The 57,671-nt window shown below is 52.4% G+C and carries 52 protein-coding genes and 1 tRNA gene (1 of these 53 running past the window's edge); 25 read left to right on the forward strand and 28 right to left on the reverse strand.

Going from position 1 to position 57,671, the window contains the following annotated elements:
- Together IKB43_05150 and IKB43_05155 are read left to right on the forward strand one after the other, a co-directional pair.
- Positions 1-306, forward strand: a 306-nt coding sequence (locus IKB43_05150) for a hypothetical protein (GenBank protein MBR2469527.1), incomplete at its 5' end; no start/stop codon positions are given.
- A gap of 258 nt (positions 307-564) precedes the next feature.
- Positions 565-1,971, forward strand: coding sequence for a glycosyl hydrolase family 5 (locus IKB43_05155; GenBank protein MBR2469528.1), 1,407 nt, complete (start codon positions 565-567; stop codon positions 1,969-1,971).
- Between the two features lie 74 nt (positions 1,972-2,045).
- On the opposite strand, the gene IKB43_05160 is transcribed toward IKB43_05155, so the two are convergent.
- From IKB43_05160 to IKB43_05170, 3 genes are all read right to left on the reverse strand, one after another.
- On the reverse strand, positions 2,046-3,635 hold the full coding sequence (locus IKB43_05160; GenBank protein ID MBR2469529.1) for a hypothetical protein: 1,590 nt from the start codon (positions 3,633-3,635) through the stop codon (positions 2,046-2,048).
- A gap of 84 nt (positions 3,636-3,719) precedes the next feature.
- Positions 3,720-4,613, reverse strand: a complete 894-nt coding sequence (locus IKB43_05165; protein ID MBR2469530.1) for a lysophospholipid acyltransferase family protein — start codon at positions 4,611-4,613, stop codon at positions 3,720-3,722.
- Positions 4,614-4,633: 20 nt separating this feature from the next.
- On the reverse strand, positions 4,634-5,242 hold the full coding sequence (locus IKB43_05170) for a fibrobacter succinogenes major paralogous domain-containing protein (GenBank protein ID MBR2469531.1): 609 nt from the start codon (positions 5,240-5,242) through the stop codon (positions 4,634-4,636).
- Positions 5,243-5,304: 62 nt separating this feature from the next.
- Here IKB43_05170 and IKB43_05175 point away from each other — a divergent pair, with 62 nt between their 5' ends.
- Positions 5,305-5,982 (forward strand): DUF975 family protein, encoded by a 678-nt coding sequence (locus IKB43_05175; protein ID MBR2469532.1) that lies wholly within the window; start codon positions 5,305-5,307, stop codon positions 5,980-5,982.
- Positions 5,983-6,051: 69 nt separating this feature from the next.
- On the forward strand, positions 6,052-7,164 hold the full coding sequence (locus IKB43_05180) for a DUF4434 domain-containing protein (protein ID MBR2469533.1): 1,113 nt from the start codon (positions 6,052-6,054) through the stop codon (positions 7,162-7,164).
- A gap of 127 nt (positions 7,165-7,291) precedes the next feature.
- Here the strand turns inward: IKB43_05180 and IKB43_05185 are convergent, their stop codons facing one another.
- Positions 7,292-8,614 (reverse strand): aspartate kinase, encoded by a 1,323-nt coding sequence (locus tag IKB43_05185; GenBank protein ID MBR2469534.1) that lies wholly within the window; start codon positions 8,612-8,614, stop codon positions 7,292-7,294.
- A gap of 606 nt (positions 8,615-9,220) precedes the next feature.
- Between IKB43_05185 and IKB43_05190 the strand changes: the two genes are divergently transcribed.
- A complete protein-coding gene (locus IKB43_05190) occupies positions 9,221-10,174 on the forward strand; it encodes a sigma-54-dependent Fis family transcriptional regulator (protein MBR2469535.1) in 954 nt (317 codons plus the stop codon).
- Here the strand turns inward: IKB43_05190 and IKB43_05195 are convergent.
- Positions 10,171-11,097 (reverse strand): PorV/PorQ family protein, encoded by a 927-nt coding sequence (locus IKB43_05195; protein ID MBR2469536.1) that lies wholly within the window; start codon positions 11,095-11,097, stop codon positions 10,171-10,173. The genes IKB43_05190 and IKB43_05195 overlap by 4 nt on opposite strands.
- A gap of 282 nt (positions 11,098-11,379) precedes the next feature.
- Between IKB43_05195 and IKB43_05200 the strand changes: the two genes are divergently transcribed.
- A complete protein-coding gene (locus IKB43_05200; protein ID MBR2469537.1) occupies positions 11,380-12,483 on the forward strand; it encodes a glycosyltransferase in 1,104 nt (367 codons plus the stop codon).
- Between the two features lie 9 nt (positions 12,484-12,492).
- Positions 12,493-13,848 carry a hypothetical protein gene (locus IKB43_05205; GenBank protein ID MBR2469538.1) on the forward strand — a complete coding sequence of 452 codons (1,356 nt, stop codon included), beginning with the start codon at positions 12,493-12,495 and terminating at the stop codon, positions 13,846-13,848.
- Between the two features lie 14 nt (positions 13,849-13,862).
- Here IKB43_05205 and IKB43_05210 read toward each other — a convergent pair whose 3' ends face one another.
- The 4 genes from IKB43_05210 to IKB43_05225 are packed head-to-tail and all read right to left on the reverse strand — an operon-like array spanning position 13,863 to position 18,194.
- Complete coding sequence (locus tag IKB43_05210) at positions 13,863-15,152, reverse strand: CCA tRNA nucleotidyltransferase (protein ID MBR2469539.1); 1,290 nt, start codon at positions 15,150-15,152, stop codon at positions 13,863-13,865.
- A complete protein-coding gene (locus tag IKB43_05215; protein ID MBR2469540.1) occupies positions 15,152-15,616 on the reverse strand; it encodes a hypothetical protein in 465 nt (154 codons plus the stop codon). Before IKB43_05215 ends, IKB43_05210 begins: the two co-directional genes overlap by 1 nt.
- Before the next feature lie 12 nt (positions 15,617-15,628).
- Positions 15,629-17,629 (reverse strand): hypothetical protein, encoded by a 2,001-nt coding sequence (locus IKB43_05220; GenBank protein MBR2469541.1) that lies wholly within the window; start codon positions 17,627-17,629, stop codon positions 15,629-15,631.
- A gap of 31 nt (positions 17,630-17,660) precedes the next feature.
- A complete protein-coding gene (locus IKB43_05225; GenBank protein MBR2469542.1) occupies positions 17,661-18,194 on the reverse strand; it encodes a sigma-70 family RNA polymerase sigma factor in 534 nt (177 codons plus the stop codon).
- Between the two features lie 173 nt (positions 18,195-18,367).
- On the opposite strand from IKB43_05225, the gene IKB43_05230 reads away from it, so the two are divergent.
- Positions 18,368-20,164: a thioredoxin family protein gene (locus IKB43_05230; GenBank protein MBR2469543.1), complete on the forward strand. Its 1,797-nt coding sequence runs from the start codon at positions 18,368-18,370 to the stop codon at positions 20,162-20,164.
- Positions 20,165-20,290: 126 nt separating this feature from the next.
- On the opposite strand, the gene glgA is transcribed toward IKB43_05230, so the two are convergent.
- From glgA to IKB43_05255, 5 genes are all read right to left on the reverse strand, one after another.
- Complete coding sequence (gene glgA, locus IKB43_05235; GenBank protein ID MBR2469544.1) at positions 20,291-21,520, reverse strand: glycogen synthase; 1,230 nt, start codon at positions 21,518-21,520, stop codon at positions 20,291-20,293.
- A gap of 86 nt (positions 21,521-21,606) precedes the next feature.
- On the reverse strand, positions 21,607-22,173 hold the full coding sequence (folE, locus tag IKB43_05240) for a GTP cyclohydrolase I FolE (protein ID MBR2469545.1): 567 nt from the start codon (positions 22,171-22,173) through the stop codon (positions 21,607-21,609).
- A gap of 12 nt (positions 22,174-22,185) precedes the next feature.
- Complete coding sequence (locus tag IKB43_05245) at positions 22,186-22,776, reverse strand: nitroreductase (GenBank protein MBR2469546.1); 591 nt, start codon at positions 22,774-22,776, stop codon at positions 22,186-22,188.
- Between the two features lie 93 nt (positions 22,777-22,869).
- Positions 22,870-24,228: an amino-acid N-acetyltransferase gene (argA, locus tag IKB43_05250; protein ID MBR2469547.1), complete on the reverse strand. Its 1,359-nt coding sequence runs from the start codon at positions 24,226-24,228 to the stop codon at positions 22,870-22,872.
- Between the two features lie 80 nt (positions 24,229-24,308).
- The gene (locus IKB43_05255; GenBank protein MBR2469548.1) at positions 24,309-25,505 is read right to left on the reverse strand and encodes an FKBP-type peptidyl-prolyl cis-trans isomerase; all 1,197 of its coding nucleotides are present in this window, start codon (positions 25,503-25,505) and stop codon (positions 24,309-24,311) included.
- A 192-nt stretch (positions 25,506-25,697) separates the two neighbouring features.
- Here IKB43_05255 and IKB43_05260 point away from each other — a divergent pair, with 192 nt between their 5' ends.
- On the forward strand, positions 25,698-25,940 hold the full coding sequence (locus IKB43_05260; protein MBR2469549.1) for a hypothetical protein: 243 nt from the start codon (positions 25,698-25,700) through the stop codon (positions 25,938-25,940).
- A 129-nt stretch (positions 25,941-26,069) separates the two neighbouring features.
- Here the strand turns inward: IKB43_05260 and IKB43_05265 are convergent, their stop codons facing one another.
- The 3 genes from IKB43_05265 to hemW all read right to left on the reverse strand — a co-directional run bounded on the left by IKB43_05265 (position 26,070) and on the right by hemW (position 34,408).
- A complete protein-coding gene (locus IKB43_05265) occupies positions 26,070-30,329 on the reverse strand; it encodes a hypothetical protein (GenBank protein ID MBR2469550.1) in 4,260 nt (1,419 codons plus the stop codon).
- A gap of 21 nt (positions 30,330-30,350) precedes the next feature.
- On the reverse strand, positions 30,351-33,104 hold the full coding sequence (locus IKB43_05270) for a hypothetical protein (GenBank protein MBR2469551.1): 2,754 nt from the start codon (positions 33,102-33,104) through the stop codon (positions 30,351-30,353).
- 167 nt (positions 33,105-33,271) lie between these two features.
- A complete protein-coding gene (hemW, locus tag IKB43_05275; protein ID MBR2469552.1) occupies positions 33,272-34,408 on the reverse strand; it encodes a radical SAM family heme chaperone HemW in 1,137 nt (378 codons plus the stop codon).
- 144 nt (positions 34,409-34,552) lie between these two features.
- Between hemW and IKB43_05280 the strand changes: the two genes are divergently transcribed.
- The 6 genes from IKB43_05280 to IKB43_05305 all read left to right on the forward strand — a co-directional run bounded on the left by IKB43_05280 (position 34,553) and on the right by IKB43_05305 (position 39,606).
- On the forward strand, positions 34,553-34,732 hold the full coding sequence (locus tag IKB43_05280; protein ID MBR2469553.1) for a hypothetical protein: 180 nt from the start codon (positions 34,553-34,555) through the stop codon (positions 34,730-34,732).
- A gap of 4 nt (positions 34,733-34,736) precedes the next feature.
- Positions 34,737-35,819: an adenylate/guanylate cyclase domain-containing protein gene (locus IKB43_05285; protein ID MBR2469554.1), complete on the forward strand. Its 1,083-nt coding sequence runs from the start codon at positions 34,737-34,739 to the stop codon at positions 35,817-35,819.
- Positions 35,820-35,848: 29 nt separating this feature from the next.
- Positions 35,849-35,921: transfer RNA gene (locus IKB43_05290), tRNA-Gly, on the forward strand.
- A 959-nt stretch (positions 35,922-36,880) separates the two neighbouring features.
- Positions 36,881-37,291 carry a helix-turn-helix transcriptional regulator gene (locus IKB43_05295; GenBank protein MBR2469555.1) on the forward strand — a complete coding sequence of 137 codons (411 nt, stop codon included), beginning with the start codon at positions 36,881-36,883 and terminating at the stop codon, positions 37,289-37,291.
- 9 nt (positions 37,292-37,300) lie between these two features.
- A complete protein-coding gene (locus IKB43_05300) occupies positions 37,301-38,593 on the forward strand; it encodes a type II toxin-antitoxin system HipA family toxin (GenBank protein ID MBR2469556.1) in 1,293 nt (430 codons plus the stop codon).
- A gap of 26 nt (positions 38,594-38,619) precedes the next feature.
- Entirely contained in the window at positions 38,620-39,606 is a 987-nt protein-coding gene (locus IKB43_05305; GenBank protein MBR2469557.1) for a rhomboid family intramembrane serine protease, read from the forward strand.
- On the opposite strand, the gene nrdG is transcribed toward IKB43_05305, so the two are convergent.
- The 3 genes from nrdG to IKB43_05320 all read right to left on the reverse strand — a co-directional run bounded on the left by nrdG (position 39,603) and on the right by IKB43_05320 (position 42,745).
- Positions 39,603-40,145, reverse strand: a complete 543-nt coding sequence (gene nrdG / locus IKB43_05310) for an anaerobic ribonucleoside-triphosphate reductase activating protein (GenBank protein MBR2469558.1) — start codon at positions 40,143-40,145, stop codon at positions 39,603-39,605. The genes IKB43_05305 and nrdG overlap by 4 nt on opposite strands.
- A 28-nt stretch (positions 40,146-40,173) precedes the next feature.
- The gene (locus tag IKB43_05315; protein MBR2469559.1) at positions 40,174-40,320 is read right to left on the reverse strand and encodes a hypothetical protein; all 147 of its coding nucleotides are present in this window, start codon (positions 40,318-40,320) and stop codon (positions 40,174-40,176) included.
- A 94-nt stretch (positions 40,321-40,414) separates the two neighbouring features.
- The gene (locus tag IKB43_05320) at positions 40,415-42,745 is read right to left on the reverse strand and encodes an anaerobic ribonucleoside triphosphate reductase (protein MBR2469560.1); all 2,331 of its coding nucleotides are present in this window, start codon (positions 42,743-42,745) and stop codon (positions 40,415-40,417) included.
- Between the two features lie 410 nt (positions 42,746-43,155).
- On the opposite strand from IKB43_05320, the gene IKB43_05325 reads away from it, so the two are divergent.
- The 4 genes from IKB43_05325 (at position 43,156) to IKB43_05340 (ending at position 45,894) form a co-directional block, all read left to right on the forward strand.
- On the forward strand, positions 43,156-43,407 hold the full coding sequence (locus IKB43_05325; protein ID MBR2469561.1) for a hypothetical protein: 252 nt from the start codon (positions 43,156-43,158) through the stop codon (positions 43,405-43,407).
- A 322-nt stretch (positions 43,408-43,729) separates the two neighbouring features.
- On the forward strand, positions 43,730-44,131 hold the full coding sequence (locus IKB43_05330) for an antibiotic biosynthesis monooxygenase (GenBank protein ID MBR2469562.1): 402 nt from the start codon (positions 43,730-43,732) through the stop codon (positions 44,129-44,131).
- A 4-nt stretch (positions 44,132-44,135) separates the two neighbouring features.
- Positions 44,136-44,828 (forward strand): hypothetical protein, encoded by a 693-nt coding sequence (locus IKB43_05335; protein ID MBR2469563.1) that lies wholly within the window; start codon positions 44,136-44,138, stop codon positions 44,826-44,828.
- A 28-nt stretch (positions 44,829-44,856) separates the two neighbouring features.
- Entirely contained in the window at positions 44,857-45,894 is a 1,038-nt protein-coding gene (locus tag IKB43_05340; GenBank protein MBR2469564.1) for an amidohydrolase, read from the forward strand.
- Positions 45,895-45,897: 3 nt separating this feature from the next.
- Here the strand turns inward: IKB43_05340 and IKB43_05345 are convergent, their stop codons facing one another.
- Positions 45,898-46,701 carry a LysR family transcriptional regulator gene (locus IKB43_05345; protein MBR2469565.1) on the reverse strand — a complete coding sequence of 268 codons (804 nt, stop codon included), beginning with the start codon at positions 46,699-46,701 and terminating at the stop codon, positions 45,898-45,900.
- Between the two features lie 65 nt (positions 46,702-46,766).
- Entirely contained in the window at positions 46,767-47,603 is an 837-nt protein-coding gene (locus tag IKB43_05350) for an aldo/keto reductase (GenBank protein ID MBR2469566.1), read from the reverse strand.
- Between the two features lie 371 nt (positions 47,604-47,974).
- On the opposite strand from IKB43_05350, the gene IKB43_05355 reads away from it, so the two are divergent.
- A complete protein-coding gene (locus IKB43_05355) occupies positions 47,975-48,253 on the forward strand; it encodes a nucleotidyltransferase domain-containing protein (protein MBR2469567.1) in 279 nt (92 codons plus the stop codon).
- A complete protein-coding gene (locus IKB43_05360) occupies positions 48,243-48,683 on the forward strand; it encodes a DUF86 domain-containing protein (GenBank protein ID MBR2469568.1) in 441 nt (146 codons plus the stop codon). The genes IKB43_05355 and IKB43_05360 overlap by 11 nt, the downstream gene beginning before the upstream one ends.
- 46 nt (positions 48,684-48,729) lie before the next feature.
- Here IKB43_05360 and IKB43_05365 read toward each other — a convergent pair whose 3' ends face one another.
- A complete protein-coding gene (locus IKB43_05365) occupies positions 48,730-49,305 on the reverse strand; it encodes a TetR family transcriptional regulator (GenBank protein ID MBR2469569.1) in 576 nt (191 codons plus the stop codon).
- A 398-nt stretch (positions 49,306-49,703) separates the two neighbouring features.
- Between IKB43_05365 and IKB43_05370 the strand changes: the two genes are divergently transcribed.
- The 4 genes from IKB43_05370 (at position 49,704) to IKB43_05385 (ending at position 52,197) form a co-directional block, all read left to right on the forward strand.
- Positions 49,704-49,997 carry an acyltransferase gene (locus IKB43_05370; GenBank protein ID MBR2469570.1) on the forward strand — a complete coding sequence of 98 codons (294 nt, stop codon included), beginning with the start codon at positions 49,704-49,706 and terminating at the stop codon, positions 49,995-49,997.
- A 29-nt stretch (positions 49,998-50,026) separates the two neighbouring features.
- Positions 50,027-50,545: a nuclear transport factor 2 family protein gene (locus IKB43_05375; protein ID MBR2469571.1), complete on the forward strand. Its 519-nt coding sequence runs from the start codon at positions 50,027-50,029 to the stop codon at positions 50,543-50,545.
- Between the two features lie 14 nt (positions 50,546-50,559).
- Positions 50,560-51,492 carry an aldo/keto reductase gene (locus tag IKB43_05380; protein MBR2469572.1) on the forward strand — a complete coding sequence of 311 codons (933 nt, stop codon included), beginning with the start codon at positions 50,560-50,562 and terminating at the stop codon, positions 51,490-51,492.
- A 192-nt stretch (positions 51,493-51,684) separates the two neighbouring features.
- Positions 51,685-52,197, forward strand: a complete 513-nt coding sequence (locus tag IKB43_05385; protein ID MBR2469573.1) for a flavodoxin — start codon at positions 51,685-51,687, stop codon at positions 52,195-52,197.
- A gap of 38 nt (positions 52,198-52,235) precedes the next feature.
- Here IKB43_05385 and IKB43_05390 read toward each other — a convergent pair whose 3' ends face one another.
- The 5 genes from IKB43_05390 to IKB43_05410 form a co-directional block, all read right to left on the reverse strand.
- Complete coding sequence (locus IKB43_05390; GenBank protein ID MBR2469574.1) at positions 52,236-53,600, reverse strand: histidine kinase; 1,365 nt, start codon at positions 53,598-53,600, stop codon at positions 52,236-52,238.
- Positions 53,597-54,274 carry a response regulator transcription factor gene (locus tag IKB43_05395; GenBank protein ID MBR2469575.1) on the reverse strand — a complete coding sequence of 226 codons (678 nt, stop codon included), beginning with the start codon at positions 54,272-54,274 and terminating at the stop codon, positions 53,597-53,599. Before IKB43_05395 ends, IKB43_05390 begins: the two co-directional genes overlap by 4 nt.
- A 15-nt stretch (positions 54,275-54,289) precedes the next feature.
- Positions 54,290-56,524, reverse strand: coding sequence for an inorganic phosphate transporter (locus IKB43_05400; GenBank protein MBR2469576.1), 2,235 nt, complete (start codon positions 56,522-56,524; stop codon positions 54,290-54,292).
- A 181-nt stretch (positions 56,525-56,705) separates the two neighbouring features.
- Entirely contained in the window at positions 56,706-57,359 is a 654-nt protein-coding gene (locus IKB43_05405; protein ID MBR2469577.1) for a flavodoxin family protein, read from the reverse strand.
- A gap of 1 nt (position 57,360) precedes the next feature.
- Positions 57,361-57,671, reverse strand: partial view of a radical SAM protein gene (locus IKB43_05410; GenBank protein MBR2469578.1) — the 3' portion only. The gene runs 565 nt beyond the window's last position; 311 of the gene's 876 nt are visible here — the last part of the coding sequence; its start codon lies off the right edge, out of view; it ends in the stop codon at positions 57,361-57,363.

Consider the following 57,671-nt stretch of genomic DNA (forward strand, 5'->3'; position numbering starts at 1 on the left):
GCCGATGTTGCAGTGCGGCTTGCTTCTATCAAAATGTTCTTTTGCCATTTTATTCCTCTTCTTCAGCAGAAGGTTTATCGCTTCAAGTCAAGAAGCCTCAAAGACTTCCGTTACTTCGGAGAGCATAGGAAGCGGTACTCGCCGAAATTGAGCCACAAATTTAGTAAATCAAGAAATAATTGCAAGCATTTTTCTTTGATTTTTTGCAAAAACGGGGAATTTTGTGGTTCGAGCCCCTCGGTCCTTTCTGTAATGGGCGTCAATATTATTCACAAAGGGGTAGTAAGCGAAAAATGGCGAATTTAATAAGAAAAAGGCACATTTTGCATTGTCCCTGCCCGAATCCAACAACTTATCAACATATATTAAACTGATGGTTGTAAAAAAGGCAGCAAATGTGAATTGAATATGAAAAATTTGTAAAAAGATTTTTACAAAGTGAAAATTTTACAAAGTTTACATTTGAACTTGCATAAAAATCTTTTTTCATTCCCCGTTATTCAAAATGCATGGCTACATAACTATCTTGTTGCCAGGGATGGGGAAACCTAAAGGAAGTGTTTTATGCGTACTGCTTTTTTGAGCGGACTCATTTTAATTTCTGGTCTTGCACTCTTGGGAGGGTGCAGCAGCGACTCCCCCTCGCCCGTCACGACCTGCGTTGACTCTTGTGCCGAAAACCAAGAAATCGCCGAATTCGTGGTGACCAACAACTGTTACTGGCTGCCCAGCGACCAGAACATCCTTAATCAGAACTACCTCATTTACATTGACGGCAAGGTTACCGACACCAAGGGAAACGAGATCGGGACCTTTGACAGCGCCACAGGAACCATGACCCTGAACGACGGGACCACTGTCGAAAACATTGACCTGAGCACCTTGACCGAACTCACTCCCGAAAAGGTGGAACAGGCCAAGGAAGAAGTGCAGAGCGCAGCCTCTACCCAGAGCTCCCCCTCTTCTGAAGGAAGCTCCGCCGGAGGGAGCGGCAACGACAACAACTCAAGCAGCAGTGAAAGCCAAGGTACAAATAACAACGAAACTAACACAAGCTCCTCTACCGAGGAATCCAGCAGTTCTTTTGGAAAGGTTCAAGGTGGTGTCGCCGACCCGACAGGTTACCCTGTAGCCTCTTACAACAATTTGCTCGTTTCTCACGGCAGCGGGAACGGATGGAACTCCCGTTACTGGGACGCCTGCAAGCCCCACTGCGCCTGGTCGGAAAAAGTGGACGCAAACGCCAATCCGTACCAAATCGCCAGAAACTGCAGCATTCAAGACGAAGAAATTCCCGCTTTCACCAAGAGCGAAGACGGCACATGGCTCAAGGGAACCGTTAGCGCCTGTGACAACGGAGGCTTCGCCTTTGCCTGTACTGACATGATTCCCGTAGCCGTAAACGACACCCTGGCATACGCCTTTGTCGCCGGGCCACCTACCCAAGGTTGCGGGAAATGCTACCACTTTCAGTACGACGGCCATTTCCATAATGAAGGCGATTACAACAAACCCAAGGAAACACACAAAGCTTTGGCCGGGAAACACATTATCGCCATGGCCTCCAATATCGGACATGACGTGGATGGCGGTACCACCCAGTTCGACCTGATGGTACCTGGTGGTGGAGTAGGAGCTTTTGACGCCCTGTCACGACAAACCGGATTTGATATGCGCAATGGCATCGAGGGGTACGGCGGATTCCTAACCAACTGCCAGAGAGAAATCGGCACCGACGCCTCCCTTGAAGCTTACCAATCCTGCGTCAAAGGCTATTGTTCCCGCGCTTTCTCTAGCATACCCAACCTACTCCAGGGTTGCAACTGGTTTGCCGACTGGTTCATGGCGGCAGACAACCCCAACTTCTATTGGGAAGAAGTGGAATGCCCGCAATACCTGGTGGACAAGTACGTCTCTACAATCAACACCAGCCCAAGACTTGCAGACGCACCCAATTACCAGAACTTCTAATTACCTGAATTTAATAGACAAACTTAGCAGACAAGCCTGGGACCAAATCCCCGGGCTTTTTTGTATTGCCTGACTTAAGCAAGATGGAGCTTGCGGAGCACCTTGCCAAGGAGTTCGTTCAGAATATCCTTGGCATCCTTGCTGCCGAGATAGCGCTGGATAATGAGCGTGAGCACAAACAGCAAGATTCCGGCGGCACAGCTGTAGGCCACGAGAACCACAAGGTTTGCGCTGCGGACAAAACTGCCGGAGACATGGTCCAACCCAACCGCAACCCCAATCATGATAGCGAAGGTAAACAATGCCCGAAGCATATTCATGAGGGCCGCCCCCATGCCGTCGGTGCCGTTCTTTTTTGCCCACATCAAAATCATGGCGAGCACCTGGAGTATAGCGCCTGTCGCGCCGATAATGGGAACGCTCCTGATGCCAAGCCCTAGCTCGGGAGCGCCCAGCACGATGTAGGCGGGAATAGTGGCGGCAAAGATGCCCGTATTGAGAAGCGTGGGTATCCACATGCGTTCGCAGGCGTAAAAGCTGCGGACCAGCACCGCCTGGAGGCATAGCCCGAGACTCACGGGCAAGTACCAGCGAAGGATTTCGGCAATGGCTTCGGTCGTTTCGCGATGGAAAGCGCCACGTTCAAAGAGGATACGCACCGCAGGAAAACTGAGGGCCCACACGGCGACCACCGCCGGAATCAAGATGCAGAACATACGGGAGAGGCTTTTCCAGATTTTCTGGTTCAAGCTCACAAAGTCCCCCTCTTTGACTAGGCGGGCCATGTCGGGATAACTAGTGACAGAAACAGAGAAGCCGAACACCGCCACCAGCGTGTACATGACACGGTAGGCGTAGTTGAGGCTGGAAATACCTTCGGGGCCAAAATTCGCGCCGAAGCTACGGATGATAAATTCCAGGCCGAACATGGAACCTACGCCAAGGGACATGGGGAGCATCATCTTGAAATAGCGCACGATATCCGGGTGAGTAGGCTGGACGATAAATTCGTAACGCACACCGCCAATCCGGGCACCGAATATTTGCAGTGCAAAGAAGCCGATAAAGGCGCCCACCGGTACACCCCAGGCGAACCCCTCTAGGCCGAAATCCGTGCCAGTGTACTTACTGAGCGCAATTCCTACAGCACCTCCGCCCACAATGGCCACGTTATAAATTAATCCCGTGAGAGAGGGCACCAGGAACTGCTTGCGGGTATGCTGCACCGCCACCAGGATACTCCCCACAAAAATGAAAATCTGGCCAGGCAAGATGATACGGCCGTAGTAGGTGGCGCGCTCGATAAGTTCCGGCGTAGCGCCATCCACGGTCAACAACTGCAAAAGTTCCTTCATCCAGATGAAGGCGGGAACTACGAGGATGAGCAACGCTATTCCAAAAGTGTTCAGCACGTTGCTGAAAAATTTCCAGCCCCCCCTCTCGTCGCCGGCCACCTTGTAGCCCGTAAAAATCGGGATAAAGATAATGGACAGGAATCCGGTACTTACCACATGGTTCAAGATATCCGGAACCATGAAAGCCAGGTCCAGGGCGTTCTTCTCTAGGGACACACCCGCCGCATGGGCCAGGAGCATCTCGCGGAAAATCCCGAGGACACGGCTCAGGAGCATGGATACGGCAACGATGATGGCGGCTTTGTTCATTGGTTAGGGGCTAGGGGATAGGATCTAGGGGTTGGGATCTTGGGAGATGTGAAGTGTGGAATGTGGGGTGTGAGTTTAGTCTTCTCATAAATTAGAAAGATGGGAAGGCGGCGGGGCTGCGCAACTGTAAATTTCTGGCGTTGTGCTGTAGAATCGTCGGTGGGTAAAGCTGTACCACAGGGCAGGTTCTTTTGCAATGCGGGATTCTAGCCAGCGGTTGAAGGCCTCGATGACGGTTTCCCCCTCCCCTACCCGAAGCTTTTCGGCATGAAAGCGTTTTGTCCTTAAGTCAGGTTCTTCAATCCAGCAGATATAAAGCGGTGTTTCAGGGCGATGTTTCAGCAGAAAATCCGGCAGGGGATTCATGTGTGCCGGAGCTCCTAAAAATGTGCCGGACAGGGCGCTGGGAATGCGGCTGTCCTGGTCGGCCAGCAGGCAGAAAAGCCGCCCGTCTTGCAGCAGACGCAAAAATTCCCTGGGGGACCTGGCGTTCACGGAATAGGTCCTGCCGCCTACGGCACGAATACGGTTTTCTAGAATATTGTTAAGCCAGCCGGGTTTCACGGGAATATAACTTGCCGCAAGGGGGATGCCGAGGCTGCAAAGCCAAGGGCCCATGGCCTCGTAGTTCCCGTAATGGGCCGTCAAGAAAATACCGCCCTTGCGCATTTCTTGAAGTACGGTTTCGGAATCGGGAGCGATTTCGAAACGGAAACCGCCAAGGCTGTACGGGTAAGCGAGCAACTCACGAGGAAGCCTCTTGAATAGGGGGAAACAGAAAAGCAACTCCCCCGCGTGCCTGGCCAGATTGCACAAGAGCCGTTCATAAAAAAGCGGAAACTTGGTCCGTGCCACAGCAGGATTCCACTTGCAGGCCACGTCATAGTTTGCACGGACCGTAGGGCGTTTCCAGTTCAACAAGAGCAACGCCCCAAAAAGAACATAAGAAAAAAGCCGCGCGAGAAAGGTATAGACCATGGTACGGTAAATATAGCCCTTTACGTTTTTTTGATGCACCGGACAGAGCGGAAATCACCCTTGCCAAAAGCGTTCAGGCCTGCGGCCTTGCTGGAGAAATCCAGGAGCAGGTAGTAGGCAAGTCCGTCCGAGGTTTCCGTGGCGCTCCAGAAATAGGCGTATCCGCCGATACCGTCGTAAGCGCCTTCAGCAAGTGCACTGTCCTCGCCTTCATAAACGGCGCCACGATAGCCGGCAGGGAGCGCCTTGAAACCAAACGCGTCGGAGCCGTTCCCCTTCTTGAACCAACCGTCGATGGCTTTGAGAGCGTCGCCCGCTTGAGACGGACCGCCCGCCTGCACCACAAGCTTTGCAAAGTCCAGGCTGTCGGGAAGCAGCCAACCCTCGGGGCAAATGTTTTGCGCAGCTTCCCAAGTGTAGAGCCGCCCGTATTTTTCGCAGTTGCGGTTGTCTCCCTCGGGGCAGGCACTGCCGTCGGATTCATAGTCCAGATTTTCGGCCATCCAAGTCTGCGAACCGATTTGCACAATGTCGTATGATTTACCGTCACGCGGGTCGGTAAACGATTCGGAACAGGCCACTAGAAAGAACGTTGCCGCAAGTTCTATCAAAATGCTTTTCATTGTCATAGTGGTACGAAATTTAATTTATTATGTTTTTGCCGTAACGACTCAATAAGAAGGGAGTATATATGGAAAACGAAGAAAATCAGTTGGTAGCAGAACTGAACCGCAGTCGCTCTATGAACAATAGGGAAATTCAGGAATTTGCCTGGAACGCGATGAGCGGTCGCTGGCTTTACGGCGCCTTGACTTTGATATTGTTCCTGGCAGTCGTTATGGGAATCTCGACTCCGCAATTCTTTATGGAAGAAGGTTCCGTGCTTTATCAAGCCTGGGAAGTACTCTGTACGCCGTTTACATGGGTCTTGTGGATAGGCCTTGTCGCTTGCTATTTGAATTTGGCGCTGAAGGCTAAGCCATCTTATGCACGGCTGTTCTTGGGATACCGCAGCGTAGAATATTTTCTGAGGATCGTAATTACGGAAATCGCTCAATACATCATGCTCATCCTATGGTTCTTGCTCTTGATTGTTCCGGGCATCATGAAAGCTTATTCCTACACGATGACGGAATTGATTCTCGTCGAACATCCGGAATACTCTCCGCTTCAGACCATTACCGCGAGCAAGGAAATGATGTATGGCCACCGCTGGGAATTTTTCTGCCTACAGGCCCGTTTCTGGGCTTGGATGCTACTGGTTTCCTTTACTTTCGGCATCGCGGCCCTGTGGGTGTATCCGTACTATATGACCGCCAAGAGCAAGTTCTATTTGGAGCTGAAGGAACGCATGAAGACCGACGCCTAGGGCATCCCGGATTTTTTGGGGATTATGTTTACCATGCAACCCTTATTTCGACATACATTTTTCGCGCTAATGTGGTGCGTTTTTGTGTCTGTTGTTGGGCCTTCTGTAGGTACGGCTTATGCCGCAGGAATCGCGGGCGTATTCGATGCAGGTTGGACAACCGCCTACCAGTCACAGGATTCCATTACGCACATGCACCAACGCTTGCACGCGATTGGCATGGACCATGTCGTATTGCAGTATGCCGCCGTCGAAGCGACGCACCTGTATTACCCTTCGCAATTGGACTTTCTGCAGAATACGCAGTACAAGAACAATGAACTCTTCCCCAAAAGCATCGAGGCGGCAAAAACCGCAGGCACCAAGCTTTGGCTCGGGCTCTACTACAATGGCGAAAATTGGTACACCCCGCCAACTGCCGAGCAGCTTGACACGCTTACAGCAAGGAATCTGAAGGTTCTTGAAGAAATCCATTCACTATACGGGAACGAGACTGTTATCGAAGGCGTGTACATTCCGCAAGAGATTGCGCGTTACTACTGGGACAATCTGCGCAGTGACGCAACCCCGGAAATGCTCACGGAACATTTTCTGAAGCCGGTCACGGACGCCGCACAGGCGAAGGGCTGGAAGGTGATGGCGGCGCCCTTCTACAACCAGAACCTGGAAACTCCCGAAAAGCTGCAAACGTTTTTCGAGAAGCTCTTTGCCGCAGGATTCAAGCCCGACATCATCGCCGTGCAGGATGGCGTAGGAGCAAGTGACGCAGGCAAGCATCACGCCGAAACCGCGACCGTGGGCGGCTACGAACGCGCCATTGCGCAGGCCTGCAAAAAGTATGAAATCGAATTCTGGGTCGACATGGAACTGTTCCGCACCGATGACTCGCATGCGCTCGCCGACAGCGCAAGAATCTCGGCGCAGTTCGACACCGCATACGCCGCAGGCGCCGTAAAAGTCATCGGCTACGATCTTGCCGTTCTCGGGAACGCAGGTCTCGATTCCCTCGAAAAATGGCAGCTGAAGTCTAGCGTGGAACCGCAAACGGAATCCATCGGCTTACGTACCATCGAAAAAATCCATAACCCTAAAGCACGTCATGAAAGCAGTCCGCACAAACGCGTACTGTTCACAAAAGAAAATTCGCTGTACTACAAGGCAAACGGCGCAAGGGTCAAATAATTCCTAATGCAAATTGTTAGTGTCGCTCAAGAGCGAAACGGAAATAGAAAAACGGCCCGGATTTTATTCCGGGCCGTTTTTCGATATTGATTAAGATTCCCGCCTACGCGGGAATGACAATTGCGAGTTACTTCACAAACGCGCCGTAGATGGCCTTGATGGCCTTCTCGGTATCGGCTTCGTCAACACCGGTGATGATGTTGATCTGCGAAGAACCCTGGTCAATGATGCGGACGTTCACCTTGTTGTCGGCGAGAGCGGTGAAAAGCTTTGCAGCCACACCGATCTTGTTCGTCATGCCGTGACCGACAGTCGCGATGAGGGCGATGCCCGGGAACACCTTGATACGGTCGGGGCGCATCTGCTGCGTGATGTCTTCGAGGACCACGTCCTGCACGGCGTCGAGAGCCTTGCTATCCACCACGATGCTCATGGAGTCGATGGCGCTCGGGCACAGTTCGTAGGAGAGGCCTTCGCTTTCGAGCACGGCGAGCACGCGGCGGCCGAAACCGACTTCCTTGTTCATCATGGACTTTTCGATGTAGATCATCGAGAAGCCCTTGCGGCCGGCGACACCCGTAATCGGGAGCTTTGCTTCTTCCGGAGTGGGGCCGATGATGGTGCCCGCGTCTTCGGGGCGGTTCGTGTTGCGGATGTTGATAGGAATCTTCTTCGCGCGGCACGGAGCGATGGATTCATCGTGGAGCACGCTGGCGCCGGAGTAGGCGAGTTCGCGGATTTCGCGGTAGCTCACGTATTCGATGGGCAGCGGATTTTCCACAATGCGCGGGTCTGCCATGAGCATGCCCGAGACGTCGGTCCAGTTTTCGTACTTGGCGGCATCGATGCCGTTGGCAAGGATGGCGCCCGTGATATCGGAACCGCCACGGCTGAAGGTCTTGACTTCGCCACGGAGGTTGCTGCCATAGAAGCCCGGTAGCACGTAAAGCTGGTTTTCGTCGGAGAGGGTCTTCGCGATGTCTTCGTAGGTCTTCGGCGTAATGCGGTACTTGTCGTCGAAGGTGATCAGCGGGAAGGTATCGACGAAGTTTGCGCCCAGGTACTTGGCCATGAGGCGTGCGCACAGGAATTCGCCACGGCTTACCAAGAAGTCGGTGCTGACGGATTCGGGGTGGTTCTTTAGCTTGTCTTCGAGGCTGTCCAAGTCTTCGGTCAGCTTGTCTTCGAGACCCAGGTCCTTGCAGATTTCGTCATAGCGCTGACGGATCAGGTTCCACGGGGTCGAAAAGTCGAGGCCCTTGGAGGCGAGGTCGTAGGTGCTGTAGAGGAGGTCGGTAAGCTTGGTTTCCTTGGGATTCCTCTTACCGGGGGCGGAAACGACGATGACCTTGCGGTTCTTGTCGGATTCAACGATGGCCTTGATTTTCTTGAACTGGCCAGCATCGGCGACAGAGCTGCCGCCGAACTTACATACGATTCTTTGACTCATTTTTTCCTTTCGGGCCACCAAACCTCTCGGCTTCGAGCGCAGTCACTTTCCTCGCGACCGTCGTGCCCAAGCCTACCCATCTGGCCAGCCACTTTTAGGCGCCCTCTAAAAATTCATTCTCAAAAATTTGGCTGCGACTCTTCGTGCAGTTTCGTCATTCAAAGTGGTAAAGACTTCCAGTATTCACCACTTTTCATTCCTGCCTGCACTCGGTCTCGCTCAAATTTTCAAATCAAAGCAATTTTTATCGGTCGCCTTGGTTTAATGTTTGTCTATGTCTGCGACGGCATTTTACCGCCGCGCGGCACATATATAGAAAAAAAGCGCAAGACGAACAAGGGGTTTTAGGGGGCGGAGCCCCCTAGGAGAGGGGGTGGTGGAAGACGCGGCGAGGAACGGTGGCCCCGGCACCCTTCGACTACGCTCAGGGCAGGCCAGGCCGGGGTGACATCGGGATGAGGCGCGGCTGCAACCAGGGGGAGGCTTCCCCCGACACAAAAAGCAACTATCGTTTGCAAATTGTAAAAAAGGGGGCGGTTTTGTAAAAATTCGTAGAGCGGGTTCAAAAAACGTTTCGCATCTCCGTTTATTACATCGGAGGGCATAATGAAAGACCAACACAAAATGCTTGAAATTGCGTCGTTGTCCAACATCCCGGTGCTCTTGCAGGGGGAATCGGGAGCCGGGAAAGAGGTGGCCGCGCGTTTTATCCACAATCACGGCCTGCGGAAGGAGGGACCTTTCGTGGCGCTGAACTGCAGTTCAATCCCGAAGAGTCTTGCCGAAAGTATCCTGGAGGGTTCGGTAAGGGGCGCGTTTACAGGAGCGGTGGACGAGAAACTGGGGCTTGTCCGCTCTGCAGAAGGGGGCACCCTTTTTCTGGACGAAATCGGGGAACTGCCCATGGATACCCAGAGCAAGCTTTTACGCATTCTGCAGGAGAAAACGGTGACGCCCGTGGGAGGCGCCCAGAGTGTTCCCGTGAACTTCCGCCTGATATGCGCCACCAACCGGAACCTGAAACAGGAAATCTCCGACGGGAATTTCCGGGCGGATTTGTTTTATCGTATCAACGTTTTTCCCGTGGAGATTCCGCCCCTGCGCTCACGGCCGGATTTTGCCGACGTGGCCCACGACTTGTGGCGGGAGGCTCGAAGCCAAGTGAACGGGCTAGATTCCAGAAGTCGCGATTCCGGCAACAAACAGCGCGACCTTACGGCCGATGAGATGGAGCTGCTGAAGGCCTGTCCCTGGCCAGGAAACGTGCGCCAGCTGAAAAATGTGCTGCAGCGCTATACGGTGCTGAAACCCTATGATGTGACCCTTACCGAAATCTTGACCCAGGAATTTTCGCTACCGAAACTTTGCGAAAAAAATATCTGTTCGATTTACGTGACGGATTTCTTGAAAAAGCGGAAGAAGAAACCGACCTTCACCGACATCGAGGAGACGCTTTTGCTATGCAAGGGGAACAAGTGCAAGGCGGCGAAAAAGCTGGGGATTAGCCGCGGGAGCCTGTGCTACCAGCTGCAGAAGGGACGGGTGAAAGTGGCGAGTTAAAACCGCAGGCCCACGGCAATGTGGTGGTTGCCGCCATCGAGGGCAAGGCGCGGGGAGTAGCCGTAATCGAAGACAATCATGCCGAATACCACACCAAGGCCGCAGGCGACCCCTGTAGAGTAGTCGTCGCTTTCGTCTTTGCGGACTGATGTTCCCAGACGAAGCATCAGGGTTTCGGCGTAGGCGATTTCGGCCCCGAACAGCCCCTGGATTTCGGTATCGGCGCGACGGTAGGCGTCGGCGGAAACGTGGATGCGCCATCTTTCGGTCACGGGAATCATGCCCGTGATGCCCGCCTGGAGCGCCATAGGAGCGTATTCGTCTTCGCTGTCGTAGGCGGTCACATAGCCAGCGTTGGTGAGGGTCGCACCGAAGGCCATGTAGCGGTTCACCTTGAAGGAGCCGCCGATGTCGCCCAAGATGGCGTAGGCCGTTTCGTCTTCGATGGTCTGGCTTGCAAAGCGGGCGGTAACACCCCAGTTGAAGGCGGAATTACGGCTACCGAGGCCAAGCTGTGCGGCCCAGGCGTAGGCGCCATACTCCCCTGTCTCGAGACCGTTTTCGTCGCGACCTTCGATGTCGTCGTAACCCAGGTAATCCAGGCCTGCCGAGAAAGTGAATTTGTCCGCAAAAGGAAGGCCGTAGTAAACATTGATGAAACGGTCCGAACCCATGCCGTCAAAGACAATCTGGTTCAGGCCGAACTCCGGGGATTCTACGGTGCTCATGGCCAGCGGGTTCCGGGTCACTTCGGAGGCCCTGGCGGGGTCTGCAACGCCAGCTCCCGCCATGGCGGCAGTTCGCGGCGAAACCTGCAGCGCAAGAAACTTCATGGTCACGCCACCCGGGTCCACGTTCCAATGCTCCCCTGCAAAAGCGAGGGAGCCTGCGGCCATGGCTGCGGTAAGGAGTTTCTTGAACATACGGCTACAAGATACAAAAATAGACGTAACGTAGGACATAGTCCAACTGGTATTAGGGGCTAGGATCTAGGGGTTAGGGAGATGTGTAATGTGGAATGTGAAGTGTGAGATTAGTAATGAGTTGCCAGTTATGAGTTGTGAGTTCTTATAGTAGCGCCTTTGACGCCAAATTATGGACTGAAGACTGATAACAGACGACTGATAACTCAGGGGCTCCCTTCGAGTATTAGGTCGGGGTTTGAGGTTCGAGGCGCGAGGCTTTTTTCTAAATTTTGGTCCATGCTGAGCGTCGTTGTCCTGACCGTGCTCACCGCAATTTATGCGGTTGCCATTCTCACGTTTACCGTGGGGATTATCCGCACGCACAGGCACAAGGGGAGCGCCACCCCCTACGTCTCCGTGGTCATTCCCATGCGAAACGAAGAAAAATTCTTGCAGCGGACCCTGGACGCCCTAGCCGCCCAGGAATACGCAGGACAATACGAGATTATCTGCGTCGACGACCGCTCTACCGATTCCACGGGGAAAATCCTGGACGATTTCGTCGCGACCCACGGGGACAAGTTCCGCGCCATCCATCTGGACCCGAACCTCCCCAAGGTAGAGAGCCCCAAGAAGCGGGCCCTGGAGGCTGGTTTCAAGGAAGCCCGCGGCGAAGTCCTGCTGATTATGGACGCCGACTGCGTGCCTACCAAACGCTGGCTTGCCTCCATGGCGGGTAGGTTCGAAGGGAACATCGCCATCGTGCAGGGGCCAAAGCGGAACACCGGCGGATGGAGCCCCGTGCATCAGTACCAGAGGCTCGAGACCCTGGCCTACACCTCCATCGAGGCCGCCGGATTCAGCCTGGGCCACCCTATGCTGGCCAGTGCCGCATGCCTCGCCTACAAGAAGGACCTGTTCTTCAAGGTGGGCGGTTTCGGGGACCTGGTAAACCTTTCCAGTGGCGACGACGACATGCTCATCCACAAGATGATCAAGGAACCGGGCGTGGAGTTCTGCTACAACCTGAGCGCCGACGCCCTCATAGACACGGCCCCCGTGGATTCCCTGAAGGCCCTGTTCTTCCAGCGGGCACGCTGGAGCAGCAACGGCACCAAGTACGACAGCCACCTTTACACGCTGGCGCTTTCCCTTATCTACACCTTCCTGGTCTGGCTTCTGGTGAGTCCTTTTTTGGTGGCCTTCGCGGACTTCCCTATCGCCTGGTTTGCCATCCCTATGGGTGTGAAGGTCCTGTGCGATTTGATTTTTCTCACCTGCGCCGCTGTGAAGCTCCACTCCAAGCGGCTGTTGCTGGCTCTGCCCGTCACTGAAATCATGCAGGTGCCCATGAACGTGTTTGCCGTTCCCTTCGGGCTGCTAGGGCTGTTCAAGTGGAAATAGGGCCTGCGAATGTGCCTAGCCAAGTGTAAAAAGTTCATCCCGCTCGGCGCCATTTTTCTAGCGGCCTTTGCCGTTTTCTGTAAAATCAATTATTCCGACGGTGATGACGCCTTCTTTGACAGCTGCGTCAAGAGTATGTCGTTTCTTGAATACCTCAAGGAACGTTACCTGACCTGGACAGGCCGCATCGGCGGAGAGACCGCCATCTACGTCACCTTTACTCTGGGAATCTGGTTCTGGCGTGTGGCGAATGCCTTCATGGTCACCATGCTCCCGACCCTCGTGTTCCTGATTTTCAAGAAGATTAATCCCGGCGATGTCGGCGCAAAACCTACATGGAGCGATCTACGCCTGTTTCTCTTGACCTGCGCAGGATTCCTGCTAATGGACGTAGTCACCTTCGGGCACGCTGCCGTCTGGGTCAACGGTTCCGTCTTTTACACCTGGGCATTGGTCAGCGCGCTCCTGTGCATTTACCTCACCTTGGACTGCTTTATTTCCGGCACCGATTCCACAAAAAAAATCCTTGCATCGATTCCCTTCGGCTTGTTTGCCGTCTCGTCAATAGAACAAATAGGATTTTTCTTGTTGGCCTACTTTGCAGGCGGCATCATCTTCAACAAACTTCAAAAGAAATCTGTTTCTTCTCTGCTTTATGTTGAATCCTCCGTCTTACTTGCCGTTTTTGCCATTGTCCTTACTGCCCCCGGAAATTCCCTGAGAATCGCAGCCGAAACAGAGACCTGGTTCCCCGCGTTCAAGGAGCTTTCCGTCGGGGAGCACGCCTTTATTTCGGCCCAATGGCTATTGTCGTCTTTCGCCAACGAAGGCAAAATCTTCTTCGCACTCATCTGGATTGCTGCCCTACTTTCCGGAGCAGCCAAAAACAAGCCGATTGTCATAGCGGCTGCGCTATTTTCTGCAATAGCACTCCTTCCGCTGGCAGGAATCACCCCGCTTGCCGACATGGGTATCAACTACATCGACCCTGCCGTAAAACCCGAAGTTCTCCCTAGCCTTGCACAAGCGACCCCAATGAACATCCTTGCTATGACTTGGTGGTTTGCTGCAACGGCCTTCACCCTGTTTTTAATCCAAAAGCATCTCGGAGCAAAGAGCGCAATCCTCTTTATCGTGGCTATCCTTTGCGAAGCCATGATGTTTTTCTCCCCAACAATCTATGCATCGGGCGAAAGGGTTTTCTATGTCACCGACTGGATTCTCGTATTTATCATCTTGAATCAGGTTTCAAAAATCCCGTCTGAAAAGCGCAAACTAATTTTCTTTTCCTTGGCCCTTATCTTAACAATACTGAACGAGGTCACTCAGGCCTCCGAGCTGCTTGCAAAACTGAACGGGAATTAAAAGGGACGGGTTTGCTAAAGGCCTAGTTTGGCCTTGGCCCAGGTCTCTGCCTGTTCTGCATCTTGCAGCTTGCCGTCTAGCTGGAGTTCAAAGCTTTCGCGAATCAGGTCGCCAAACTGCTTGCCGGGTTTTAATCCAAGTGACATCAGGTAGCGGCCTGTAAGGTAAGGCTCCGGAGCGTTTTCAAAAACGCCCAGCTCAAGGGCCCGCGCCTTCAATCGTTCCACAAAAGCCGTGCGAGCCTGTTCACCGAACATCGGGTTAGAAACAACAAGAATGCAGTATTCCCGCAGGCCTTCCAGCGCAACGGACAGCCGGCGAATCTCAGAATCGTCAAGGAACGCGCCTTCGGGAGAAGCCGTAGACGAATACCTCAACAGCTTCGGAACGTTCCGCAGGAGCTTCACTTCGTTGGTCATGCCCGTTAGGAATTTCTCCCAGTCTTTGGCACAGGAATTCCCCGAAAGGAGCGCTGCAAAGGCCATCGCCATCCGAGACTCCTCGGGCTCGGCGGCCGCATTTCTGGACATGTTGTCCAGGAACTGTCCCAGATTTTCGTAGCTGCCAGCCAGGGGTTTCACCTCCGGGAAAAACCGCAACAGGTCCATTTCCAGAAATGCCCGCAGGCCCAAAGAAGGTTTGCCCGGCTTAAGGAGCCACTTCTTGAACTCCTCGTAAATCCTTTCTTTGGAAAGGTCCTCCAGGGAAAGGCTCTTGCAAAGTTCCGCCGTTTCTGGCGCAAGCGTCAGTTCGAAACGGCTAGCGAACTGCACACCCCGCAAAATTCGCAGGGAATCTTCGGCGAAGGCATCGCTCACATGCTTTAGCCTGTGGGCCTTCAGGTCTTCCACTCCTCCGTAGGGATCACAAAGGGTAAGCTCCGGAAGTTCCATGCCCATGGCGTTGATGGTAAAGTCCCTGCGGAGGGCCGCCTCCTTGAAGCTGAGCTTTTCGTCGGTATGCACCACGAACCCGCGGTGGCCATAGCCCACCTTGTTTTCTGTGCGGGGGAAGGAAAAGTCCAACGAAAGGCCTTTCATGGCCAGATGAATCACGCCAAAGGCCTTGCCTACCAGGTTCGTGCGGCCGTACTTCGAAAGGAGCGGCACCAGGGCGTCTTGCGCCATGTCGTAAACTTCGATATCGTAGTCCCGGCAGCTCTTGCCCAGCATGGCATCCCGAACCCAGCCGCCCACCAGGAAGGCGCGGCCGCCTGCAGCACGGATATCGCCTGCAATCTTCAGCAGGCGTCCCGGAAGGTCGGGCGAGAATTCGTCACCCGAAAGTGTGCGGACCGTAACCATTATTCTTGCGGAACCTCGCTAGCCGTACTATCTACGGTTGCGGAACTGTCTGCAGGTGCAGAAGCACTTTCTGTTGCCGTGCTATCCGGCAAGGTCGCAGGCTTCGGCGTAGCGGAACTGTCCGAGGGAACGGCGGCCGTAGTATCCCGAGGCACCACCGTCACTGCAGAATCAGATGCCGTATGAATTTTTGATGTCGTATCCTGAGAAGCAAACCGTTCATAAATGCTGCGGCGTGCCTCGGCCGAGCCCTGCTTTTTCTTGGCCTCTTCTTCGCGACAGGCCCGCAACTCCTCTTCCATAAATGCGCGCTGGTCTGGGGAATAGGACATGCTGTTATAGCGGTACTCTATTTCGTCGCAGACAACGCCCTGACGTTGCCCAGCACAAGAAGCCAAAAGCAATCCACAAGAAAACAGTGCCATTAATGCGGCTGCCAATACCAAATACTGTTTCTTTCCCATTGTCACCAACCTCTAATGAATCAATATAATTTTTCCCGTTTTTTTCTTGGACCCTTTGCGGACCACGTAATGGTAAACTCCAGGAGCCACAAGTTTCCCGGTCTTGTCGGTGCCGTCCCATTCCGCACGGCCACCCAAAACGTCACTATCGTAAAACGACCTTACCAACGCCCCGCCGCGATTATAAACACTTACGAAAGAGTCTTCTGAAATATTATCAATAACCAGACGCTGGCCATGCTTAGGTCTAAATGGATTCGGATAAGCCTTTACTTCTGCGGGAGCTTCCGATGTCATCATCTTTTCGGCATTTCTCAGGTCTTTTCGGGAATAGCGAGTCACGCCACCATCGTGGGCAAACCAAATCATACCCTTAATAGGGTCAATTGCCAAATCATGAACCTTGTTACTCAATAATCCCTGCTCCGTAGTCCATCGTTCTGCAGCTAGGGTATCCCTGGATTTTTTTTGCTTTGACAAACGAAACACGCCTTGGTCGGCAGTTCCAAGCCAGATATTTCCTTGAACGTCTCTATCCATGGAGGTATACTCGGCGCCAATCAACCCTTTTGTCGAGCTAGGCTGAACAAGGGTATCCCTGTCTTCGTCCATGTAGGCGAGGCTCCCAACGGTAACCATCCATAAAGCATTGTCATCTTTATCAAAAACAAAATCCAAGGGTGCCTTTCCACCGGGTGTGGCGTAATTTTTCTTTTCGGAAACCGACAATCTACCCCCATTTTTTGAGGGTGGCGGCAACCGGAAGACATCTAATGAACCTCCCAATGAAACATAAAACGCCTCCCTAGAGGAAACATATACCAGCCATTCTCCCGTTTCTGCATCAATCTTTGCCGCAAGAGTTCCGACAATAGGGGAGGAACCTATTTCAGAGAGGCAACTGATATCGCCGTCTTTTGTGATATATGCTAGGCCATAATTTTTTTGGCCAGATGTCGCCACCAAAAATCCGGAACTATCTGGAGCGACAGTTGTTCCCATGGCAACAGTAAAATCATTTAAGTATTCGTCTAGGCAACTATTCTCGTCTTGTGGAGTCCAGGCCTTAAAGAGAGTATATCCGTTATCCCTAAAAAGGAAAAAGCCCATTCCCCACACATGAGCGAGCAATAAACCATTATCCAGGGCAGACAGAATTTTCATCCGGTTGTCATAAGACCCGGTATAACTCCCCACACCATTCCAAATCGGGACGCTATTTTGCCAATTGTACCCATCACTATACGCCATCCAGCCATTTGATGTAGCGGCAACAATTCCCCCACCTGAAACAGCTGCTATTTCGTAAACACTGTCCAGTGCATAATTGTTAAAAAGAGTTTCCCGTTCGATTTTTGAAATGTCCTGTTTTTGACTGTCAAAATAACGGTCAGCATCCCTGATATTTTTTATTTTGGCCCACGAAGTCGGGTCTACCAGCCGCACGTCGGCTCCCATATTATCCCAATTCATTTTGCGGCCATACATTTCGGTTCCCAGAAGAACAAATAGCGAATCGTCCTTAATGGAAATTTTTTGAGGCGACCTTGTAACCAAGGAGGTATTTCCAATTTTATCTATCGTCAGAATAAACGAACTTTGATCGGTGTCAAAAAAGGCCAAGCGATCTTCAAAGGCGATAACCAAATTGTTTTTTTCCGATATAACCTGGCCTGGAACTACTTGAACTTTTTTATTCAGATAAGAGCGATTTGCAATGCTCCAGCTAGCGGTTTTCTTATCGAATGCCGCAACTAATCCATACTCCGAAACGGCATATATTTTAGCATCCGTCTGCGCAACGCCCATAAAGGCAGTGGCGCCTAAACCATCTGCAGAAGTCCAAAGCCTTTTTATCCTAGGTGTTGAAAACTGGACGCCACCACCTGTAGCCAAGACATATCCCGAATCGTATGGAATAGCGGAGTATACCGGCGATGGTTGGGAAAAGACTTTCCACTCGTCGGCCAGAACAGTGCTTGTTAAAAGCAACAAGGCAAAAATTAACCGCATTAAAGGCACTTTACAAAATTACAAAAATGCACTAGCCCAGCAAAACATTCCGGGCTCTTTTAATGGCCGATTTTCTCCTTTTGGTTATAGCACTAAAAGACACCCCGTATAGGACGCTCAATTCTTCTGTGGATAAGCCCTTGTGGAATGTCATATCGATTAGTTCTCGGTCGCTCCTAGAAAGGGAATTGACCACTCGCTGCAATTCGTCATTTTTTTGATTTCCCTCCCGATAAAACACCGAACTTTCGGCAGGCAGGGCCATGTAGTCCCCCACTACATCTGAGGCTATAGAAAACGGCATCATCTTTTGACGGAATCGGACATAGTCGTAGAAACAATTCCTAAAAACCCGAAATAGCCAGGGAAAAACGGAATCCCCATATTTTATGCTCTTTGCGCATTTGAAAAAACGCAGGGCGACATTTTGATAAACATCCTTGGCATCCTCGCTACTTTCGCAACTCATCCTGCACAAGTTGTAAATTTGAGGTGAATATGTCTTCCATGCTTCTTCCACCCAGTTGCCGTTTTTTGTATCTTTGTTTTTGCTCGTTTGCTCCATTGTTCCCTTCCGTTTTTTGACGGCGAAAATTTATGAAATTGAATCTGAAAAAACGAATTTTTGAAAAAATGGCAAACAACTGTTGTCAAGATTCAAACAATTGTTGCCTCTTTGCAAAATATTGTTACCTGCTGCTGGTGTTTGCAACGACTGTTTTCGCCCAGGAATTCAACATGAATTCCATGCCGCCTCCCGAAATGCAGATGGAGTATTCGGCAGGGGCGTTGAAAGATGGCGGAACCCTTACCGTAACCGTGACCGTTCCCGACAAATGGCATGTAAACGCCAACAAGGTCACCGACGAATTCTTGAAACCCTCCTCTGTCGAAGCCCAGGCCGAAGGGCTTGAATTCGGCGAAGCGGTTTGGCCAGAACCTATAAAGGAATACAACGAAGCCCTGGAACTGGAAATCTGGACTTTCCGCGGGACGTTTTCCGTAAAGATTCCGGTAAAAACTGTTGACGGAACAAACTACGACAGCCTTGGCACCAGCGTCACCTTTAATTACCAGGCCTGTGACAACTCCATCTGCCTCGCTCCCGCAAGCAAGACCATCTCATTAGACGGATCGTTAAACGGTGGTGCGGTAGGCGCTGGCGTAAAAAAAAACGATTCTGAAATAGGTGCGGTTGAAGGTCGCACAGGCGAAAGTCGTGCAGACGCCAGGGAGAACGGCGCAGGCAGTGAGGCCGGGCTTGCCGACGGTGCCTCCGCCAGTATTGCGCTCTTGCTGTTTTTTGCCTTCGTGGGCGGGATTATCCTGAACCTGATGCCTTGCGTTCTGCCGGTGCTTTCCTTGAAGCTTTTCAGCCTGATCAAACAGGCAGGAGAAAGCCGCGGACGGCTCCTCGCCTTGGGAGGAGCCACAACGGCGGGCATCCTGGTGAGTTTCTGGGTGCTGGCCGCCGTTGTCGCCGCCGTCAAGGCCGGCGGCGGGTCCGCGGGCTGGGGGATGCAGTTCCAGAGCGCAGGCTTTATCGCCTTCATGGTGGTCATCTTGACCGCTTTTGCCATGAGCTTTTTCGGAGTCTTTGAAATCTGGCTCCCCTGGAGCACCACCACCAAGATGGACAGCGCAGGCCAAAAATCCGGACTTGCGGGAGCGTTCTTTACGGGTGCGCTCCTGGTGCTCCTGAGCACTCCCTGTTCCGCTCCCTTCCTGGGTACCGCCATGGGGTTCGCCTTCGCGCAGACCACGCCAATCCTGTTCTTGTTCTTTAGCGCAGCAGGCCTTGGTCTTGCCCTCCCCTATATGCTGGTGAGTGCCTTCCCCGGCGTACTTAAAGTTTTCCCGAAACCTGGCGTGTGGATGGTCCATCTGCAACGGGTAATGGGCGTCTTGCTGCTTGCAAGCGTTGGCTGGCTTTTCTGGATTGTAAATGAACAGGCGGGAATTACAGGCGTAGAACTTTTTGCCGCCGTCGCTATTGCAAGCATCGCCTGCTCCGTATTGCTCGGGAAATTCGCAAAACCGGGAACCGCCTTTATCCGCGAAGTTGCGGTAGTCATTCTCAGTAGCGTCGCACTGTTCTCCCTCTGGTTTGCAGGAATTGCTCCCGAATACGAGCGGGCGGCCATCGCCACCTTCAACGCCCGCATGCAACAGCAAATGACCGAAGACGGGTGGTTCCGCTACAGCCCTGCACTCATCGAAGAATTTGCCAAGGCGAAACGGACAGTCTTTATCGACGTTACCGCCGACTGGTGCCTCACCTGCAAGGCCAACGAAGCCGCCGTCCTTGAAGACGAAGACTTTGTCCGCGCCATGGACAGCCTGAACGTGGCCCTTGTAAAGGCGGACTGGACCCGGGAAACCCCCGAAGTCAACGCACTTCTGCAAAGTATGGAAAAATCAGGGGTGCCTACCTACGCCATCTTCCCCGCCGGAGACGCCTCCAAGCAGATTGTGCTGCCGGAGTTGCTCACGGTAGAGGGGATTGTAGAACGGATTACAGAAAGCAGGGAATGAAATGTGAAATTAGTAATGAGTTATCAGTCATCAGTTATGAGATGTAACGTAGACAAGATGCGCTGTAAATCAGAGACCGGACGCTACTCACAACTCATAACCCATAACTCACTACACATTTAAAGATTACCGCTTGCCTTCTTTCTTGTACCGCTCGATGCATTCGGCGTAGAAGTCAAAGGTCTGCTTGGCAATGGACTTCCAGCTGAATACGTCGATGGCCCGCTTGCGGCTCACCTCGCCCATCTTCTTTGCCAGTTCTGGATTTTCAAGAATCTTGTTCAACTTGCTTGCAAAGTCCGTCTGGAAAGCCTTGGGATCTGCCGGGTCAAAATCCGTTTCGGAGACGTGCTTCAAGGGCACCAAAAATCCGGTCTCGCCGTCCACGATAATTTCGGGAATGCCTCCCACCGCAGATCCTACCACCGGAGTGCCGCAGCTCATGGCTTCCAGGTTGATAATGCCGAAGGGTTCATATAGCGAAGGGGTCGCGAAAACGGTAGCGTGGCTGTAAAGCACGCGAAGTTCCTCGTGAGGAACCGCCTCCTGGATCCACACCACGCCGTCGCGGGTCTTCTGCACCTCTTCGATGAGGTTCTTGCACTCGTCGGCAAGCTCGATGGTATCGGGAGCGCCGGCGCAGAGCACCACCTGGGCGCTCTTGTCGATTTGCGGAATGGCCTGGATCAGCTGGCTGATGCCCTTCTGGCGGGTAATGCGACCCACGAACAATACATAAGGACGCTTGGGATCTACTCCCCAATTGGTCAAAATATCTTCATTGAAAGTCGGTGCATAAAAGTCCGGATCGATGCCGTTGTAAATCACCTTCACCCGGTCTTCGGGCACGCCGTAAAGCTTCATCACGTCCCGTTTCATGCCCTGGCTTACGGCAATCACGCCGTCGGCAGCCTCATAGGCCGTGCGTTCAATCCAGCAGCTCATGGCATAGCCGCCATCTCCCAGCTGTTCCGCCTTCCAGGGGCGGTGGGGTTCCAGCGAGTGGGTGGTGAGAATCAGCGGGCACTGCAAAAGACGACTGGCAAGCACTCCACCAAAGTGGCTATACCAAGTGTGGCAGTGAATGACATCGATATTGTCGAGGGCTGCCGCCCACTGGAGGTTGATGTCCAACGGCTTGAAAATTTTCTGGAAGCGGTCGTCCTTCGGGTTCAGGCCCAACTTCCGCGAGAAACCAATCGCACGGATATTGTCCTCGTCAATATTCTGGTCGCCAAAACAGCGGGCTTCTATATGACAAAGTTTTGCCAGTTCCTGGGTCAGGAACTTGACGTGAATACCTGCACCGCCGTAAATCTCCGGCGGAAACTCGTTAGTAAGAATAGCAGCGTTCATAATTAGTAGGCCGTGGTTAGTGGTTAGGCCGTAAGGCCGTGGTTGGGGCAGAAGGACCCTCTTACAGGATAATTATACTAAAATCCTTACCGAGGGGCATATATGCGGGACATAAATTCCGCACGGGTCTTCTCGTCGGTCTTGAACCTGCCCAAAAGCTGGGTCGTGACCATGGTGGCGCCGGGCTTTTTCACCCCGCGCATGGTCATGCACATGTGAGATGCTTCTAGCACAACAGCCACGCCCTTCGGGTTCAGTTCCTTCTGGATGAGTTCCGCAATCTGGCGGGTCATACGCTCTTGAATTTGCGGGAAGCGAGCATAGAACTCCACCACCCGGGGAATCTTGGAAAGGCCCACTACGCAGTCGCCCGGAATGTAGGCCACATGGGCCTTGCCCGTAAACGGCAGAAAATGGTGTTCGCACATGCTGGCAAACTCGATGTCCGGCACGATAATCATCTCGTCGTACTTTTCGTGAAAGCGCGTCTTGAGGATATCCTCGGCTTTCATTTCACCCGAAAGTCCCGTCATAAGTTCGGCGTACATCTTCGCCACACGACGGGGCGTTTCCAGCAATCCTTCACGATTCGGATCTTCGCCCATGCCGGTAAGAATCATCCGAAATCCGTCTTCCATCATCTTTAAATTCATCTGGCTATCCTTTTACACAAACACCACTTCGTTGCCGACGCGAGGAGACTCGTTTCGATTCGGGAGGCCGCTTTCGGTGTCGGCGTAACCAACGGCGACAGAAGCATACACCCGCTCATCTTCACGCAAGCCGAGGCCACGCAGGTATTCCAAAATCGTCGGGTCTTCGTTCAGCCACTTGAGCTGGTTGATGTAGCAACTGCCCAGGTTCAGCTCGTTGGCCGCAAGCATCATGTTTTCTACGGCACAGGCCACGTCGGCCATGTTGTTGCCGTAATCCTTCTTGTTCGCCACCACGATAAGTACCGGCGCGGTGTAGCAGAAAGAATAGTTTCCCTTGCGGGCAAGGGTGATAGAATTCTTGAGGCTCTTGTACAGGTCTTCACGAAGTTCCATCTTCGCAAATGCGGCCTGAACCAACTCCTTGAGCTTAGCGATTACAGCCCCATCCGAAATCACGAAGAAGTGATTCGTCTGGGCATTACCGCCGGTAGGTCCAAAACGCCCCGCCTCGACAATGGCCTGCAACTTTTCTATTTCCACAGGTTGCGCCTTGAACTTGCGGGTGCTACGTCGTGTGCGTATGGCTTCCAATGTATTCATAATATTCACCTTTTACTGGATCCTTCGACTCAATGCCTCGCGGCATCTCGCTCAGGATGACGCGGAGCCTGCCCTGAGCTTGTCGAATGGGCGTCACTTGTCCAGCGGCATAACCAAGATACGAGATTTCCGCTTGGTGTTGTAATGTTCCCGCTTGCTCTTCGGCAAATCCTCTACGGAGCCGTCTTCGAATCCGAAGGGGTAGAACCAGTCCAAAGCCTGGGTGGTGAGCAGGAACAGCTTCTTGTAGCCCTTCATCCGGCCAACCGAAATCAAGTGCCGCACGATAGCATCTCCGATACCGGACTTGCGGTAGTTGGCGGCCACGGCAATGGCGGCCACTTCGGCCATGCCGTCTTCGAACTCGTGGAGGGCGCCGCAGCCGTGGATGCTGTTGTCGATGCTGTACACCACATAGTCCTTGAGCTTTTCGGAAATGCTCTCCTGGGTCCTGGGCACCAGGTAACCCTTCGCGATATAGTCCTGCATGATCCGCAAGATATCGGGAATGTCTTCCATATTGGCAGGCCGGATGCTGGAATACTGGTTTGCGTACACCATGGTTCCGTCGCCCCTGGCGCTAAATACTTCTTGCAGCACACTGCCCTGGAACTCGCCGCTCAGCAGGTGAACACGGTTCGCGCCAGCCTCGCAGGCGTTGATGGCATTCTGCAGGTAATCCTTCTGGGCAAAGTTCAGCTTGTCGGCATTCAGTTCCAGAAGTTCCTTGGCCTGGTCCACGTCCAAGGCTGAAATCACGCCACTGTCCGTTGGTTCCAGATACTTGGTGTTCTTGCCAGTAGCAAGGCCTTCAAGCCTGATACCGTTCTCGCTGCCGATAAAAAACAGCTTGCCCACCTGCATGTACTTGCAGAGTTCCGTAGCCAGTTCCGTAGAACTGATGTTGTAGGCCTGGCCCAACTTGTTCCAGCCGATGGGCGGAATAATGGGCACGAACTTCTCGTTCAGAAGCTGCTCCAGGATGTCCCGCTGGATCCGTTCAATCCGACCGGTCCGCATGTAATCGACACCTTCAATGACCCCAAGACTCCGGGCCAGCACCCAGTTTCCCTGGATACCGCTCAGGCCGCTAGCCGTCAGGTGGCTCATAATCCTCTGGGCAACACCCAGAGACGCCTGCTCTATCAGGGGCAAGGCCTCTTCGCTGGTAAGCCGCACGCCACCTTCGAACTTGGACTCGATTTCCCAAGCCTTCAGCTGGGCATCAATGCTGTTCCTGGTTCCCGGCACGATAATGATTCGGATTCCCGCCTTGTGTAACAAGGCGATATCCCGCATGAGCACAGGGAACAGCGGGTGGTCCATAAGGCCGTCTTCAATCTTCAATACAAAGAGCTGGCCCTTGAACCGGTCCATATAGCCGAAGACTTCCCGGATAAACCCGGAAACTTCGAAATGCTGGGAATAAAAATCGGACACAGTATTGCTCATGGTTCAAAAAATAATAAATCTTACTTATAACAAAAGACGCAGGGTGACCCGCGCCTTTATTAAAACTTGTCTATCGCGACCTATTGCTTGGCAGCCGGTTTGGCGGCAGGCTTTGCAGGAGCTGCTGCGGGTTTTGCCTCGGCGGCCGGTTTTGCAGCAGGCGCGGCCTTAGCGGCTGGCTTGGCTTCGAGCTTCTTAGCCTCAGCAGCGGGCTTGGCGGCCGGAGCTGCGGCAGGCTTGGCCGGAGCAGCCTTTGCTGTATCGGCAGGTGCGGCAGCTGGTTTTGCGGCAGGAGCTGTCTTTGCCGTATCTGCAGGAGCGGCGGCTGTCGGCTTAGCTTCGGCCTTAGCAGCAGGAACTGCGGCGGGGGCTGCCTTGGCGCTGTCCGCAGGAGCGGCAGCAGCGGGAGCGGCGGCAGGTTTAGACGTATCTGCGGGAGCGGCAGCAGGAGCAGCAGTTGCAGCGGCAGAATCAGCAGGAGCCGCTGCGGCGCTGTCAGCCGGAACAGCCGTAGAATCCACAGGCGGAACTTCGGCATAAACCTTCAACAGTTCCACTTCAAAAATCAGGAGTGCATTGCCAGGAATGGTAGGCGGAACACCGGCTTCGCCATAGGCCAGGGCGCTAGGAATCCAGGCCTTCACCTTGTCCCCTTCTTTCATGACCTGGAGCAAGTCCTGCCAGCCTTCGATGACCGCGCCTACGGGGAACTCCAGAGGTTCACCACGCTTGACGCTGTTGTCAAACTGTGTACCGTCTAACAAAGCCCCAATGTAATGCACCTGGACCTTGTCCGTCACCTTGGGTGAAATACCCGTGCCGGCCTTGAGCACGCGGTACTGCACTCCCTTGGGAGTCACCTTCACGGTAGAATCCAAAACGTTCTTGGCGAGGAAAGCAGCCTGGTCTTCCAGAGCCTTGGCGGCGGCGGCCTTCTCGTCGTCCTCTTTCTGCTTCTGCATACGGAGCAGCAAGTCTTGCAGGGCCGATTCCGAAGCGGAATCCGACAGCAGAACCTTGCGGGCAGGGTCCACTTCGTCCTGGAGGGCAATCATCAGCACATCCATCTTGACAGGAACATTGATATTGGCGATAGCCTTTCCCAAGTCCATGCCCAGGGCGTAGCTGTAACGGTCCACGGCGCTGTCCAGGGAAACCTGGGGTGCGGGGGCGGCAGCCGGTTCGGCCGGCTCAACTGCAGGCTGAGGGGCGTTGCCACCGCAGGCGACCAAAACAGCACCTACAGCAAGTCCGAAAGAATAACGAATCAGGTTCATAAAACTCCTTTTGGATTACGTATGTAACCCATATCACGGTTAAATTAGCTTTTTTTTACAGGAAATTTGCGGAATTGTGCGTTTTTTCACATAAAACCACATTTGTAAACAAAAAACAACAAAAACCCTTTAAAAACCACAAGAATTTGTTATATTTGGGACAACGAATAAACGGGATTACGAGCTAACTCTATGAGTATCAAGTTCTTACAGATGGTGGACTCTGCGCAGGAGAGCAAACGCGAGTTTGACCTGTCTGTTGTCTACCTCAAGGATTCCCTCCACCAGTCCGTCAAGACCGCTCTGAGCAATACACAGCGGGTTTCCTTCGACACGAACAAGGTCCAAACTACCGGCTGGCTTAAAGGAGCCCTCTCTTATCCTTGGGTTGTAGTCTGCACCATTATTCCCGCAGTCATGGAAATGATTGTGTAATACGATTAGGGAAGGCTTACGCCCTCCCTAAAACAACCTTCCCTGCACAAGAAAAGCCGCGAAATCGCGGCTTTTGCTTTTTTCCTGTATTCTCCAGTATCTATCAACTAGTACCTAAAGAATTCTTACCTATTTCTTCTTTTTACGACGGACACCCCACTTGTCCTTGATTTCTTCTTCGATCTTCCTCTTAGCGTAGCGAACTACCATCTTGAACTGAACCGTATAGACGCCAGTTCCCACAAAGCGTCCGTTGTGATCCTTGAAGTTCCAGTTCACGAACACCTTCTGGTCCGAATTCAAGCAGTTTCCGCCAAACTTCGGACTGTTACAAGGCACCGTGATGACAGTATCATTCACATATTGTCCCAAGTGATCGAAATAGTTAACCACGAAGGAGATGAACACCTTCTCCGGATCCAGAGAATCAAGTACAGAGGGGTCCACAGAGCCGTCGGCAGCTATCTGTGCACGGTCCAGCAACTGCGGCACGAACCTTTCGCCTAGCTGCACCAGGTGACCCAAGGCACCTTCCTTTTCCAAGTCTTCCTTGGTCGTAGAACTGGGCACATAGCGCAGGTTCACAGAACTCATGGTATGCAATACTTCATCCTTGTCATCGAAGGTTCCCATCTTAGTGGATTCCACCAAATGATTCAGCAAGCCTCCAATAATCACCGGCGACGGATCATCTCCGGCAATATTACCGAAGTTATCCTGAATAGCATCCTTACTTCCGCGGACCACCATCAGGGAATCACCGGGCATCACAGTCACCTGACCAGCATCCAAGATCAAAGTGGCAATCATGCCATCTTCGGACCAAGAAATAGACGAGGGAATCAAATCCAAAGTATCCTTGCCGTGGATATAACGGAAGTAATCCCGACCCTCTACCTTCTTAATGGGTTCAGAGAAAGCGACTGCCAATGTATCTGCCTTTTTGCCGTAATTAAGGGTAGCCCCTGCAATAACCGGAGACATCTTATCGGTAACCCTTACAGGATCTTCGTTGACAAAGACCTCTCCAAAGACCGGATAATAGGTGTACACTGTTGCCGGCGGCAAAGATTCACTAATGCTGGTAACTCCCTTGGCTAATGGCGACGGAGAGTAAACGTCCCAAATAACCTTGGTCGGATCCTTGGGATCCAGCTTCAGATACGAAGGTTGAGCCTGCAACTGCACCAACAATCCACGGTCACTATACCAGGGGAAGGTCATATGAAGTTTTTCCAAATCCTCTTTCTTCAATGGCGCCGCATACTTAACTACAACCTGATCCATAACACCATCATAATCCGTATCCCAGTATTCAACAGCATTCACAGCCGGCAAACGATCTACCACTGACACAGGGACATGACGGTCATATTCGTCGGACGTGATGAACGGAGCGTTGCTGAAGGTCACATTGGGATACAAGGAAACACTATCCTTCATGTTCCCTTGAAGTTTCAAGTCTTCTCCCACAAAGATGACAATGTTCTTAGAAGGTAGGTAGACCTTGGAAACTTGGCCAAGTCCAAAGAAGACTTCCTTGCCCTTTTGCTTCATGGCAATCAACATTTCTGGATAGCTCAGATCAATGGGAATAATATCTACGTTGAACTCTACAAACAGGGAGTCCAAACCGCCCTTGGTGGTATCCCTAATGGCATGGGCGGCCTTGATGATATTGGTTCCCAACTCTACTAGCGGAACCTGACGTACATATACGGCTCCGTTGGATTTGTCCCTATAAGTTACCTGAGCATAAGAATTCTCCTCGATATCTTCAGGGAACACCAAGTCAGAAACGTCCTTCAAGATAATCCTGCTCCGATCTCCGTTGAGAGTCGGTACGGTAGCCGAGTTCAACATCACTCCATTAACCACCAGTGAAACGGACATGACATCCACAAACTCTGACAACGTGTCCTGCAATAGGATTTCCACGTAATCCAGCTGGCTGTCCAAATCAGAATCCTTGATCATGGCCACCTTGCCTTCGGGGACCACCGCAAAGAAGTTGATGTTATCAATCACCACAAGCTGTCCAACTTCGTTGGTGACGTAAATTTCACCATTTCTGACAGGATCGTTAGCCGTCACATAGATGGTAACACTTCCATCGGCATTGACCTTAATTGAATCACCAGGAGCCGGATTATTAGGATCTATCAGAACCAATCCGGACGGTGTCGTAAAGGTCAGAGAATCTACGTTATCACCAAAGTATTCCTTCACCTTGTCCGCACTCAGTGTTATAGCCACCACATCTCCGACCTTGGCCGAATCGATATTGGCGTTCTGACGGAAGTCCAAAGAGATATCCGTGGGGTTGTTGTCCACATAGTACACATTCTCACCGATAGTCACCGTACCGGGGTCACCGGGCTTCTTGTCGTCGGCAGGCACCAGAACACCCGCATTCTGGACTACAGAATCGCCCTTGTCATAATCGTCCCAAGACGGGTTGACATATCCACCGCCAGCTGAGCTATACCCGAAATCCTCACCGCCACCATTGGGGCTGTAGTTTCCAGTACTGCTGCTAAACAGAATTCCTCCGCCACTGCCTTCGTCGCTGCTAGAAGAGCTACTAAACAACTCTCCTCCTCCCCCCTGGCTACTGCTGGAGCCATTGCTTTCAGAGGAGCCTTCGCTATTGGAAGAGGAACCATTACTATCCGAAGAACCCGTGCTACTAGAAGAGTCCCCACTACCAGAAGACCCCTCGCTGCCGGAAGAAGAATCATTGCTATCCGAAGAATCCGTGCTACTAGAGGATTCTCCACTATCGGAGGAGCCATCGCTGTCGGAAGAAGAATCGCTGCTATCCGAAGAATCCGTGCTACTAGAAGATTCCTCACTACCGGACGACCCCTCGCTATTAGAAGATGTCCCCTGGCTGCTAGACGACTGGTTACTGCTAGAAGATTCATTCCATTCTTCTTGTGAACTGAGTCTTTCCCAACTACTTGAAGAAACATCGCCAATGGTACTTGCGCTAGAACGGGCGATTTTAATTTTGTCCAAAGGAGCCAAATCGTCTAGGAAGTTATCTATCCACTGCATGTGGGCAAGCACATTGTTATCGATAAGACGTTGCGGATTTGCCGCATAGTCTATGAAAATCACATGTCCAGTGTTACTAGCCACAAACAAGTGGCCATGGCCATCGACCGTTCCCTGGTCCAGGCGCCAACCCACCGTGGGAGTGGCCCCATTTCTGTTTGTACCACCATCGCAATAGCCGGATTGACCGGAATTGCCCCATTCACCTGTCGTAGGGTCGGCTTTCTGCCTGCAGGAGGGAGTACGGGGACCGGAAAGGTGAGTCGTGTCTTCCGGGAAAAAGAAGGTGCGCAGGTTAATTTCGGCAAGCACCCTAGCCTTCATCTGGCCTCCTTCCCTGTAAGGTTCAATCTGCACAATTTTAGAACCGCCAAAGATAAAGATGGTGTTTGAATAGGGGTCGTATGTTCCGCCATGGGCTCCTTCCAGGGAATCAATAAGGGTTATTTTCCCAAGGCCAATGACCACGGAATCCCCTACGTGCCCCAAGTATTTCGCCGAATCTGCGGCATTGTTGATTTTTTTCCATGTAGTATCCGTAAAATAACCGAAGTGGGAGCCCGCCCTCCACTGTTTTCTCAGGTCTTCGCTACAAGCAACACCATTCAGGTCCGTTTCACATCCGCCGCCTGCATAGTTTGAATAGGTATAAAAGGCATTACCTTCGCCGTCCCATATCACGGTAGTAACCTGCTTAATATTCTTGTTGCGGTCCGGCAGGCTCTTGTAGGGTTCCTTGGCGGGCGTCCTCAATTCCACCTGATAACCCACATTGGACAATCCCCCGTCATTCGTGTTGTCCAGGGCGTAACGGACCAGGGGCCCCGGCATACCGTCGGCCCAAACAAACTTGTGGTTCGGGTCCACCATCACGTGCCAGTAGCCCTGGGTACTTCCCGTTCCCGAATTTTCCGTCTTGTAGTTCGCAGGGGAGGTCTTTGCCACACAGGTGTTGGCATTGGTGCTTCCGCTATTCTTTTTTATCTTGTGAAGTCTTGCGCCCTGACCAGCCACAATCAGGTCACCGTCCGGGTGGTGCATAATGCCGTCGGCACCGTTTGAATGGCACAGGTCCTTCTTGTTTAAAAGCCTCAAGTACCCCAGGCCGTCATAGAAGTAGTCAATACTCTTGACACGGTCGGTGCCGATGTACTTGGTATAATAGAGGGTGGCGTTCGTGGAAGGCTGTTCCACGATTTCGCCAATCTGCTGAATCCAGATGCCTGTCGCCGGGTTTTCCGGAGCTCCCGACGGAGTTGCGACTCCGGCAAGTGCAAGCGTCACTGCCGAAAGAATCGCCGTTGTCAAGTTTCTTGCCATCTTTTTCATAGCACTACCCTCTGAAAGGTTTTAGTCCCCAAGGCTCATTCCGCCCTTGCCGGCACGGATACCCCAGTTGTAAATCCTTTCAACTTTAAAATTGTCCTTTGCGCCGTAAACATTGATCTTGAACTGCGCAACATAAACACCTACACCGACCTTACGGCCTTCGCTAGAGCGCATGTTCCAGCGCACATACATCTTCTTGGCATGCTCAAAGCAGTTGCCTTCAAAAGCCTTGTCACTGCACTTTATCTTGTTCGAGGCGCCACCGACATAGGCACCCAAATTGGTAAACACCTTCAGTTCCCAAGAGAGGCCCACATCGTCCAGGTTCATCTTAGAAACACCCGTAGAGTCCTCTCCCATGACGGTCGCAAAACTGATGTCCATCAGAACTCCGAGAGACTTTTTCATCTCTTCGTCCATAGGTTCGTCGGCATTGACAAAGCGTTCCGTAAAGGCCGCCTTGTCCGCCAACAAGACGGCGCGGTCCAGACTGGCAAGGGAGGTGGATTGCATCAGCACGCGGGGGTCGCCCTTGACCATCGTCGGCTGAGAATTGGGAGACACCCCATTGCCATCCAGGTCTGTAATCTTTGCCTTGTCAAAGTCAAACTTTATGGAATCCGCCGGGTTCAGGCGCTCCGCGAGGGGCACGCCGTTTTCCAGGTGGAGCTTTACGGACTTGCCGTCCTTGCTCCATTCCAGAGAACTGAAGGGAATAGACACCCATTCTCCGTCCACCTTGAACTTGAAGCAATCGGACAGGGCCGTCAAGTCCTCCAAAGCCTTCTTGTCCACAGGTTCAGAGAAGGAGATGGTCAGCACGTCGGCTTCCATCTTCTGGAAGGACTCCGGCTCCAGGAAGGTTCCCGAAATCACGGGAGACATGCGGTCGTGCATGGTGCAATCGTAGGTTTCCATCTTGGTGGTGCCGTCCGCCTGGACCACGGGCTTTGTGACCTTGGCAAAGCCGTACTTGAGGCTATCCACATCGATGCCGGCAGTATCCACATAGGTGAGCATCCGCTGCACGTCGAACTTGGTGGTATCCACCGTAATGGAGAGTACTAGGCCGTCCTTGGAAAGCTTCACGAAGTTGGTGTCCGTCAGGTCGGGCTTGATTTCCAGCACGTTGCCCTGATTATCCATCCAGTACAGCACCACTTCCATATCTTCCAGGTCCTTCTTGGAAATGGGTTCCTTGAAGGCCACCGTGGCACTGTCCATACGGCCGTCACCGTTTTTGTCGTAGAAGCCGTTCCGTTCGTCATCCACGTAGTTCTTGCCCGAATTGGTAATCTTCACGGGGTTGTTCTTGCCCGTCTTGTTGCCGTCGGCAGCCTTGATAAGCCCGTCGGGGCACTTGTCCTTGGCGCAAGAGGTGGCCAGTTCCAACTCGCCTCCCACCTGGACGGAATTCTTGGGCACCTTGAACTTCCAAATGCGGTCGTTTCCACCGACGCCCTTTTCTACCGCCGTCATGGACAGGGGGACGCCATCCAGGAGGAAACCGCTACCCGAGGTCCAAGACGTATCCAGAGGTTTATTGAAGCTGAGAATCACATAATCATAGTCACCGTCACCCGGTTCAAGGGTTGCCGTCTGGATAACCGGGCCAATGCGGTCCTGAATAGCGGTAGAAAGGTTTCCGCTGGCACCAGACACCGTAGACGAGGCATCCACCTTCAGGTTCCCCTGGCCCTCGCCATCGGGAATCGTAGTCTTTACGCCGGTGAGCTCAGCCAGGTGACCGTCCAGGGTAAAGTCCCCGCTGAAATCCGTGTAGTCACCGCCCGTGGGCCAGTTATACTGGAAATTCTCCAGAGAAACCCCGTTCATCTGGCCGTTAAAGTAGGCCGCAATGCTATCGCCTACACCGTCACCGTCGGTATCGTAGATGAAGGCGCTATCCAGGGAGGGCAGTCCGTAGTTCACAAACTGCAGGTTACCGGGGAACTCTTCCTTGGTGCGGAAAACCGTACTGTCAGGCTTCGGGTTGTAGATAGAAGATTCCAGGGTAAAATTCACGTCGGAAATAGCCTTGTCCGACGTCACCAGGAAAGACGACCTGGACTCGGAAAGCTGACCTATGTAGTATTTCGTGCCATTGATCGTCCCATGGCCCATAGGCGTTTTTGCCGGCGTCAAGAACTTTAGGTCTTCGTGCTTTGAGGAAAGGAAGTATTGCAAATCCTTGGCAAGAGTATCCAGCTTGCCTTTCGAGGGGCCAAGGGGTATTACCGACTGAACATAGACCGGCAGCGTATCACCCACGTTCAGCTGGATGTTCGAAATATCGGAGATGACCTCCTTGCAGTCGGCATCTTCGCAGAACTGAAACTCCGGCACGTAGAAGTTGTAGACATAGATGACGTTGACATCCTGCATGGATGAGTTGACGGAAACCCCTAGAGGGGCGTTGGAAACGGTCCAATGCCCCGTTACACCGGTGACCACGTAGCCATTATTGTCAGAAGTGAACATCTGGCCGTTGGCGACGACATCACTTCCCACCGTAAACACAATGGTATCGGATCCCGCATTGGGGGCATAAACGTACAAGGGCGCGTTTTTAAGGCGATTCCCGCTTTTTGGAGGATCTTCTACATAGAGCCCTATCATCTGTCCCACATCCAGGGGCAGGTAAACGCAGCGGGAATCCGGCTTAGCATCGTTAATGCAGTCTCCACTATAGTTCACGCCGGCAAAACCCCATGCCGCCATCAGCAGCAGGGTGCTTACAAATAGGAACAACCCATTTTGTCGTTTTGCCAACATACCATCCTCGCTCTTTTTGCGCAACAACAAACACGCCCAATTACAAGCCTGGGCACTTACATCTCTAAAAATATGTTTTTTTATGGGCAAGGGTATTTTTTTTGCCGAGGACACGGCCCGATTTGAGGCCTAAATCACACTTTTCTAGAATCCGAATTCAAGGCGAATTATTCCAAGTTGGAATATAAATCGGCCACTACGGAGTCCATAAAGAGCCAGCCGTCGCCTTCGAGCACAAGGTGCGACCCCTGCCGTTTCAAGAAGCCCCGTTCCATCCAGCGGGAAACTGTTTTTTCCGAGAGGCGAACGCCCAGATGTTGCAAGGCGTCTATGTCCAGGCCGTACTTTGTTCGTAATGAAAGCTGGATAAGTTCCGCCACCTGCTCGTCGTGGCCGATAGGGTCTTTCGACAGCTGGCTTTCCGGGCAGCCCGCCTGTACATAGCGGCGCCACTCCGGATAACGATCGGGAGCGTGGAACCGGACGCCCTCAAAGAAGGCGTTGGCCGAAGGGCCAAAGGCAAGGTATTCACCCCGGCGCCAGTAATTCAGGTTGTGAAGGCTTTCCTCTCCCGAGCGTGCAAAGTTGGATACCTCGTAACGTTCGAAGCCCTTAGATTCGAGTAGCTTGACCCCTTCACGGTACATGTCGCCGTACAGGTCCTCGTCCACCTGTAACTCGCCTTTTTCTAGGCGGTGGCCGAGCCTTGTGCGAGGGTCTACCTTAAGGCCGTAAAAACTGATATGGCCCAGCGGGTAGGCCGACAATCTGTCCAGGTCTTCCAAAAATTGCGACACCGTCTGCACCGGTAGATTGAACATCAGGTCTGCCGTGACCCTCAGGTTTTCTTGAGACAAGAGGCGCTCCAGGGCGGCAAGGCCTGCCTCCGGAGTGTGCCTACGGCCCACCGCCTGCAAAAGCTCCGGCCTAAAGGTCTGTAGTCCGAGGCTTGCCCGGGTAACGCCATTTTCTAGCGCTACGGCTAGCCGCTCCTGGTCGCAAGATTCCGGATTGAACTCCATGGTGGATTCCTTCAACCGCCGAAGAGGCACTCCGGCACCGTCCAATATGGAAAAAAGCCGAGCCAGTTTCTCCGGAGACAGGATAGACGGAGTTCCGCCCCCAAGATAGAGGGTTTCCACCTGTTCTAAGGCTCCTGGATGCCGCTCCGAAAAGGCAGAAATTTCCTGCGAAAGCAGGCCCAGGTACTCCACGTGGAGCCGATCCGGCCCCTGGATAGTGAAAAAATCGCAATAATCGCAGATTTTTTCACAAAAGGGGATATGGATATAGAGACCCAGCATTTCTTAAAAATACATTATAGTTGTTGCCCACGGGGGAAAATAATGTAAATTAGTTATGAGTTATGAGTGGTGAGGTTCGAGGTGCTTCTTCTATAACTGAAAACTCATAACTGATGACTGACTACTATTTCCGAGATTTGATTGATGGACAAAGCAACGAAAGACAAAATCAAGAGTTTTTTGAAAAAAAGGGCGCCCCTGTGGGTGTTCTTGACCCTTGCGACCATCATCTTTTTCTTATCATCCACCCTCCTGATGGGTGAATCCTACAAGGATATCATCCTCATCGCCATGATCTGGGCGCTTCCACTCTTTATCCACTAGACCTATGGCTGCTATTACCCGACAGACACAGCGAAAGTTCAGGGCCGTATGCTTCTACGTGCTCTGCTGGATGGGCGTAGCCATCGGTATCTCTATGCTGGAGATGTATCGGGACCAGGGTGACTTGTCTATAGAGCCGCTCCTGCTCATGCTGCAGTTCTCCCTGTTCATGGGACTTTCCCATGGGATATACGATGTTATTATCCTAAAAGACGAGCGGGATTGTAGGCCCGTGTGGAAGGCCCTGCTGGTACGGACCTTCTACTTTATCGCCGCCATACACGCAAGCATTATCTTGTGCATACTGCTGTTCCAGTCCAATGCCGACGAAGGTCTTGTCAACGAGGTCTCGCTAGCCTCCATCAAAGACAACCTAATGTCCCACGAGGTGCGGGTCCAGGTTATTTTGTACTTCTTTGCGGCCTACCTCATTACGGCCTTACGTTCCGTGCACAAAAAATTCGGCCCGAGGGTGTTCTGGAACACCTTCCTTGGCAAATCGCAAGAACCCAAGGAAGAAGATCGGGTTTTCATGTTCATCGACCTGAGGCATTCCACCTCCCTGGCCGAAGAACTGGGCCACGTGAAGTACAGCAGCTTTTTGAAGGACTACTACAGCCTGCTTTCTAACTGTTGCGAAGAAAACAGGGGCGAAATCTACCAGATTGCAGGGGACGGGGCCTTTTTGACCTGGAAAATGTCCGCCTGCCGCAAAAAGGCCCGGCCGGTGGACTGTTTTTACGATTTTTCGGAATGTATCGCCGGGAAAAGCGCCAAATTCATAAAAAAATTCGGGGTAACGCCCCAGTTCAAGGCCGGAATCCACTGCGGGAAGGTCATTTCTACGGAGGTGGGCAATTTCGGGAGCGAAATGGCCTACCACGGGGACGTGCTGAACACTACCGCCAGGATCCAGGGGCTCTGCACCAAGCTGGGGCAGGAATTCCTGATTTCGGAGGAATATTTCCAGGAATTGCCCAAGCCTATCCCCCACGGCTATATCGCCAAAAAAGAGGGAATCTTCGAATTGAGGGGAAAAAAGCACGAAATTTTGATTTTTTCCCTGCAAAAGCCCTTGACAATCTAAAATCCTTAAGCTATAATTGGTCTCACCCCGCGGGAATAGCTCAGTTGGTAGAGCACGACCTTGCCAAGGTCGGGGTCGAGGGTCCGAGTCCCTTTTCCCGCTCGAAAAAAAGAAAAACCACCCTTTTTGGGGTGGTTTTCTTTTTTTATGCGTCGGGATAAAAAGGGACTCGGAGCCGAGAAGAGGGTGCGACTGAAATTTTTCATATGAGAACAAAGTGAACATAATTGAAAAATTTCAGCACTTGAGGCGCAAGCCTCAAGCCCGTAGGGCGAAGCATCGGCTCGCGCAGCGAGTGACCGATGCTGAGTATTCCCTTTTCCCGCTCGAATACAAAAACGCCCAGCTTTTTGCTGGGCTTTTTTGTATTCGGTTGAGAAGTTGGGTCGGACCCGAGACCCCTTGGGGGAGAGGGTGCGGCATAAAGCGACGTGCACGAAGTGCATACGATAGTCGCTTTATGAGCTTAATGTGAGTTCACGAACATTAAGCCCGTAGGGTTAGACCGCAACCTTGCGCAAGCAAGGCGTTTTGTGGGCTAACATTCCCTTTTCCCGCTCTAAACGAAAAAAGACACCTTTATGGTGTCTTTTTTCGTTTATCGCGGAAGGGCCCGGACCCTCGAAGAGGGTGCGGCAGTAGCGCCCGAGGCGAGCGCATAAAAACAGAATGTTTTTATGCCGAGCCGACCAAGCGGACGTCGAAGACGTCAAAAACCACCGTGCGCGTAGCGCATGAAATAGGTGGTTTTTGAGCTTGACGCGAACGTGAGTGAGTGTCGAGCCCGAAGGGTTGCTGAGCAGCCGCGTCAGCGGAGACTGCGAAGCAACATACCCTTTTGACGCCTTCGGCGTCAGCGGCGTCACTCGGTCATAGAGAAAAAGTGAACTTTTTCTATGACACTCGCTTAGCACGCTTTTCCCGTCAAAACATTAAAATTTATTTCACTAAATTTTAAGAAATAATACTAGTTTTTGCCAATTTTTCATTATATTTAATGAAAAATATTTGCACATTTTTAAGAATTTTATTATATTTAAAACAAGATAATAGGAGGAGCTATGGCCATGTACTCTGCACAGACCGACGAATCCGCACTTGCCCTGCTCGGCAAGCGTATGGCGGCATTCCGTGTCAGGAACAATTGGACCCAAGCAAAGCTTGCCCAAATGGCCGGAGTCAGCAAGGGAACGGTAGAGCGAATCGAACGTGGTGATTCCGTGCAAATACTGAACCTGGTCAAGGTGCTGCGGGCCTGCGGCATGCTGGAAACCTTCCTGGGAATTTTCCCCGACGATTCTCCCTCGCCCATGCAAATCCTGCAAATGGGAAAAATAAAGCCCCGGCAGCGGGCGGGCTCCCCCCACAAGAAAAATTCTGGAGCCAACGTCATCTTCGATACCGGCGCCAATTATTCCGCAACACAAAATTCCGGTAAAAAGAAGCCCTGGGTCTGGGAAGAAGACAAGTAACGGTACAAGATGATTGCAGTACAGGTAAAACTCTGGGGAACGACCATCGGAGCAATTTCCATGCTGGAAGGCGACTCCGTCGCCCGTTTCGAATACGCCGAGCCCTTTATTGGAGCGGGAATCGAACCCTCGCCCCTTGTGATGCCCGTATCCAGGCGGATCTACAGTTTCCCGCAACTGTCAGGGACATTCCACGGATTGCCCGGACTTTTTGCAGACAGCCTTCCCGACAAGTTCGGCAACAAGGTCATAGACTCCTGGCTGCTGCGGCAGGGACGCACTCCCGAAAGTTTTACCGCCCTTGAACGCCTGTGCTATACAGGGAATCGTGGCATGGGAGCGCTGGAATTTTCGCCCCTGCAGGGGCCCGATTCCCGCACAGACGATTCCATTGACGTGGAAAGCCTGCGAGCTTTCGCCGCCGAAATTCTGAACCGGCGCAAGCACTTTTCCACAAAAAGGCTCAGCAAAAAGAACAACCGGTCTTTCGAGGAAATTCTCAAGGTCGGGACTTCTGCGGGGGGCGCCCGGGCAAAAATCCTGGTGGCCTACAACGAAACCACCGGCGAAATGCGTTCCGGGCAGGTGGAGGCCGAACCGGATTTTGGATACTGGCTGTTGAAACTCGACGACGTGGAGCATAACGGCGACAAGGAAAACGCAGACCTGTTCGGTTACGGCGCCATAGAATACACCTACTCGCAAATGGTGAATCTTGCAGGCATCCACATGACAGAATGCAGGCTCTACGAAAGTGCCGGACACAGGCACTTTATGACACGTCGGTTCGACAGGCTGGCAGGCGGCAAAAAACTGCATTACCAGTCCCTTTGCGGCCTTGCCCACTACGACTTCAACATGCCGGGGGCCTACAGCTACGAGCAGGCACTGGACGTTATCAAGCGGCTAGGCCTGGGCTACGACGCCCTGGAAGAAATGTACCGCCGGGCAGCCTTCAACATTTGCTCCCGCAACCAGGACGATCACGCCAAGAACATCGGGTTCCTGATGGACAAGCAGGGAACATGGGCCCTCGCCCCCGCATTCGATATGACCTATGCCTACAACCCGCAAGGGGCATGGACCGGGTCACACCAGATGACCTTCAACGGCAAGCGTGACGGCTTTACACTGGACGATTTCAAGGCCGTGGCAAAATTCGCAGGGCTCAGGCAGGGCCGTTACAAAAAGATTCTACACGAAGTCGAAGATGCCGTTCGCCAATGGCCAAGACTTGCCCGCCAAAACGGTGTTCCTGCAAGAATCATCAGGGCAATCGCCAGCGTGCAGGAAACGCCGTAGGCAGAAAATGTATATTGCGGAGGATTATGCCACGCCTGATGTCGCCGCTTAGGCCCCGCTATATGCGCAAGCCTCCCGAAGGTTCTACGGAAGCGTTTACGGCGGCATCTGCACAGCCTGTGCCGCCTGCGGAACAGCAGGAAACTCCCGAATACCCCGAAACGGTGCAGGTATCCGAAGGGACTTTCCGGCAGGTGCGGGACGACAGTCTAGTGCTACTTTCCCAGGGAATCGAGCACAGGCTTGTGCGTTCGGAAGAAGGGCCGTTCCAGATTTTCGTTGTGCCTGAGATGGAGGGTGCGGCAAGGCTCCAGCTGGAACTGTACCACAAGGAGAATCCCCCGAAGGAGGAGAACCCGCCCATACCGCTGAGTTTCAGCCTGCAGCCCCTGTGGGTGCTGCTTGCGCCCATTCTCGTAACACTGCTGCAATTCACGGACAAAATAAACCTCCACAGCGAAGGGGTCTCCGACGCGGCCAAGGTCCTGAAGGGGGAATGGTGGCGAAGCCTTACCGCACAGACCCTGCACGGCGACGCCAGGCATTTGGCGTCGAACCTGCTCTGCGGATACATCGTAATGAACATGATTACCTTCCGTATTCCGCTCCTCAGACTTGCGCCCTTTATCGCCGTGGCCGCCGCCGTGGCAAATCTCTGTGTGTCGGCCACGGTGCAGACGGACTTTCGCTCCCTGGGGTTTTCCACCTTCGTGTTCGCCGCCATCGGATGCCTTTCGGTCATCGAGTTCCGACTGATGCCCAAGGAAAGCCACGGGATGCTCCGCAGGTTCGCACCCCTGTGCGGGGCGGCATCGCTGGCGGTGTTTCTCGGGCTTGGAGAGAACGCAGACATCCTGGGACACGCCTACGGGTTCGTGGCGGGGCTGTTCTGCGGATTCATTCCGAAAAAAAAGAGCCTGCGCTGGGGGACTCCCCTTTCGAGCGCAGACGGTATTGGTCTATTGATGTATTACGGCCTGTACCTGTTGGCCTGGAAACTGGCGCTGGGCTAAACAGCGCACTTGACGGCAAGCGGTTCCCGCTCCGCCATTTCGTCCAGCTGGATCTGGTGCAGCACCACACGGCCCTGGGCAAGGCTTTCGGGCACGTCGATGATGCGCTGGTTGCTGGAGCCGCGGAACTTGAGTTCCAGGGAACGTTTCGCCATCACGAAGGGGCCGTCAATCAGGATGTCGGCAAAGGTGAGCAGTTCGAAAAAGTCCGGACGCTCTTCCTTCAGTTCCATGAGACGTTCGTAGGTATAACCCGTGTAGATAATCAGGTTCATACCCCGTTCCTTGATTTCGCGGGCCAGCGGGATCAGGGCCGCCGATTGCTCCATGGGGTCGCCGCCGCTGAAAGTGACTCCGTCCAGCAGGGGGTTCTCGTCGATCATCGCAAGAATCTCTTCGATATCGATAAAGTGCCCGCCTGCAAAGTCGTGGGTCTGCGGGTTCTGGCAACCGGGGCAATGATGGTGACAGCCCTGGGTGAAAACCGTCATGCGGATACCGGGCCCGTCCACAAAGGATTCCGGCTCAATTCCCGCAATGCGGAGTCTCGGAGTTTGCTGTTCCGTATTACACCCCGTGCTTTACGCGGTCGTTCACTTCGGCGCGCTTCGCGTTGTTGAAACGGTCGATGGTACCTACCAGGTAACCGGTGATGCGGCGGATGCGTTCGAAACCCACACCCTCGCCATACTTGCTCAGTTCTTTTTCAGACATGTTGTCCTCCTTATGTTAATTATGATTTCGGATTTCAGATTTCAGAATTATTTTCATTCATCAAATTCCGAACTCCGAAATCTTAAATCTGAATTTATCTAATTCCCTTGAACGCAGGCATACCCGGGTAAAGCTTGCGCAGTTCCTCGATCTTGGCCTCGGAAATGGCGTGACCTTCGCTACGTCCGCAGCGGGGGCAGCAGTCTCCGATAACACCCACGAATCCGCAAACCGGGTCGCGGTCCACCGGGTGGTTGATGCTTCCGTAACCGATGCCGGATTTTGCCATGTGGTGCACGATCTTCTCGAAGGCGTCCAGGTTCTGGCTCGGGTCGCCATCCAGTTCCACGTAGCTGATGTGGCCAGCGTTGGTGAGAGCGTGGTACGGGGCTTCCAGAGAAATCTTCTTGAAAGCCGAAATCTTGTAGTACACCGGCACGTGGAAAGAGTTGGTGTAGTAATCGCGGTCGGTAACGCCCGGGATAATGCCGAACTTCTTCTTGTCCATGCGCACGAAACGACCGGAAAGGCCTTCGGCGGGAGTAGCCAGCAAGCTGAAGTTCAGGCCAAGGCGCTTGGATTCCTTGTCGCAGAATTCACGCATGTGGCCGATAATCTTGAGACCCAGTTCCTGGGAAGCCTCGGATTCGCCGTGATGCTTGCCGGTAAGGGCCACCAGGGTTTCGGCAAGGCCGATGAAACCGATGGAAAGAGTGCCGTGCTTGATGACTTCGCCCACGGTATCCTCCCAGCCCAGCTTTTCGGAATCGATCCACACGCCCTGTCCCATGAGGAAGGGGAAGTTCTTGACCTTGCGACGGCTCTGCACAGCAAAGCGTTCCATGAGCTGGTCACTCACCAGTTGCAGCATGCGGTCCAGTTCCTTGAAGAACAGGTCCACGGACTTCATCTTGATGGCGATGCGGGGCAGGTTGATAGAGGTGAAGCTCAGGTTACCACGGCCGAAACTGATTTCGCGGGTCGGGTCGTAGTTGTTGCCGATCACGCGGGTACGGCAACCCATGTAAGAGATTTCCGTTTCGGGGTGGCCCGGCTTGTAGTACTGCAGGTTGTACGGAGCATCCTGGAAGCTGAAGTTGGGGAACAGGCGCTTCGCGCTCACCTTGCAGGCCAGCTTGAACAGGTCGTAGTTGGGGTCGCCAGGATTCAGGCTGATGCCTTCCTTGACACGGAAAATCTGGATGGGGAAAATGGCCGTCTCGCCGCCGCCCAGGCCCTCGTCGGTGGTGAGCAGCAGGTTACGCATGACCATGCGGGCTTCGGGCTCGGTGCACATGCCGTAGTTGATGCTAGAGAACGGCGTCTGGGCGCCGGCGCGGCTGTGCATGGAGTTCAGGTTGTGCACGAAAGCTTCCATGGCCTGGAAGGTGGTCTTGTCCGTTTCTTCGTAGGCCTGCTTCTCGGCGAACTTCTGGGCCTTCATCACGATTTCGGTGTCATAGACCTTGGAAAGCTCGCGGGCTTCGGCTTCCACAAACTTCTCGTTGGGCACGAGGGTCGCCACCATGCCCATCTCGGCCATTTCGGAGTGGAGCTTCTTGACCACCGGAAGGATTTCCTCTTCTTCCTTGCCGGTAAAGAGAATCAGGGCCTTCACCAGGTTGGAGAGGTAGGCCTTGCGGTAAGTAATGCGCACGCCATCGGCCATGGCGTAGTCGAAGTTGGGAATGGACTGGCCACCGTGCTGGTCGTTCTGGTTACTTTGTATGGCAATGGCGGCAAGAGCCGCGTAGCTGCGGATATCCTTGGGTTCGCGCAGGTGGCCGTGACCGGTGTTGAAGCCGCCCTTGAACAGTTTCTTCAGGTCGATCTGGCAGCAGGTCATGGTGAGGGAGTAGAAGTCCAAATCGTGGATGTGGATATCGCCCTCGGAGTGTGCGCGGCTGTGCTCGGGCTTGAGCATCATCATGGTGTAGAAATGCTTGGCCGATTCGGAGCCGTACTTGAGCATGGTGCCCATGGCGGTGTCGCCGTCGATGTTCGCGTTTTCGCGCTTGAGGTCGGATTCCTTGGCGGAACTGAAAGTAATGTCGCGGAGCGTGTGCATGAGGCGGGTGTTCACTTCGCGGATGCGGGTACGCTCGGCACGGTACAGGATGTAGCTCTTGGCGGTATCGGCAAAACCGCCCTCGGTCAGGGCCTTTTCAACGGCGTCCTGGATTTCCTCGATTTCGGGCTTTACCTTGCCCTCGGCTTCCAAGAGGCCAACGGCGCTTGCCGCCACCTGGAGGGCCGTGCTGGAGAGCACGTCGTCGTTTCCCAACAAATTCAGCTGGTCCTGGGAGGCCTTGATCTGTTCGTCCAATTCACCAGAGGCGCGGAAAGCCTTCTCGATAGCGGCAGAAATCTTCTCGATGTTAAACGGCATCTCGCGGCCGTCGCGCTTTTTCACTGTAACAATCATTACTTTTACCTTTTTTTCATCAAAATGGGTCAGCGGTCAAATAATAACAAAAAACACCATATCTTGTGCTTTTCAATTCAAGACCACCACAACATGTGGTGATTTTGAGGTCGGACCACCACCAGAGGTCGGGGGAATTTTCGTCCAACTCCTTAATACACAAATATTTAAGGAAAACAGAAAAAAGTAAGATTGTGGAAAGCTACCGGGAAGATTACGCCCCTTTGTGGCCATATATAACAGAAAAAAGGCAGAAACGGCGAATGTCCGGGAAAAAAGTAGATTTAATCAAAAATATATATCGTTTCAATCAAAACTATTCATTTGACAATATTGAATACGGGGCTTAAATTATAAATGTAACAAGCAAGCGTTCCGGCAAGCGGTACCGCCCGCCCCGAGGAGGAATTATGAAAAAGGAAGCGGTAGTCTCCGGAGAAACGGCACTCTTTGGCGCCAAAACCGACGACCAGGAAGTCCGGGAAAAAGTGGGCAAGCTCCTCTTTACGGACCACGGCTGGACCCAGGTCAAGGGTAACGGCAGCGTAATGCTGGTGGACAAGTACGTGGATCTGCAATCCGACACCAGCGTGGACGCCTACGTGAACACCATCGACAAGGCCATGGCCGAATTCAAGAAGGCCGCGAAGAAAAAAATGTAATTGAGCGGGCATCACTTTGATACTCGACGCACTCCTCTACGATAGTGAATCACGCTTCTGCACCTTCAAGGGCATCAGATTCATGTGTCCGAAATGATTTTAAAAACGACATATACTGATAATGCCATCCCGTACTCTTTTTGAAAAAAAACTAAAATACAATGAATTATGCTGAAAAATATCAACTTTTTTTTCCGATACCTACTTAAGACAAAACGCCTTCTTCACTATGCGTTTCACGCATACTGGGCATGAAAATTAAGCATTTTGCGCATGCTCCGAAAAAATTTATATTATATGCGAAACATTTCGGAGTGGCAAAATGAAACTCAAGTTTTTAACGTTATTTTCAATCCTTGCGCTCGCTGCGAGCGTGTTTGCGGAGAGTGCCATGAACAACATTACGGTAAACCTGCGCTATACGGGTAAGAACGGGGCGGCAAAGAAGTTCGCCGAAGAGATGGTCTCTAGCGGGACGGTGGCGAAAATCCGTGCCGAGAAGGGCAACATCCGCTATGAATATTTCCAGTCGCTGGACGATCCCGAAACCATCTTGCTGATTGACGCGTGGGAAAGCCAGGCCGCCATCGATGTGCACCACGCTTCGCCTATGATGAAGACGATTGCGAAACTCCGCGACAAGTACGACTTGAAAATGACTGTCGAACGCTACACGCCCGACAACACCATGCCCAAGACCGACGAAAAGTTCATCAGGAAGTAGCCCTATGAAATCGCCCGCGTTGTTTTCGACATTGCTACTGGCTTTGTTTTTGAGCCTCTTTGCTGCGTGTTCCGACGACAGCTCGTCCTCGCCGACAGATGCCGGGGAAGCTGTCGAATCCAGCGTCTCGCAAGACGGCAAAAACTCCGCGACTTCGAGTTCTGCAACTTCAAAGGACGAAACTTCATCCAGTTCCGCGACATCGGCAAATAAATCCCGTGGCAAAACACTCGTGGCTTACTTTTCCAGAACGGGCAACACTAAGCCACTGGCCGAATACACTGCGGAATACCTGGACGCAACATTGTTCGAAATCACCGCAAAAATCCCTTACACCGACGAAGACATCGCCTATTATACGGACTGCCGCGCCGACCGCGAACAGAAAGACGAATCCGCCCGCCCCGAAATCGCGACCGCTGTCGAGAACATGGACGAATACGATACCGTCATCATCGCGCACCCGATATGGCACGGGATTGCACCCCGCATCATAAGCACGTTCCTCGAGGGCTACGACTTTTCCGGCAAGACCTTGCTCACCTTCTGCACGTCGGCTTCAAGCCCGCTGGGCCAAAGCGCCAAACTGCTGCAGGAACTTACGCCCAATTCCACCTGGCTCGAAAGCAAGCGCTTCGCCATCGGCACCAGCCGCGAGGAAATCGAAGAATGGCTGGAAGACGTTCTGCACCCGTAACCCATAGTCGACCATCATCGGGATTGCCATGAATTTTAAGAATTACTTAACTGCAAGCGTTGTTTTGACCGCATTCCTGGCCGCGGCCGCCTTTGCCGGTGGTGCCATCGACGTTCATTCCCACATGATTCCTGCGGATTATTTGGCCAATTTGCAAAAGCATAACGCTCTGCTGGACGAAGGTTTTCCGCTCCCCAAGTGGGACGTGAGCGCCCACCTGAAATGGATGGACGAAGCCCAGGTGCAAACCTCTGTTTTGACGCTGGCTGCCCCGCAGCCCTATTTCGGCGACGCGAACGAAAGTGCCGCCATCATCCGCAAGGTGAACGAGGTCGGTGCATCCCTGAAAAAGCAACACCCTGGCCGGTTCATGTACTGCGCGGCACTCCCGCTGCCCGACGTGAAAAAGTCCATCGTCGAAGCGGCTTACGCCCTCGATACGCTCAAGGCCGACTGCATCAAGCTTGCGACCAACGTAAAGGGTCAGTACCTGGGCGCGCCCGAACTGGACCCCCTGTTTGACTACCTGAACAAAAAGCACTCCGTCGTGATTCTGCACCCGCACAGGCCGGAGCCCGTCAACAAGGACGTAATGAAGCAGACGCCGCTTGCCATGCAGGAATACCTTTCCGAAACCACCCGAGCCGTCACCAACATGATTTCCAGGAACGTGCTGGCCCGCTACCCGAACGTGAAGGTGGTGGTGCCCCATTGCGGTGCATACCTCCCGCTCGCCTTGCCCCGCATGAAGTCGCTGATTCCCGTGATGCAGCAGAACAAGCTCATCGGGAAAATCGACTGGGAAAAGAACCTGGCCTCGCTCTATTACGACCTTGCCGGAGCGCACTCCGCAGAGACCATCCGCATGATGCTCACCATCACCACGCCCGACCACTTGCTTTACGGCTCCGATTACCCCTACGTGGCGCCCAAGGTGCTTACTGCGAGCATAGAACGGCTCAAGGCCTACCTGAAAAAAGAGGCTGACCTTGCGCCCTATTACGACATGATTCTTGAAGGCAACGCCCGCGCGCTGTTTGTCGATAAGGCATCCAGCGGGAAATAGATTCTACGCCAACGTCACCTTGAAAAATTCCACGTTCATTTCGCGGTCGGCGAGCGGCACAATCTTGCGGTCCTTGGGAATTTCGTAATCGAACTGGTGGTCCGAAACGAAGGTCAACAGCGATGACTGTTCGATGAGCTTTGAAATGCCCTTCACGCTGTCGTGCTTGATGAAGGTGACATCGGGAATCTTCTTGCGCTTGACCTGCTCCCAGAACCCTACGTTGCTGCGCTGGATGATGGTTTCGCCCTTGAGTTCCCGGAGCCTGATGGACTTGCGCTTGGCGAGCGGGTGTTTTTTCGGGAGTGCAATCGAGAGCCGCTCCTGCATATACTTTTCGGCGCGGTATTTCTTTGCGCGTGGGGCCCTGAGCGTGATGCCGATATCCGCCGAGCCCTCGTTCAGCGCCTTCAGAACGCCCGCCTCGTTGTCGATAATTTCGTAAGTGACCTGCGCACCGGGGTATTTTTCCTGCAGTTCCTGCACCATCCGCATGGCGGGGAGGATGGCCACCGACGCGATGGAAAACGTGCGCGTGCCTGCCCCCTGCGGACTCACCTTTTCCATCATCTCGCCTTGCAAATCCATGATGCGCTTCGCGTATTCGGCAACCGTGCGTCCCTTCTCGTTCAGCTCGATGCGGTTCTTTTTGCGCTCAAAGAGAGGTGCGCCTATTTCGACTTCCAGCTTCTTGAACGCGCGGCTCACCGCCGGCTGCGAAGTGTAGAGCTTGTCCGCTACGGTAGAAAGCGTCCCGTATTCCAGGAACCCGGCCAGCAATCGCAAGATGTAAGTCTCGACAAACATAAAAAGCCCCTTTTGGGGAGAATATAATAATTCTGCTATGCGTCAAGCGAATAGTGGGGCTATTTTCACCAGTTTTCGTAGCGGTGTCCCGTATCGAGGGCGGCGATTTGCTTCATTTCGTCGTCTGTCAACTCGAAATCGAAAATCGAGATGTTCTCTGCGATGTGGTCGGGGTTCTTGGAGCCCGGAATGGCAATGTAGCCCGATTGCACATGCCAGCGCAACACCACCTGTGCGGCCGATTTCCCGTGAGCCTTCGCTATCATTGCGACAACTTTGTTCCCCAAGACGTCTTCGGTGTGGCCGCGCCCGCCCAGCGGGTAATAAGATTCCACCACAGCGCCGTAGCGCTTTGCGTATTCCTTGAATTCCGTGTTCTGGTAAAACACATGGTTTTCGTTTTGCACCACGGCAGGCTTGATTTCGAAATCGGCAAAAAAGCGCTTCGCCGTCTTTTCGGTGTAGTAGTTCGAAATGCCGATGGAACGAATTTTCTTCGCCTTCACCGCACGTTCCATAGCCTTGTAAACCGCCTTGTCCTCGGCGTCGCTCCCGTGCTGGTGCAACAGCATCAAATCAATATATTCGAGCCCCAGTTTTTCAAGAGAGTCGTCGATGTCTTCGTCCAGGGAACTGCTCCACGGCACAAGTTTCGACGTCACGAACAAATCTTCGCGCTTCACGAGCCCATCGTCAATCGCCCGGCGGATTCCCCTACCCACGGCTTCTTCGTTGTCGTAGTATTTCGCCGTATCAATCAATCGATACCCGTTCTTGATGGCGACATAGACTGCGTCTTCAGCCACCTTGCCGCGCAAAGTCCAAGTGCCAAGCCCGAGAACCGGCATATCGAAACCCGAATTCAACTTGACCGTTGGGGCCGCCCCTTTGCTGTTCTGCACGCTTGAATCTCCTTTGTTCGAAACCTTCGGCACCGCCTGCGACGCCGCATCGCTCGAACACGCCATGAACAGGAAAACGAACAAGAAACTGAACCACCTCATGTCCTAAAAATAACCAAATCCCGCCATAAATCAAAATACTTATTTCGCATAAAAGATATGCTTTGAAGGCATAGGCGGGGGAAGCTTCCCCCTCGCTCACCTTCGTTGGCTCAGGGACCAAGCCGGGGAACGCCCATAAGACATTGGTTACGGTGGTAATTTTTTCTCTGTAGATTCGCAAACATTACTGAAATCAGTCCTAAGTCACACTAGTCTTGTTGCACAAACGGACAGAAAAATGTATATTGGAAATGTAATAGGGGAAAGCTATGGTGTTCGCCGAAAACATATTACGGATATTCCGTGAAAACAAACTTCTTGCGAAGTATCGCCTGAAGGATGTCTTTGTTTTCGGTTCGTCTGTTCGAACAGCAACTCCCAACGACATCGACCTGCTAGTCCGTGATTTCCAGGACTACAATGACCTGCTGTCCTTGCGAAAGGAACTTTCCGAAAAAACTGGCAAGTCCGTGGATGTCGTCATAGAGAAGTTCGCAAACCCCATTATCCTGTATCGAGCAAGCAAGGAGTCCATCCGTGTCGAATGACCCCAAGAACGACCTTTTCCACTTATTGGGAATGCTCGAATCCCTGTTGAAAATTCAAAAATATACACGGGATATTCATTCCACTGAAGAACTTCTTGAGAAAGAAGATCAGATGGTATTCAATGCGTGTCTGACCTTGCTAGCAAACATAGGCGAATCCATCAACAAGCTCTCGGACGATGCCAAAGCGGGAATCGCAAGCGAAAACATTCAGGCAATTCGCGGTATGCGCAACAGGATTGTTCACGATTATGCAGGACTCGACTCGTTTGTTGTTTACAACACTATAAAGAACGATCTTGATCCGCTAAAGGAAACCTTTATCAAAATCATTCGGGAAGGTCTAGCAAACAAGTCCTTTGACGAAGGTGAATTTGAAGCAGCGAAAAGCGCCGGTTTTTACAAGTTCATTGATTTCAGTGTAATTTAAGAGCTGTCGTACCGACCTGGCCCTTGACTGGGGAACGCCCAGCTTTTTACTCCCTGTTCGCGAATGCCTTGATGCCGCCTTCCATGAGGGTTGCGGCGAGGTCAATCATTTGCCGGAACGGGATTTTGCGGCCGTCTTGCACCCACTGGCGGTAGAGCGCGAGCGTGGTGTTGTTGAATGCCCGTATGATATTCTGGATGCAGACTTGCTTGGTGTGGAGTCGCATCGTTTTGGAATGGGTGTGGGCCATGACCCGGCGCTGCATGGGTTCGCGCACGTAGTCCAGACGGCTGTCGCAGGTGATTTTCTTGAAGAACTCGTCCTGCGATTCCATGAACTCGAAAAAAGAGCGCACGATTTCTTTCTGGTTGTCGAGGTAGTTGTAGTCCTTCACGAGCTCAATATAGCGCTCCATGTAGCCCGCCTGGATTTCGCGGAGCACGTCGTCGGTGCTTTCGTAGTGCAGGTAGAACGTGTTGCGGTTGATCATGGCGCGGTCGGCGAGCGCCTTGACGGTAATCTTTTCGTAGGGCATTTCGCAGACCATCTGCTTGAACGCCGTGTAGATGGATTCCTTGGTGCGCCTGATGCGCAAGTCTTCTTTGTGGGCGGCTGGTTTCATGCCGTTAAATATACAAAATAATTTGCACTTTTTAAACATCTGTCGCTTATTTTGCACTAGCCCATAACTTGCCATTTGAATTCGGGTCAAAACAACCTATAATTCATGTGTAAACAACAAAAATGCGCAAACAAGGAGCACTTATGGACTGCAAAGAAGAAATCGTTGATTCCCGAATCCCGGACCCCGAGGCCTTTGAAATCGGCTCGAAGAACGCCAAGATCCTGTTCAAGCTGAACCACACCATGCCCATGACCGAGGAATACGGCAAGGTGGTCAAGGAACTGTTCGGCGACAATATCGGCGAAGGGACGATGCTCACGGCTCCGCTTCAGGGTGTGTGCTTTGAGCGCGTGAAAATCGGGAAGAACGTGTATATCGGCAGCAACTTGCTCCTGATGGCCCGCGGCGGCATCACCATCGAGGACGGTGCTTGGATTGCGGCCAATGTGCAGTTGCTTTCGAACAACCACGACCTTTACGATCGTGCGGTTTTGCAGTGCAAGCCCGTGCTTATCAAGGAAGACGCGTGGCTTGGTGCGGGTGTTTCCGTGTTGCCCGGCGTGTGCATCGGTAAGCATGCCGTGGTGGGCGCGGGTTCCGTGGTCACGAAGGACATTCCCGACTACGCCGTTGCCGTGGGCAGCCCGGCCAAGGTGGTGCGCATGCTCAATCCGGAAAAATTCGCATAACCGCGGCACTTGCCACAAGGAGAACCAAAATGAAAAAACTCGTTACACTTTTAACTGTCGCTGCGGCCCTTTTGTTTTCTGCTTGCGACTGCAACAAGGAGGCACAAATGAAAATGGAAGAACTTATGGAAAAGCAGGCGTTGAAGGAACTGGTGGACACCTTCTCGAATCTGGCCGACATGCGTGACACCAAGACCCAGAGCATGCTTTTTACCGAAGATGCCACCATGACTTCCATCGTGGGCGGAAAAGCCTCTACGCTCAAGGGGCGTGACGAAATCGAGAAAGCCTGCGCCAAGTTCCTCTCGTTGTTCGATACGGTTTACCATTCCAACGGCCAGCAGGTAGTGACCATCGACGGTGACCGCGCCAAGGGAGTGTCTTATTGCACCGTGATGCTCATCGGGAAAAACGCGGAGGGCGTGCGCACGCAAAATTTACAGGGCGTTCGTTATGAGGACGAATACCAAAAGATTGACGGCAAGTGGTATATCGCAAAACGCACTTCCCATTTTGAATGGTCCGATGTGCGCCCGGCGGGAAATTAATAAGGAGAACCAAAATGAACAAGACTGTTGCTATGATGCTTTCGACGGCGGTGCTCGCTGCTGCGGCGGGGACTGCCACCCCGAAGGTGAAACCAGTCACCATCCCGTTGAACGACGGGCGTGCCATTCCGCAGTTCGGGCTCGGCACTTACAATTCTTCGCTGGCCGAGGCGAAGGACGCCCTGGCGGTGGCGCTCAAGCTCGGCTACAGGCACGTGGATACGGCTCACGCCTACCGCAACGAGCGTGGCGTCGGCGCTGCCGTGAAGGAGTCGGGAATTCCCCGCGAAGAAATCTGGATTACCTCCAAGCTCTGGCCCACGGATTACGATCACGGCAATGCGGCTGAATCTATCGACAAGATGCTGGAGCGTCTGGGCGTGGACTACATCGACCTGGTTTACCTGCACCAGCCTGTGGGCGACTACATGGCGGGCTGGCGCGGCCTCGAAGAGGCGGTGAAGCAGGGCAAGATCAAGTCCATCGGGATTTCGAACTTCGACATGGACGAGCGTGCATTCGACGAAATCATCGCGAAGGCGAAAATCAGGCCCGCCATCGTGCAGATTGAACTGCACCCGTATGCGCAGCGCAAGGCCTTCCGCGAAAAGTGCAAAAAGCTCGGCATCGCGGTGGAAGGCTGGTTCCCGCTGGGCGGCACCGGCGGCAACGCGACCCTCTTTGGCGACAAGACCATCAAGGAACTGGCGGCAAAATACAAGAAGTCGCCCGCGCAGATTATCCTCCGCTGGCACGTGCAGGAAGGCTTTTCCACGATTCCCGGCGCCCGCAACCCGGATTACATCAAGGAAAACATCGAGGTCTATAACTTCAAGCTTTCCGAAGACGACATGAAAAGGATTCGCGGCCTCGACAAGGAAAAGCGCTTCTTTACCTCGACCCTTGCCGAAATCCAGCATTTCAAGGACTGGAACCCCGGCGACTAAGGGCCGTCATTGCCGCCGACCGTTTGTTCACTATGCGCTACACGCATAGTGGGCATAAAAATTACGCATTACGCGGCCGTCCTGAAATTATTTATATTAAAGGCAACCGGTTCAAAAGAATTTTTAACGAAAAAGGCGGATCCCATGAAAAAAATCACCTTGATTCTTTTATCACTTCTTCTAGGAGTCTCTATGGCAGCAGAAAAGAAAATCCTCGTCGTTTACTATTCCCGTGCCGATGAAAACTACACCGTCGGGAACATTTCCAAGGGCAATACCGAAATCATTGCCGAGATGATTGCGAAAAAGACAGGCGGCACGCTCTTGCATGTGGAGCCCGCGAAGGAATACCCCAGGGTCTACGACGACTGCATCAACGTGGCCAAGAAGGAACTTGCGCAGGACGCGCGACCGGCCATCAAGCCGGTGAACGTGAACCCCGAAGAATTCGACGAAATCTACGTCGGTTACCCGGTGTGGTGGGGCGAGATGCCTATGCCCATGTTCACCTTCTTCGAGAAGTATAACCTGAAGGGCAAGACGATCCACCCGTTCGTGACTCACGAAGGCAGCGGCCTTTCGGGTGTGCAGCGCCTCAAGAAGGTGACCGGCGCGAACGTGACTCCCGGCCTCGCCATCTACGGACACGTGGCCCAGAACGAACGCGACAAGGCCCAGAAAGAAGTCGACAAGTGGGTGAAGTAGGCTTGCACCTTACCGGCGGAACGTCATCAGAGAAATTTCTAGCAGAAGGTCACGGTGATTTCCGTGCCTACGCCTATGGCGGATTGTAACGAAATCTCTGCATGGTGCACTTCGGCGATATGCTTAACAATGGCAAGGCCCAATCCCGTGCCGCCTGTAGCCTTGGAGCGACTCTTGTCCACACGGTAAAACCGTTCAAAAATACGTGGCTGGTTTTCTTCGGGAATGCCAATCCCTGTATCCTTCACAGCAATGGATTTTTGTTGCACTAGAATACACACGGAACCGCCCGTTTCTGTATAGCGAATGGAATTGTCGACCAAGTTGTAAAGCATCTCGAATAGGAGCCGACGATTGCCGTAAACCTCTGCGTTTTTACACCCTTCCAACGCCACACGAACACCCTTCTTTTCGGCGTTGAAGGAGAGCTCGTCAATACAGTTTGAAGCCAGTGTCCACAAATTCACGGATTCGTCCAGTCCAATCACAGATTCTCCCGAGGAGTCAAGTTTGGAAAGGGTCATAATATCGTTGGCGATAGAAAGGAGACGGCCTGCTTCTTTGTGGATTTTTCCAGCAAAGCGTTTTACGTCTTCGGGTTTCGCCATACCATTTTCGATGAGTTCCGCATATCCAGAAATGGATGTCAATGGCGTTTTGAGTTCATGGGAGGCGTTAGCCGTAAACTCATCTCGCATCTTGGCCGTTTTCTTTTTTTCTTCAGAAAGTTGTTCAATGGTGAGTTGAAGTTCCCGATTCTGCTTACGGATAGTTTTGACTAGTGGTGCAATTTCTTTGTATATCCCTTCGTCATCCATAAGTTCTGGCTGTCCCAAGTTTTCAGCCAATTTCTGCACCGGTCGCACAAAAGCGCGGCTCAAGCCAAAAGCAATCAGAACAGCCACAACAACAATACCTGTCAACAGCGCTAATAGGTAAGGCATGGTCTTAGATACGGATTCGTGAAGACTCGCTTGACGACGACTTAAACGCAGAATTTTGCCGTCTGACAGTCGTTCTGCAAAATAGAACACTTGGGCATTCAAAGTCACTGAATAGCGGAGGTTTTCACCGATTCCTTTGGAATTTGCGTCCATGATTTCGGGACGACTCTTATGATTTTCCATTTTGCCTGCTTTCGCATCACTTTCGTAGAGGACCTTTCCGTCCCGGTCCACCAGAGTTACGCGCAAACGTTTGCTGGCAATGGAATCCAGATTTTTTCGGAAGTTCTCAGAAGGAATCTGTCCATAGAAATTTTTGATAAGGGAGGCTGTTTCCCTCAAATCTCGCTTCTGCTGTTCGGACATTTCATTTTCAAAAACGCGAGCCGTAAAATACACTGCAAAGAGAGCGGCGAGAACTCCGACATAAATCAAGCTGAAACGGAGACTGTTTTTCATTGAACTTTGTACCCCACGTTTCGCACGGTCTGTATGATAGAGCCTTGTACCCCTAACTTCTGCCGAAGCGTTTTTATGTGCATATCCACGGTGCGTGTATCCATATCAAAATCCACCCCCCAAATCTTTTCTAGAATCTGTTGCCTAGAGAAAACAGTTCCCGGTCGGGACATCAGGAGTTTCAAAAGTTCATATTCCTTAAAAGTGAGTTCTACAGCGATTCCGCCAACAGTTACCGAACGACGCTGGTCATCGAGTGTCACTCCTCCTAGAGCCAAGTTCAACACCTCCGCATTTTCGGATGAGCTTCGTTCAGAACGGCGTAGCACGGCTCGCACACGTGAAATGAATTCTAGAACGCCAAATGGTTTTGCTATGTAGTCGTCCGCTCCCAAGTCAAGTCCCTTCACTTTGTCAAGTTCAGTTCCTTTCGCCGTAAGCATGATGACGGGGATGTCCTTTGTGTTTTCTTGCACTCGCAAGCGTTTGAGAATGTTTAAACCATCTTCGCCAGGGAGCATAATATCCAAAATAAACAAGTCTGGCACCCTAGTCTTAACTTGTTCGTCCATAACTTTACCGCATTCGAAAGCCATCACGTCAAAACCGCTGCTTTTTAAAGCATAAGTTTCCATTTCCCGAACTTCGATATCGTCTTCCACAATATAAATCATAGGACCACACACAAATTATTGTTTTACAGTTAGGAATTTCCTGCTGGCTTTGGCTACAGAACTGATCGCATCCAACAATGCCCAGGACTCATAAAGAATAGTTAAATAAAGGATCTCCGCGCGGATGTTTTCGGAAACCCCCTTCATCATTTCCGCTTTACGCTCGTCAAATATCCTCGCCCCTTCTTCCCGCAATTGTTCGCGGACCTCGCTATAGTTCCTGAAATCCATGGTTTCTATCATCGAGGCCGTCTTTTCAATCCGTATCTTCACGCGGGATGCCGTACGCAAAAGCTCTTTTCTTTTTTCGTAGTCCAAGGGACTGAAAGCGTTATCCACGTGGTTCTTGCATGGCGAAGAAATCTGTTCCAGACTAAACAATGCATCTCCCATAAAATCATTTGCCTGGTACAAAAAGAAATTCTTTACCACCATATCCTCCTGGGCAAGTCTTTCCGTACATAAGGTTCCATGGCGACGGTTCCTCTGAATATGTTTTTTTAGAATTTTAATTTGTTTGTTCACGGAGCGTAGTTTTCCCAAGTTTTCTCGCAAAAGTCCCACAATTATCTTTTCGTAGCAGTCAGCGCACCAACGGAGTATTTCGCTCCACTCACCACGACTGTATTCCTGTATAAGGGGGTATACCTTTGTCTCGGGGGGAGCCGTCAGGATGTTATCAAACAATTCCTCCGCCTTACCCTTCTTGTTTTCTCGGTATTTCAGGTTCGAACGAATCAATACGAAAATGACCACGGCAAAAAGACTGAATATGGCAGGGAAACCGCCAAAGTAAAGCACAGTCGCCACAGCAGAAGCACTGGCAAATGCGGCGAAGGCCGTAAGGAACCATCCGCCAATTACCGAGAGTACCCCTGTAATGCGGTATACGGCCGTTTCACGGTTCCATGCCTTGTCGGCAAGACTAGTGCCCATAGCCACCATGAATGTCACGTAGGTCGTAGAAAGGGGGAGTTTCAGGGACGTGCCCAATGCAATGAGGGAGCTTGCAAGCATTAGGTTTACGCAAGCCCGCAATAAATCAAAGGCGGCGCCATCCTCTTCCAGAATCATTTCCTTGGTATTAAAGCGGGTGTTAATTTTATCCGAAATTTTCCTTGGAATAAATTCTGTTACAAATTTTACGACACCATTAGAACTGCGAACTAAGGCGCGAGCGACCGAATTTGTACCAAAGATTTCTTCAGAAGAATTTTGGGCCGCGAGGGATACGGAAGTCTTCACCACATTCCGGGCCTTCTTGGAAAACACAAGGGAAAATACCATGGTAAGCCCAGCAGCCATCAGCAAGTACCACTGTCCTGGTTCCGACTCCAGCAAGAAGGACATATTGAAATCCTGAGGGTTGCCCCCAGCAGCCATCAAGTGCTGCACCGAAGAAAGACTGGTGAGGGGCACACCCACAAAATTTACAAGGTCGTTTCCGGCAAAGGCTAGGGCCAGAGAAAAAGTCCCAAAAGCAATGATTACCTTGAGCACGTTTACTTTTACTGCATGGAGCAGGTGACAAAGGATGAAAAACGCGACGAACATGCCTGCCACAAGAACGGTCTCATTTTCCGCGAGAAACGCCTTGTAGCCCGGCCCCACGAAACTCATATTTTTGAGGCCCTTGATAAGGATAAAATAAAATATGGACGTCAGGGAAACGCTTCCAAAAACACCAATAAAGTATCGAATATACTTCTTGTAGCCAAAGGAGAAAACCAGGCGCGTCACATACTGCACCGCAAGGCCAACTACAAAAGCGATGGCCACCGAAAGGAAAATGCCCAAAATCACCGTCAGAGCCTTAGAGGTGTTGATGAGGTTTCCCAGTTCCAGGGTATCGTCAGAAAGAATCTTGATACTGGCGATAGCCACAGAGGCGCCCAAAAGTTCAAAGACCATTGATACCGTAGTTGATGTCGGCATACCGTAGGAATTGAATATGTCAAGGAGGATCACATCGGTAAACATCACCGCCGCATATACGCACATAAGTTCTGCAAAGGTGTAATACTGGGGCATATAAATACCATGCCGTGCGATATCCATCATGCCACTACTGAATGTGGCGCCACAAAAGACTCCTGCTGCAGCAAAAAACATCAGTGTTTTGTATTTAAAGGCCTTGCTCCCGACAGCAGAACTCAAGAAATTCACGGCATCGTTACTGACACCCACGAACAAGTCCATCAAGGCGAGCAGAAGCAGCATTGCCACAAGGATGATATAAAACGTAGTCATAAAATCTCCTAGGCGACAAACTAAAAAGCCTTGCGACAATACGCAAGGCGATGGAATGAAGTTTTCCAAAGGTTTTATTAGGACTTTACAAAGGCTTTACGCCGCTTTACACAGATTTTACTTTTGGCGGTGTAGTAAGTTATAAAGGCTGAAAAAGAAGTCGACAAGTGGGTGAAGTAGGCTACCCTTCGCAACATAGTCTCTTGCCGAGTTCGTAGGCTTTTTCCAGATCCTTGGGGAATTGCGTTTCCCGTATTTGCGCCTTGTGGGTCTCGTCAATTTGCGCCGCATCGTATTTGGCGTAGTCGTGGAACTGGTAGGTGTCGAAGGAGTAAAGGATTTCGGTCGGGCCGAATATTCCAAGGTTCTTTGCGCCTGCATCCATCAAGATGTCGTAGGCGTTCTCCCTGTAGATTGACATGTCGGGGCAGTTCATGGTGAAAATGGATGCCGAGCGTTTGGGCTTGTTCACCACGGGTTGCATAAAGTTCGAATAGTTTACGGCCGGGAAGACGAGCCTTTCCGTAAAGGCGCGCAGTCCGGCGGTGGGGTACCCGCAATAGACCGGCGAACCGCAAACCAAGATGTCGGCTTCTACGGCCCTTTCGAGAATGGGCTGCAAGCCGTCCTTGAAAGAACATACGCCCTTCCGGCCGCCCTTGACCTTGCAGGCGAAGCAGCTCATGCAGCCTTTGTAAACCAGGTCGCGGTCGTATAGGTTTACCATTTCCACCTCGGCACCTGCGTCTTTCGCACCTTCCATGGCGCGGTTCAGGAGTTTGGCCGTGTTGCCGTTCTTTCGGGGGCTCCCGTTGATAAACATTGCCTTGGTCATATTACAGAGTCCTCTTTTTGTTGCGGATTATGGTCAGCTTGTCCATGTCGAAATGGTCGATGCCGTATTGCAGAGAATCTAGAATTTCTTTTTTGCGGGCAAGGAACGGCCCGCTCAAATTCATGGATGACGTGTGGTGCGTATTGAGTTCGCAATCGCAGGTCAGGCGCTCCAGGAAAAGTTTCAGTTCCTGCATCAGTTCGCGTTCCGTAAGCGGCGTGAATTCCCCGCGGCGGGCTTCTTCCAGGAGCGGCGTCCCGGGGAACAGTGTGAGTCCGCCGGTGCCTACCAGCATGGGCTTCAGCTGGTTGA

Source organism: Fibrobacter sp., from assembly GCA_017503015.1.
GTDB lineage: Bacteria > Fibrobacterota > Fibrobacteria > Fibrobacterales > Fibrobacteraceae > Fibrobacter.

Excerpts from the sequence above, each read along its gene's own strand:
- IKB43_05155 (MBR2469528.1), top strand. The coding sequence starts at position 565 with ATGCGTACTGCTTTTTTGAGCGGACTCATTTTAATTTCTGGTCTTGCA.
- IKB43_05160 (MBR2469529.1), bottom strand. The coding sequence starts at position 3,635 with ATGAACAAAGCCGCCATCATCGTTGCCGTATCCATGCTCCTGAGCCGT.
- IKB43_05165 (MBR2469530.1), bottom strand. The coding sequence starts at position 4,613 with ATGGTCTATACCTTTCTCGCGCGGCTTTTTTCTTATGTTCTTTTTGGG.
- IKB43_05170 (MBR2469531.1), bottom strand. The coding sequence starts at position 5,242 with ATGACAATGAAAAGCATTTTGATAGAACTTGCGGCAACGTTCTTTCTA.
- IKB43_05175 (MBR2469532.1), top strand. The coding sequence starts at position 5,305 with ATGGAAAACGAAGAAAATCAGTTGGTAGCAGAACTGAACCGCAGTCGC.
- IKB43_05180 (MBR2469533.1), top strand. The coding sequence starts at position 6,052 with ATGTGGTGCGTTTTTGTGTCTGTTGTTGGGCCTTCTGTAGGTACGGCT.
- IKB43_05185 (MBR2469534.1), bottom strand. The coding sequence starts at position 8,614 with ATGAGTCAAAGAATCGTATGTAAGTTCGGCGGCAGCTCTGTCGCCGAT.
- IKB43_05190 (MBR2469535.1), top strand. The coding sequence starts at position 9,221 with ATGAAAGACCAACACAAAATGCTTGAAATTGCGTCGTTGTCCAACATC.
- IKB43_05195 (MBR2469536.1), bottom strand. The coding sequence starts at position 11,097 with ATGTTCAAGAAACTCCTTACCGCAGCCATGGCCGCAGGCTCCCTCGCT.
- IKB43_05205 (MBR2469538.1), top strand. The coding sequence starts at position 12,493 with ATGTGCCTAGCCAAGTGTAAAAAGTTCATCCCGCTCGGCGCCATTTTT.
- IKB43_05210 (MBR2469539.1), bottom strand. The coding sequence starts at position 15,152 with ATGGTTACGGTCCGCACACTTTCGGGTGACGAATTCTCGCCCGACCTT.
- IKB43_05215 (MBR2469540.1), bottom strand. The coding sequence starts at position 15,616 with ATGGGAAAGAAACAGTATTTGGTATTGGCAGCCGCATTAATGGCACTG.
- IKB43_05220 (MBR2469541.1), bottom strand. The coding sequence starts at position 17,629 with ATGCGGTTAATTTTTGCCTTGTTGCTTTTAACAAGCACTGTTCTGGCC.
- IKB43_05225 (MBR2469542.1), bottom strand. The coding sequence starts at position 18,194 with ATGGAGCAAACGAGCAAAAACAAAGATACAAAAAACGGCAACTGGGTG.
- IKB43_05230 (MBR2469543.1), top strand. The coding sequence starts at position 18,368 with ATGAATTCCATGCCGCCTCCCGAAATGCAGATGGAGTATTCGGCAGGG.
- glgA (MBR2469544.1), bottom strand. The coding sequence starts at position 21,520 with ATGAACGCTGCTATTCTTACTAACGAGTTTCCGCCGGAGATTTACGGC.
- folE (MBR2469545.1), bottom strand. The coding sequence starts at position 22,173 with ATGAATTTAAAGATGATGGAAGACGGATTTCGGATGATTCTTACCGGC.
- IKB43_05245 (MBR2469546.1), bottom strand. The coding sequence starts at position 22,776 with ATGAATACATTGGAAGCCATACGCACACGACGTAGCACCCGCAAGTTC.
- argA (MBR2469547.1), bottom strand. The coding sequence starts at position 24,228 with ATGAGCAATACTGTGTCCGATTTTTATTCCCAGCATTTCGAAGTTTCC.
- IKB43_05255 (MBR2469548.1), bottom strand. The coding sequence starts at position 25,505 with ATGAACCTGATTCGTTATTCTTTCGGACTTGCTGTAGGTGCTGTTTTG.
- IKB43_05260 (MBR2469549.1), top strand. The coding sequence starts at position 25,698 with ATGAGTATCAAGTTCTTACAGATGGTGGACTCTGCGCAGGAGAGCAAA.
- IKB43_05265 (MBR2469550.1), bottom strand. The coding sequence starts at position 30,329 with ATGAAAAAGATGGCAAGAAACTTGACAACGGCGATTCTTTCGGCAGTG.
- IKB43_05270 (MBR2469551.1), bottom strand. The coding sequence starts at position 33,104 with ATGTTGGCAAAACGACAAAATGGGTTGTTCCTATTTGTAAGCACCCTG.
- hemW (MBR2469552.1), bottom strand. The coding sequence starts at position 34,408 with ATGCTGGGTCTCTATATCCATATCCCCTTTTGTGAAAAAATCTGCGAT.
- IKB43_05280 (MBR2469553.1), top strand. The coding sequence starts at position 34,553 with ATGGACAAAGCAACGAAAGACAAAATCAAGAGTTTTTTGAAAAAAAGG.
- IKB43_05285 (MBR2469554.1), top strand. The coding sequence starts at position 34,737 with ATGGCTGCTATTACCCGACAGACACAGCGAAAGTTCAGGGCCGTATGC.
- IKB43_05295 (MBR2469555.1), top strand. The coding sequence starts at position 36,881 with ATGGCCATGTACTCTGCACAGACCGACGAATCCGCACTTGCCCTGCTC.
- IKB43_05300 (MBR2469556.1), top strand. The coding sequence starts at position 37,301 with ATGATTGCAGTACAGGTAAAACTCTGGGGAACGACCATCGGAGCAATT.
- IKB43_05305 (MBR2469557.1), top strand. The coding sequence starts at position 38,620 with ATGCCACGCCTGATGTCGCCGCTTAGGCCCCGCTATATGCGCAAGCCT.
- IKB43_05315 (MBR2469559.1), bottom strand. The coding sequence starts at position 40,320 with ATGTCTGAAAAAGAACTGAGCAAGTATGGCGAGGGTGTGGGTTTCGAA.
- IKB43_05320 (MBR2469560.1), bottom strand. The coding sequence starts at position 42,745 with ATGATTGTTACAGTGAAAAAGCGCGACGGCCGCGAGATGCCGTTTAAC.
- IKB43_05325 (MBR2469561.1), top strand. The coding sequence starts at position 43,156 with ATGAAAAAGGAAGCGGTAGTCTCCGGAGAAACGGCACTCTTTGGCGCC.
- IKB43_05330 (MBR2469562.1), top strand. The coding sequence starts at position 43,730 with ATGAAACTCAAGTTTTTAACGTTATTTTCAATCCTTGCGCTCGCTGCG.
- IKB43_05335 (MBR2469563.1), top strand. The coding sequence starts at position 44,136 with ATGAAATCGCCCGCGTTGTTTTCGACATTGCTACTGGCTTTGTTTTTG.
- IKB43_05340 (MBR2469564.1), top strand. The coding sequence starts at position 44,857 with ATGAATTTTAAGAATTACTTAACTGCAAGCGTTGTTTTGACCGCATTC.
- IKB43_05345 (MBR2469565.1), bottom strand. The coding sequence starts at position 46,701 with ATGTTTGTCGAGACTTACATCTTGCGATTGCTGGCCGGGTTCCTGGAA.
- IKB43_05355 (MBR2469567.1), top strand. The coding sequence starts at position 47,975 with ATGGTGTTCGCCGAAAACATATTACGGATATTCCGTGAAAACAAACTT.
- IKB43_05365 (MBR2469569.1), bottom strand. The coding sequence starts at position 49,305 with ATGAAACCAGCCGCCCACAAAGAAGACTTGCGCATCAGGCGCACCAAG.
- IKB43_05370 (MBR2469570.1), top strand. The coding sequence starts at position 49,704 with ATGGCCCGCGGCGGCATCACCATCGAGGACGGTGCTTGGATTGCGGCC.
- IKB43_05375 (MBR2469571.1), top strand. The coding sequence starts at position 50,027 with ATGAAAAAACTCGTTACACTTTTAACTGTCGCTGCGGCCCTTTTGTTT.
- IKB43_05380 (MBR2469572.1), top strand. The coding sequence starts at position 50,560 with ATGAACAAGACTGTTGCTATGATGCTTTCGACGGCGGTGCTCGCTGCT.
- IKB43_05385 (MBR2469573.1), top strand. The coding sequence starts at position 51,685 with ATGGCAGCAGAAAAGAAAATCCTCGTCGTTTACTATTCCCGTGCCGAT.
- IKB43_05390 (MBR2469574.1), bottom strand. The coding sequence starts at position 53,600 with ATGAAAAACAGTCTCCGTTTCAGCTTGATTTATGTCGGAGTTCTCGCC.
- IKB43_05395 (MBR2469575.1), bottom strand. The coding sequence starts at position 54,274 with ATGATTTATATTGTGGAAGACGATATCGAAGTTCGGGAAATGGAAACT.
- IKB43_05400 (MBR2469576.1), bottom strand. The coding sequence starts at position 56,524 with ATGACTACGTTTTATATCATCCTTGTGGCAATGCTGCTTCTGCTCGCC.
- IKB43_05405 (MBR2469577.1), bottom strand. The coding sequence starts at position 57,359 with ATGACCAAGGCAATGTTTATCAACGGGAGCCCCCGAAAGAACGGCAAC.